Here is a 47726-nt window from a genome sequence, read left to right on the forward strand (position 1 = left end):
ACGGTCGTGTTCATCGTGAACCCGCACATCGGGCTGCTCGTCGCCGTCACGGTCCTGTCGCTCGCCCTCGGCTGGCACCTCGTGGCCTCCATCGGCGGTGGCGACATGCCGGTCGTCGTCTCGATGCTGAACAGCTACTCCGGCTGGGCCGCGGCCGCGGCGGGCTTCCTGCTGAACAACAACCTGCTGATCGTCGTCGGTGCGCTCGTCGGCTCCTCCGGTGCCTACCTCAGCTACATCATGTGCCAGGCGATGAACCGCTCCTTCATCTCCGTCATCGCCGGTGGCTTCGGCATCGAGGCGCCCAGCTCCGGCGACGGCGAGACCGGTGAGCACCGCGAGATCGACGCCGAGGGTGTGGCCGAGCTCCTCACCAACGCCTCGAGCGTCATCATCACGCCCGGCTACGGCATGGCCGTCGCGCAGGCGCAGTACCCGGTCGCCGAGCTCGTGCGCAGCCTGCGTGACAAGGGTGTCGACGTCCGCTTCGGCATCCATCCGGTCGCCGGTCGTCTGCCCGGGCACATGAACGTCCTGCTGGCCGAGGCCAAGGTGCCCTACGACATCGTGCTCGAGCTCGACGAGATCAACGACGACTTCGACTCCACGTCGGTCGTGCTGGTGATCGGCGCCAACGACACCGTCAACCCCGCGGCCGCCGAGGACCCCTCGAGCCCCATCGCGGGCATGCCGGTGCTGCACGTGTGGAACGCCGAGAACGTCATCGTCTTCAAGCGTTCGATGGCCGTCGGCTACGCGGGCGTGCAGAACCCGCTGTTCTTCCGCGAGAACACCCAGATGCTCTTCGGCGACGCCAAGGAGCGGGTCGAGGACATCGTCCGCGCCGTGTCGGTGCCCGTGGGCTGACACGCGCTCGAGGAGGGCCCTGGTCGAGGCGACCAGGGCCTCTCTCGTTCCAGTTGACATGCAGATATCGTGATATGAGGATGTGTCTATGAGTGACGAGGGCGTGCTCGGCCAGTACGAGGCCGTCGCTGCGCTCTTCGATGCGATGTCTACCCCCCTGCGGGCCGGCATCATCCATCGGCTCTGTCAGGGCGAGCAGACCGTCGGTCAGCTCGTGGAGTGGACCGGGCGGTCGCAGCCGCTCGTCTCCCAGCACCTGCGCCTGTTGAGGGCGGCGAACCTGGTGCGGACCGAGCGGCGTGGCCGTGAGGTCGTCTACTCCCTGACCGATGAGCACGTGGCCCACGTGCTCCTCGACGCCTTCCAGCACACCCAGGAGGACCACTCATGACCGTGATCGACCACCGCGAGGCCGAGAAGCACGACCACACCCACGGCCCGGGCTGCGGCCACGAGGCCGTGGTCCACGAGGACCACGTCGACTACCTGCACGACGGACACGTGCACCGCGAGCACGACGGCCACTACGACGAGTGCGCCGTGTGCTCCTGCGCGAACTGCTCCGACAGCTGCGCCACCTGCAGCTGCTCCTCGTGCGAGTGCGCGACGTGCAACCACAACGTGTGCTCGTGCGCCAACTGCACGGACAGCTGCGCCAACTGCGTGTGCCAGGACTGCTCCTGCGACACCTGCAACCACGCGGCCTGAGGTACCCCGACCTCAGTCGGTGCCAGCCCCGTCGGTGCGCGCCCAGTCCGGTCTCAGGGCGTCGGACACCCAGGGCCACCCGCCCATGAAGTCTGCCGGCGCGACCTCCTCGCGGGCATCGCGCCGCAGTCGGTCCAGGACGTGCGTCGCCGCCCGCGCGTCCAGGTCCGGTCCGAGCGCGACCACCCGGCTCGTGGGCGCCGCGTGGGGCGGGGGCGTCGCCCGTCCCGGTGGGCGAGCAGGTGGTTGAGCACCGTCGTCTTGCCGGCGCCGAGGGCACCGGTGAGCGCGACGACGGGGATCGTCCGGTCCGCGACACCCATGCGACGGACGCTACCTGGGAAGCGTTCTCCTCAAGCGCCGGGGCGTGGTCCTGCAGGTGCCGCCCGTCGCGCGGTGCGCACCGCCACCAGCGCCGCCACGAGGGCCGTGCTCATGATGACGATGGCAGCAGCCAGCGCGAGCCGGAAGCCGGTGTCGCCGTCCGCGGCACTCGCGGCCACCTGGTAGACGGTCATCAGCAGTGCCGCGCCGAGGGCCGAGCCGATGCGCTGGCCGGTCTGCAGCGCCCCGCCGGCCGCTCCGCCCAGGACCGGCGGCACCTCCGCCAGTGTCAGGGTGAAGTTGGGAGCGACGACCGCGCCGCCGCCCATGCCGGCCAGCAGGAGGAACGGCGAGAGCGACCACCACAGGTCGTCGGTGGCGGTGGCCGGGCCGACGAGCGCCGCGCAGCCGAGGCTCGCCATCGTGACGGCGAGCGCCCACGCCGTCAGCGGTCGGCCGATGCGGCTCACGAGTCGTCCGGCGATGGGCGAGGTGATGGCCGAGCCCACCGCGAACGGCGTGAGGATCAGGCCGGTCTGCAGCGCCGTGACGTCACGGGACGTCTGCAACCACACCGACGCGGCGAGGAAGACACCCGTGAAGCTGCTGAAGTACAGCGTGCCCACGGCCAGGCCGTTGGCGTAGCCGGGCAGACGGCGCAGGAGCGCGAGGTCGAGCAGGGGCGCCCGGCCTCGGCCGATCACGCGACGTTCCCACGCGACGAAGGCCCAGGCGGTCAGCGGCGCCAGGGGCAGGAGCAGCAGCGGGAGCCGCGCGCCGGCCTCGATGCTCACGACCGGGTAGAGCAGGAAGAGCACGGCGGCGCCGAGCAGCAGGGCACCGGTGGCGTCGATGTGCTCGCGCCGGGCGTCGTGCTCGCGTCCGGGCACCATGCGGGCGATCGCGACGAGGGCGGCGGCGCCGATCGGGACGTTGACCAGGAAGAGCAGCCGCCACCCGACGTCGGGTCCGGCGGCGCCGATGACGAGCCCACCGACCAGGGGTCCGATCGCCGAGGCGATGGAGACCGTCAGGCCGAAGTAGCCGAAGGCCCTGCCCCGCTCGGCGCCGCTGAACAGCTGTTGGATCAGACCCGAGCTCTGCGGCGTGAGCAGTCCGGCGCTGGCGCCCTGCAGCAGTCGGGCGACGATGAGCAGCTCGGCGTTCGGGGCGAGGCCGGCCGCGGCACTCGACAGCACGAAGCCGCTCAGCCCGAGCAGCATGAGCCGGCGTCTGCCGTAGGCGTCGCCGAGTCGTCCGCCGGCCACGAGCGTCAGGCCGAAGGCGAGCGCGTACCCGGAGACGACCCACTGCACGGTCGAGGGCCTGGCCGACAGTCCGTCCTGGATGGACGGCACGGCGACGTTGACGATCGTGACGTCGAGCAGCGACATGAAGCCGACGAGCAGCGTCACCGCGAGGATGCGCCAGCGGTCCGGTCGGGGACCGTCAGGATCGCTGCGTCCGACGTCGCCGCCGGGAGCCGGTCGGGACGTCGGCGCCGGGTGGACCGTCTCGTCGTGCACCTAGCCATCCTGCCCGAGCCGTGCGGATCCGCAGGGCTCGCGCCGGTGCGCCCGGGTCAGTCCGCGACGCCGTAGAGGCGGTCGCCCGCGTCGCCGAGACCCGGGACGATGTAGCCGTTCTCGTCGAGGCGCTCGTCGAGCCCGGCCGTCACGAGCGTGACGGGCACGTCGACGTCGGCCAGCTGCTCCTCCACGTGCTTCACGCCCTCGGGTGCGGCGAGCAGGGTGACCGCCGTGATGTGGTCGGCGCCGCGACGCACGAGGAAGTCGATCGCGTCGACGAGGGTGCCGCCGGTCGCGAGCATCGGGTCGAGGACGTAGCACTGGCGTCCGGACAGGTCGTCGGGCAACCGCTCGGCGTAGGTCTCGGCGACGAGCGTCTCCTCGTTGCGGATCATGCCGAGGAACCCGACCTCGGCCGTCGGCAGCAGGCGCTGCATGCCCTCCAGCATCCCGAGGCCGGCGCGCAGGATGGGCACGACGAGTGGACGGGGGCTCGACAGGCGGACGCCCTCGGCCTGGGCGACGGGTGTCGTCACCGTGACCGGCTCGACGCGGACGTCGCGGGTCGCCTCGTAGGCGAGCAGGGTCACGAGCTCCTCGGCCAGGCGGCGGAAGGTGGGGGAGTCGGTGGACGCGTCGCGCAGCACCGTGAGCTTGTGGGAGATGAGCGGGTGGTCGGCGACGTGCACGTGCATGGGGCGAGCCTAGTGCGCGCCGGAGCGTGGTGGTTCCGCGCCGGTGCGGGAGAATCGCCCCATGGCCGAGACCCTGTCCGACGAAGGAGCGATGCGGCGCGCGTTGGAGCTGGCACGCGAGGCCGTCGTGGATGCCGACGTCCCGGTCGGTGCGGTCGTCCTCGACGCCGACGGGCACGTGGTCGGCGAGGGACGCAACGTGCGCGAGCGAGACGGCGACCCCACGGGGCACGCGGAGGTCGTCGCCCTGCGCGCAGCCGCCGAACGGCTCGGCACGTGGCGACTCGACGGCTGCACCCTCGTCGTCACCTTGGAGCCGTGCACCATGTGCGCCGGAGCGATCGTGGGCGCCCGCATCGAGCGGCTCGTGCTCGGGGCGTGGGACGAGAAGGCCGGCGCGGTCGGCTCGCTGTGGGACGTCGTGCGCGACCGTCGGCTCAACCACCGGCCGCAGGTGCTCGCCGGGGTGCTGGCCGAGGAGTCCTCGGTGGTGCTGCGCGAGTTCTTCGGCGACCGTCGAGTGTGACGCGCGAGGCGACTCGAGCGACATAACAAGTTGAAGATTCAACTTGTTATGCTGCGCAGACGACCAAGGGAGACCACCATGAACGCCATGGACGACACCACCGGCCAGGACCTCGCCCCCGCAGGGATGCAGTTCGGCATCTTCACCGTCGGGGACGTCACGCAGGACCCGACGGGCGCGACGACGCCCTCGGAGAACGCCCGGATCAAGGCGCTCGTCGAGATCGCCAAGAAGACCGAGGAGGTCGGCCTCGACGTCTTCGCCAGCGGCCAGCAGCACAACCCGCCGTTCGTCACGACGTCGCCCACCACGCTCATGGCGTACATGGCCGCGCAGACCGAGCGCATCGTCTTCTCCACCGCCATCGCGCAGATCACCACCAACGACCCGGTCCGGCTGGCCGAGGACTACGCCGTCCTGCAGCACCTGTCCGACGGCCGCGTCGACCTCATGCTCGGGCGAGGCAACTCCGCCCCCGTCTACTCCTGGTTCGGCAAGGACCCCACGAAGGCCGTCGAGCTGACCGTCGAGAACTACCAGCTGCTGCGACGGCTCTGGGACGAGGACGTCGTCAACTGGGAAGGACGGTTCCGCACACCGCTGCGGGCCTTCACCGCCACCCCGCGTCCGCTCGACGACGTCCCGCCCATGGTCTGGCACGCCTCCATCCGCACGCCGGAGGTCGCCGAGCTGGCCGCCTTCTACGGCGACGGGTACTTCGCGAACAACATCTTCTGGCCCAAGGAGCACTACCAGCGGCTGATCGGCTTCTACCGCCAGCGCTACGAGCACTACGGCCACGGCACCCCCGAGCAGGCGATCGTCGGGCTCGGCGGCCAGGTGTTCATGCGCAAGAACAGTCAGGACGCCGTGCGGGAGTTCCGGCCCTACTTCGACAACGCGCCCGTCTACGGCCACGGCCCGAGCCTGGAGGACTTCACCGCGCAGACGCCGCTGACCGTCGGCAGCCCGCAGGAGTTCATCGAGAAGACCCTCACGTTCGCCGACTTCTTCGGTGACTACCAGCGTCAGCTCTTCCTCGTCGACCACGCCGGCCTGCCGCAGAAGGTCGTGCTGGAGCAGATCGACATGATCGGCGAGGTCCTGCCCACGCTGCGCAAGGAGTTCGCCGCTCGGCGACCGGCCGGCATCCCCGACGCACCCACCCACGCCTCCCGCGTCGCGGCCCGCGCGCAGGCCACGGTCGGAAGCGACACGCGCCCGTGAGCCGCGTCGTCATCGTCTCCGGCGGGCTCGGCTCGCCCTCGACCACCCGGCTGCTCGCCGACCAGGTCGAGGCAGGACTGCTGCGCGCCGACGCGTCCGCGTCGGTCGAGATCGTCGAGCTGCGCCCCCTCGCGCACGAGGTGGTCGACGCGACGCTCACCGGCTTCGCGCCGCCGCGACTCCAGCACGTCATCGACTCCGTCGGCGCCGCCGACGCGATCGTCCTCGTGACCCCGGTCCTGCAGGCCTCCTACAGCGGGCTGTTCAAGTCCTTCGTCGACGCCCTCGAGCCCGATGCGCTCGTCGGCAAGCCCGTCCTGCTCGGCGCGACCGGCGGCACGGCGCGCCACTCGCTCATGATCGAGCTCGCCATGCGCCCGCTCGTGGCCTACCTGCAGGCCGTCGCCGTGCCCACAGGCATCTTCGCCTCACCCCACGACTGGGGCGCCGAGGGCAAGGATGCGCTCGCCGCCCGCGTCGACCGTGCCGTCGCCGAGCTGTTCTCCCTCCTCGGGGGCGGTGGCAGCGGCCGCTCCCGCGACGACGACATCGACCTGTTCAGCGACACGATGCTGTCCATCTCGCGGCCGCCCGCCCCGCCGGCGGACTGACCGGCAGCCGGACGGTGGCTTTGCGGCTCCCCGCCCGGGATCGGTAGCGTTCTGCCGATGCCGGACGCGTCCAGGGGTCCGGCCCGTCGAGAGGACATCATGCGTCGTCAGCATCATCGCGCCGGAGCCGTCGTGGCCGGCCTCGTGGTCGCCCTCGGACTCACCGCCTGCTCGGGAGAGGCGGACGAGGAGGAGCCCACGGCCGCCGCCACGTCGGAGGTCGAGGAGACCGAGGAGGAGCCCGTCGCCGTCGAGGGGCAGCCCGCGTGGGCCAACCCCATCGCCGAGGGAGGCGAGGTCATCGCCACCTTCGAGCTCGGCGACCTGACGGTCGAGGCCCGCCAGATGGGCACCGAGACCGCCACCCGCACCGGCAACTTCGTCGACCCGGAGGACAACGAGCCGATCATCTCCGAGGGCGACGAGATCGTCTACGTCCAGTACGTCGTCACGAACACCGGTGACCCCATCGACCTCGGGTCGTCGCTGGTCTCCTTCGACGCCCGCTACGACGACTGGCCCTACCTGCAGGGCATGGACGGCACGACCGACCTCGAGCAGTACGAGTCGCTCGGGCTCTTCACCTCCGGCGTCGCCGCCGGCGAGGCCGCCGACCCGCCGGTCTACACCCTCGGCACCGGTGAGAGCTTCTCGGTCTCGGAGAACTTCCTCTACCAGGCCGGGTCGCCGCTCACCATCGAGGCGACCATGACGCCGGTGGACGCCCAGGGCGACCTCCTGCACGACGACCGCGTCGAGGCCGAGGGGTCGGGAACGATCTCCTGAGCCCACTGCTCGCACGCACGGGCCCGGACGCCGAGGGTGTCCGGGCCCGTGCGCGTTCGGGACGTGGCCGGCTGGACGGGTGCCCGGCGCTGACCGAGACTCGTCCCATGCATCCCCTCCGCGAGCTCGGGCTCGCCGACCTGCGGCGACGCACCAGCGTCAAGTGGCGCACCCACGGCGACGACGTGCTGCCGATGTTCGTGGCCGAGATGGACGTGCCCGCCGCGCCGGCGGTCGTCGAGGCCGTCGAGAAGGCGGTGCGCGACGGTGACACCGGCTACCCGTCCCTGGACCCTGTCTACGCCGAGGCCTGGACGGACCTCGCGCGCTCGCGGTGGGGCCTCGACGTCCCCGTCGAGCAGACGGCGCCCGTCGCCGACGTGATGACCGGGGTGGCCGTCGCGATCGAGACCGTCACCTCGCCCGGTGACGTCGTGGTCATCGACCCGCCCGTCTACCCGCCGTTCGCCGAGACGATCCGGACCACCGGCCGGTCCCTCGTGGAGGTGCCGCTCGGCGCCGACGGGCGGCTCGACCTCGTGGAGCTCGGCGAGACCTTCGAGCGGGCGGCGTTCGGCGGCCGCAGCGTCGCCTACCTGCTGTGCAGCCCGCACAACCCGGGCGGCACGGTGCACTCCGCAGACGAGCTGGCGACGGTCGCGCGCCTGGCCGCCGAGCACACGGTGCGGGTCGTGGTCGACGAGATCCACGCGCCGCTGGTGGCGGAGGGGTTCGTCCCGTACCTGTCCGTCGTCGGGACCGACGACGCGTACGCCGTGGTCTCGGCGTCGAAGGCGTGGAACCTGGCCGGCCTGAAGTCGGGCCTGCTCGTCGGTGGTGCCGCCACGGGCGCCGAGCTCGCGTCGCTGTCCTACCTCGTCTCCCACGGTCCCAGCCACCTCGGCACCATCGCCCATGTCGCGGCAATGACGGACGGTCGGGACTGGTTGGACGCCGTCGTCGCCGACATCGGGGCCAACCGGGAGCGCCTCCAGGCGTCGCTGGCTCGGGACCTGCCGGAGGTCGGCGCGCTGCTCGGCCCCGGGACGTACCTCGGCTGGCTCGACTTCCGTGCGGTCGGCCTCGGTGACGACCCGGCCGAGGAGCTGCTGGCCTCGGCTCGGGTCGCGCTCGCGAGCGGTCCGACCTTCGGGACCGGAGGAGCGGGCCACGCCCGCCTCAACTACGGCACCACACCGGAGCTCCTCGACGAGGGTGTGCGACGGATCGTGGATGCGCTGCGATGAGCGTGCCGCCGCTGGGGCCCTACGTCGCCGCGTCGGCGTGGGGCGCGAGGAACGGCCCCGGCCTCGTCCGCCGGGTGCTCGATCGCGGTCGTACCTGGCGGGCCGTTCTGCTCATGGTCGTGACGACGGCCTTCGGCGCCTTGCTCACGGCTGCGTGGATCGATCTCGTGGCCATGGGGTGGCCGCTGATCAGCCTGTGCTTCGGGCTCGCGGCGCTCAGTGCGTGGGCGCTGCTCGCGGAGGCGGTGGCGCGCTGGTGGTGGTTCCCGCGATCTTTCTCCGGTCCTGTGCTCACCGTCTCGCCGAGTGGGGAGCAGGCGACGGCGTGGATCCGCTCCGGTGCGGCGATGGTGCGCCCGGTCTCCCTGCAGGTGGTCATCGGGGCGGCGGCCGCCGGTGAGGTGACCGCGGCCGTCGTCGGCGGGCACTCCTGGGCCTTCGTCACGGCCGGGCTCCTGGCGGTCCTCGGCCTCTGGATGGCGCTGCCGTTCCTGCGGCGCGACGTCACCGCCGGCGGCCTCTACCTCACGCCGCACGGCCTGGAGCACGTGTGGGGCTCGAGCACGACCAGCGTCCGGTGGGACGACCTCGAGCTCACTCCTCCCTACGAGCCGCTCGGTCTGCTCAGGACGGCGCAGCTGCAGCACGACAGACGTGGCTGGCACCATGGCGACCCGACCGATGCCGTCCGGGGCGGTGGCGTGCCGATCCCGCAGGCCTACCTCCCGGGGCCGCCGATCCTGATCGAGCGACAGCTGCGGGCAGCCGCCGGCTCACCGTGCCAGCGGATCCTCCTGGGCACGCCCACGTCGCTCGAGCAGTATGAGCAGGAGCTTGCCCGTTGGCAGCTCGGCGAGCAGCTCGACACCCCTGCTGCACCAGGGACCGACCACCGGCGCGGTCCCGGCGCCTGACGGCAGAGCTCTCCCGTCAGGTGTGGGTGGGTTCTCGGAAGCGTTGGTGTCGTCGGGGTCGTCGGTGGGGGTCGAGGTGGGCTGGGGGGATGAGCTCGGGGACGTGGTCGTGGGTGAAGCGGACGTGCCAGCCGTCGGCGTGGAGGGTGCGGTGGTGGTGGGGGCAGAGCAGGACGCCGTCGGTCAGGTTGGTGGTGCCGCCTGCGGCCCAGTGCTCGTTGGCGTGGTGCACGACGCACCATCCGGGCGGCCGGTCGCATTGGGGGAAGACGCAGCCGTGGTCTCTCATCTCCAGGGCCCTGCGTTGATGGAGTGAGAAGAGGCGCCGGCTCCGGCCGAGGTCGAGGGGCAGGGAGTCGCCGTCGAAGACGGCGGGCAGGAGTCGATGTTCGCAGGCCATGCGGCGGGCTTGTCCGGCGGAGAGACGTTCGCCGGTGGAGGCGTTGGCGACCTTGAGTCGACCGGACAGGACGTCGAGGTCCATGTTCACGGTCAGGACGGGGCCGAGGTTGTTGGTCTGGGGGAGCCGGTCGACCGGTAGCAGCTCGCACAGGTGGGCGAAGGCCCATCCCTGGCGGCGGGAGTGGTCGGGGCGTTCGTCGAGCAGGACCTCGCCGGTGCGTCGGGACACGTGTCCGGGGGCGGTGATCTCGACCTGTGGTGCGCAGAGCGCGTCGAGGGCGACGCGCAGGTGCGCGGCCTGTGCTTCGGGGATGGTGAAGCCGCCCTTGACCAGACCATCGGCCGTTGGCGGGCTCATCCAGAACGAGGAGGCGTTCCAGGCGCGTCGTTCGCGTTCGGCGACGATGTCGTCCTCGGCCGCGTCGAGCGCTTCGGGGTCGTCGGAGCAGGCCAGGTGGGACCCGATGACCCGGTCGGCCAGGCGGGTGAGTCGGGGCAGGTCGAGGCGGGGTGCGTCGGCGACGAGCTGGGCCTCGCAGGAACGACGGACGGAATCGTCGGTCTCGTCGGGCAGGAGGTCGAGGGCCTTGCCGATGACGGTCGCCTGCTTGGCCGTCAGCTCACCGGCCGCTTGCGCGGCGTGGGAGACAGGCGCGGTCTGGATCCTCTTGGCCTGACGGACCAGTCCATCGGCCCCGCGACGGTCACCACCGAAGTCACCGGCCAGCAGCGACCCGGTCGAGGCCGCTCCCTCCCGCCGAGCGGTGCCGGCGGACTCCACTGCGGCGACCGCCGCCAGCTCGTGCGCCGCGACCCGGGCCTTCAACCGAGCCAGGGACCGTGCGCTCGAGCGCTGGTCGTCGGGGGAGAGGCGCGCGTAGTCGTCGGTGTCGATGGAGGACAGCAGGTCGTGCACGACGGCGAGCTTGTCGACCACCGAGGTGGTGGTGAGCTCCAGCGGTGCGACGGCCATGGGATCGATCCTTCTATCGACGGTGTGTTCCCATTCTATGGTGACCCACGGACACTCTTCCATGACTCGTCCACACCCGCCAGGCACGCGTTCGGTGCGGCTCAGTCGGTGGCGATCACGAGATCGGCACGCTCGCGTCGGTCCCGTACCCGCTGCGCGTTCGGCTCGTCGACGTCGTCGACCCACGCCTGCGCGGCGGCTCGATTCTTGCCGGACGCGACGTGCCGTTCCACGAGTCGCGACCGACGTCGGTTCTCGTCGAGCTCGACGTACCAGACCTCGGCCATGAGGGCTCTCGCCTCGGGCCACGGGTCGTGGGCGTCGAGGAGGTAGTTGCCCTCGGTGACCACGACACGCGTCGTCGGCGGGACGGTCACGGCGGCCGCGACCGGCTGCTCCAGGCGGCGCTCGAAGCCCGGTGCGTGGACGGCGTGCTGCGGCACGTCGAGCAGGCGGCGGAGGAGGGCGACGTAGCCGTGCGCGTCGAAGGTCTCGATCGCACCCTTGCGGTGGCGCAGGCCGAGCGCGTCGAGGGTGACGTCGGCGAGGTGGAACCCGTCCATCGGCACCTGGACGGCCGGTACGCCTGCGGTCTCGAGACGACGCGTGAGCTTGCGCGCCAGGGACGACTTGCCCGAGCCGGGCGCGCCGGCGATCCCGACCACGATGCGCGGTCGGTCGTCGAGCAGTCCGACGACGCGCGCCACGAGCGCGTCGATCGATGGGGTCGGCACGGTGACATCCTCCCAGCAGACGGTGCACATCGAGGACGGTGCCCACGCAATGACGTGCGTTGGACAATAGTGTGTGACACACAGTAAAGTGCGAGGCATGGAAGCGGACGACGTCGTCAAGACCCACCTGCAGGAGCTGCGTCGAGGCACCGTCGTGGTGGCGAGCCTCACCGCGTTGCGCGAGCCCGGCCACGGCTACGCGCTGCTGCAGACCCTCGCCGGGTACGGCTTCGCGGTCGACGCGAACACGCTCTACCCGCTGCTGCGGCGTCTCGAGGACCAGGGCCTGCTGCTCAGCGAGTGGAACACCGACGAGTCCCGCCCCCGCAAGATCTACCGGACCAGCCTGCGAGGCGAGTCCGTCCTGGCCGTCCTGCTTGAGGACATGGCTGCCATCACCTCCTCCATCGACCGGCTCACGCAGGGAGAGCGCTCATGACCACCACCCTCACCGACCGCTACGTCCACGCCGTCCAGCGTTCCGTGCCCGAGGCGCGGCGCGAGGAGATCGGCCGCGAGCTCCGGTCGTCGATCGATGACATGGTCGACGCCCGCGACGACCTCGACCGTGACGAGGCCGAGCGCGTCGTCCTGACCGACCTCGGCGACCCCGGCGTCCTCGCCGCCCAGTACGCGGACCGGCCGCTGCACCTCATCGGTCCGCGGTACTTCCTCACCTACTGGCGGCTCATGCTGCGGCTGCTCACCTGGATCCCCGGAGCCGTCGCCCTCGTCGTGCTGACGGTCGTGATGATCCGCAACGACAGCAGTGCCGACGCGGTCGGCGCGGCGGTCTCGGCAGGCTTCCAGGCCGCGGTGCAGGTGGTCTTCTGGACGACCGTCGTGTTCGCGGTGCTGGAGCGGGTCGACGTCGACCCGGGGCTGCCCGGGTGGACGGTCGACGCCCTGCCCGACGCGCCGGATGAGCGCGACATCAGCCTGGTGGACACCGTGACGGCGCTCGTCTTCATCGGACTGTTCGGCGTGGTGCTCGTGGTGCAGAACTTCCGCAGCTGGGTGCAGGGTCCGGACGGGGAGGACGTCGCGGTGCTCGACCCTGCACTGTGGTCCGGGTGGCTGCCCCTGCTGCTCGCCGTGCTCGTCGCGAACGCCGCGCTCGAGGTGTGGAAGCACCGGGAGGGACGGTGGACCGGTCCGATCGTGGCCGCGACGTCCGTCGTCTCGCTCGCCTTCGCACTGCCGTTCGCCTGGCTCGCGTGGCGGGACTCGCTGCTCAACCCCGAGTTCGTCGACGCGGTCGGCATGAACGAGCGGGTGCTCGGCTACGTCAACGACGGCATCGTCGCCGGTGCGGTCGTGATCGTCCTGATCGAGGTGGTCGACGCCCTTTGGAAGCTGCGCCGGCGTCGGCTCGCGTCGGCCTGAGGGCCAGAACCTCCGTGTGATCGCCGGGGCCCGGTCCGGTAAGGTTCCCCGCGGTGGCGTGTCCGAGCGGCCGAAGGTGCATCACTCGAAATGATGTGTGGGGTCAAACCCACCGTGGGTTCAAATCCCACCGCCACCGCCGTGTGATGTCTCAGGACATCGGGAAGGCCCGAGCCCACGATCGTGGGTTCGGGCCTCTGCCGTCTCAGATCTGATCCGTCGGCGTCGTGAGACTGACGGCCGCACTCGACGTGCCTGGACGTCGGGAGCCGGACTGCTTACCCTTGCCACAGGTACTCGCGCTCATCGGGGGGTGTGATGGCGAGCAATAAGGACGTCGGACTCGACGAGCCGTTCTTCGACGCGTTCCGCCAGCTCCAGCCGGACGTCGAGGTCGTCGTGCTGCCGCCGGAGGAGCCCGTCGACGCGCTCCTGGCTCGCTCTCAGGACCTGGACGGCATCGCGCACGAGGCACTCAGGCAGGTCGAGTCGGTCCTCCCCGCGACCCTGACCGTCCGGGACGCCGCAAGCAGATGGCGTCCGGCTCCGCACGGTCTGCAGGAGCACGTCGGCGAGTGGGTCCAGACCTACGACCATGAGGGGGACGCGCTGAACGCTCTGCTGCTGCTGCGCGACGCCGTGATCGACGCCGGTTGGGCTGCTGCGCCCGTCCCGGCGCCCACGCCGCAGATGACGGCGTCAGCCCCGACGGGGCTCATCCGGGTCGACGCGACCGTCGACGGTCGAACGTTCACCGTCCAGGGGCGCGGACCGCTGGTCAGGGTGCACGGGGGGTCGTGATGGCCGAGCTCGACATGCTGCCGTTCGAGGTGCTGCGCGCTGGCAGGACGTGGCGCGGTCTGGGTGAGGACGTCGAGCAGGCACGCAGCTACCTGCGCGACGCCTCCAGCGCCGCACCTGAGCTCGGCCCACGAGTCGCCGGCGCCGTCTCGCGGTTCTTCGGCGCCTGGGAGGGCGAGATGTCCGCGCGCGTCAGAGCAGCCTCGGCCAACGGAGAGATGCTCGACGCAGCCGCCGGCATCTACGTCGCTCACGACCAGCAGAGCGCACAGGACCTGCGGTCGCTGCTCCCGTGGTCGGACTACGCCGCCATCTGCCGCAAACCCGTCACCGCACCGATCACGTCCCTCACGGCGGACCCTCTCGACGCCCTCGGCGAGGCGCCGTGACCGGGCTGGAGGTCACCGATCCGGTGCCGCTGCCACCGTTCGAGGTCGCCCCCGGTGGTCGGGCGGTCACCTCCGGCACCAGGCGATGCGTGCAGGCGATGTCGGCCACGGCGCAACGGATGAGCAGCCACACGGCGCCACCGGGGTGGGACGACGCGCAGGCCGTCACCGCGCAGCACGTGCTGACCGGCACCGTGCGTGACCTGGAGGCTGCCGAAGCCGCGCTGCACACCGGCCTGACCGTCCTCGATGCCTACCTGGACCGCACCGACGAGCTGCGCGCCGAGCACGAGAACCACCAGTCCACCCGAACACAGCTGAGCAGGGACATCGCGGACTTCCGCGGCCAGGCGGCGGGGCACACCGCGGCCGAACGGTCCGACCTCGCCGCCACTGCCGTCGCCCTGCGCGGACGGGTCGACGACTTCGACCGGCAGGTGTCGGCCTGGCAGGAGCGGCTGACCGCCGCCGAGGACCGCCTCATCGCCGGACTGGCCAAGGCCGACACCCTGAAGGAGGGTCACGGCCTGGTCGCACGGGCGCCGGACGAGGCGGCTCTTCTTCGCCAGCTCGCGGATCTGGACCGCAGCGACCCGACGACCGTCGCCACCTGGTGGGCCTCCCTGACACGCGCCGAGCGGGAGGCGTTGAAGATGGCCGACCCCGAAGCGATCGGCAGCCTCGATGGCATCGCCGTCGCAGACCGCGACGAGGCCAACCGGCTCGCGCTGGACGCCCTGCGCACCCACCTGGACGACAAGCGGGAGGCCGGCACCCTGACGGCCGCGGACCGCGACACCCTGGACAAGATCTCCACGGTCCAGAAGGCGCTGGACAGGACCGACGGACTGCAGATCGAAGGACGAGTCGTCACGTCCTACCTGCTGCTGTTCGACCCCGAGACCGCCAACGGCGACGGGTTCGCCGCCGTCGCGTACGGCAACCCCGAGACCGCCGACCACGTGTCGATCAACGTCCCCGGCCTGACCAGCACCGTCAACACCTTCGGCGGAGTCTCCCAGGACGCCCTCAACGTCCTGCGGTCAGCCTCCGCACAGACCGACGGGTCGGTGGCCTCCATCGCCTGGCTGGGCTACGACGCTCCCGATGCCGAGGGAATCCTCGATCCGAATCGGGGTGAACGCCTGACGGCGAAGCTGGACGCCCTCGGTGTCGGGAACGAGCAGAAGGCGGCCGCCGGCGCCGCGGTCCATCCGGAGGCAGGCCGCGCCAACCTGACCGTCATCGGTCACTCCTACGGCTCCACGACCACCGGCAAGGCTGCCGGCGACTTCGACATGGACAGTGACAACGTCGTCCTGGTCGGCAGCCCCGGACCCGGGCGCGGGAACGTGCATGCCAGCGACCTACGCGGCACGGTCTACGTGGGCTCGGCCGACGACGATCCGGTGACCCGCCTGGGGAACGGCGGGTCCATCGGGTTGGGCGTCGATCCCGCGTCCGCGGAGTTTGGGGCGATCCGGTTCAGGGTCGAGAATCAGGAGGCGTTCAGCTTGTCCGGTAGTGGGCTGCTGGCCGGGCTGGAGAATCACGTCTCCTACTTCGATTCCCGACGCGAGATGCAGGAGGAGGGCCGTGCCTTGCGCGACTCTGCGTCCCTAGGCGACATCGGCAAGGTCGTCGTCGACCGCGGCGGCGAGGTCGACGTCGTCCCAGGCCGGACCGGTTCCAGCATCGACTGGTGGGGCGAGCAGGCGCAGGACCATCCCTCCTACCGGGCCGCCGGTGCCGTCGGTGAAGCCGTCACGGACCACCTGCGGCGACGATTCCTGCCAGGTGTCGGCCAGTGAACGAAACGATAGCGTCGAGGCATGAAGCGAAGGGATGCGTCGTGTGGGCGACGATCGTGACGGTGGGAGTGGTGTTGGTGTCGGCGCTCGCAGCGTGTGGTCCTGGTCCGGATCGTGAGGGCCGTCCGCCTTTGGTGGTCGAGATCGACAGTCGTGAGGACTTCGACGCCGTTCGAGCCGAGGCCGAGGACGTCCTGCAGCAGATGAGAGCGGTAGCCCAGGCCGAGTTCGATGACGTGTCGTCCACCCCGGGGCAGGTCAACAGCATCAAGTGTGAGCTCAAGGGAGCGAACGTCTATGAGTTGAGTGGTCGACTCGCCGTCAGCGTGGCGAGTGAGGACAGCGCTGAGCAGGTTGCCGCGCGACTTGCCGAGGCCTTGGAAACGAAGGGGTTCGATGCCGAGATCTCACCGCAGAACTCGGTCGTCGTCGGCATGACGACCGAGTCGGGCGTGCGGTTCGGAGTCGGGACCGGCGCGCTCGCCCCGTATGCGGGTGACGCCGGCCAGTCGTACGACTTCAACTTCGGGCTCAGTTCCACCTGCATGGATCTGCCGCGCGATGTCGCCGACGAGCTGTAGGTGTCGCTCGTGATCGGGCCTGGTCGTTCGTCCCGCCGCGGGTTCTCGTCGTGCTCTCGTGGTCGGTCGGGGATCATCTCGCGCTCTGGACGTCCGCCGGGACCACAGCAGCGTGTCGCCAGGGTGCCTGTGGTGATGTTCGTCGTGGCGCTGATGTCGGCGTTGGCGGCGTGTGGTCCTGGTCCGGATCGCGAGGGTCGGCCGCCTCTGGTCGTCGAGATCGAGAGTCGTGAGGAGTTCGAGGCCGTCCGGGCCGAGGCTCAGGACACGCTCGAGCGGGCCAAGCGTGTGGCGCAGACGGAGTTCGACGAGGACTCCTCTTCGCCCGGCCAGCTCACCGAGATTCCTTGTGCGCTCAAAGGCAGCAACGTCTACGAGCTCGACGGCGGAGTAGGTGTCAGCGTCTTCAGTGAGGACACACAGCAGGAGGTCGCCGCGACGCTCGCCGCGGCCTTGACGGACGAAGGCTTCAACGTGGAGGTCAGCGACGATCGAGCAGTCGGTTTCGTCGTCACGACTGAGTCGGGTGTGCGCCTGGGGGCCGTGTTCGATCCGCCGTCCGTCTACGACGGTGGACAGGGGCAGGCGTACGACCTGAACTTCGGTATCAACTCCACCTGCATGGATCTGCCGCGCGATGTCGCCGACGAGCTGTAGCGGGTCCGTCATCCATCGACGTGCCAGGGGACCGGGACAGTCGATCCCGGAAGGTACAGCGGGTGGCCCGGGTGGCCGCTCGACGTCATCCGTAGGTGGTGCAGGGCATGACCTGCGCCGGTGAGCAACGCATGCACCGCCGGCCCACGGTCGTGAAGGGCGCCGTGCACGCCCCACGCGGCGACGACGAGGTCAGCCGCGTCGGCGGCCGCGAGGATCGCATCGTTGTTGCCGGGGCCGACCGGGTCGGCGACGGTGCGCAGCGCGCGCGGGTCGGTCGAGCGGTGGGCGAAGATGTTCACCACCTCGAACGAGCCGTGGCCCCAGTCGAGCGCGAACCGGTGGCAGCGCGTCACCGTCGGGTCGAGCACGTGGGCGCTCGCTGTCGACGGGTTGAGCATCACGAAAAGGCACCGCGGAAGCGTCAGGTCCCACACTCGCGACAGTCGGTAGCGATACTGCCCCGCCTTGTCGTAGGTGGCCGTCGCGAGGCCCTGCGACCCGTCGGCCGTCTCGACCACCGGACCGACAGGACGGGCCGCGACGACCGGATCCGGCGGCGGGGGCGAGACGTAGCCGTTCCCGTCCACGCTGATCAACTGAGCACGCTGCCCGGGTTCAGCCGACCGTGGGGGTCCAGCGCGGCCTTCACCGTGCGGTGCACGTCGAGGGCGACGGGGTCGAGCTCGCGCGCGAGCCATCCCGACTTCAACCGGCCGACGCCGTGCTCGCCGGTGACGGTGCCGCCGAGCTCGAGGGCGAGTGCGGTGATCGCGTCGAAGGCGCGCCGGGCGGCGGCCAGGCTGTCGGGGTCATGGCGGTCGAAGACGATCGTCGGGTGCATGTTCCCGTCGCCGGCGTGCCCGAAGACGCCGATGGTCAGGCCCACGTCGTCCGCCACCTGCGCGATCCCCTCGACCAGCGCGACGATCGAGCGCCGCGGAACGCAGACGTCGTCGAGCAGCCAGTCGCCGAGCCGCTCCATAGCCGGCAGCGCCTGGCGTCGGGCCTCCAGCAGCTGCGCGCCCTCGTCGGCATCGGTCGTCACGACCACGTCGACCGCGCCGGCCGCCTCGCACGCCGCCTGCACGGAGTCGATCGCAGGGCCGGGGTCGGGCAGGTCGGACTGGACGAGCAGCATGGCCTCGGCGGCCAGACCCATGCCGGTGTGGGCGTCGATCGCGGCCAGCGTCGTGGCGTCGAGCAGCTCCAGGAGGGAGACGTCGGTGCCGTCGCCAGTGATCCGCTCTACCGCGCGACCGGCGTCGGTCAGCGAGGCGAACGTCGCCACGACGGTCGCCGGTGGCGGGGGAGCGGGCAGCAGTCGCAGCGTGATCTCCGTGATGACGCCGAGCGTGCCCTCGGAGCCGACCAGCAGGCTGGTCAGGCCGTAGCCTGCGACTCCCTTGACCGTGCGCCGGCCGGTGCGCATGACCCGCCCGTCGGCGAGCACCGCCTCCAGGCCCAGCACGTAGTCACCGGTGACGCCGTACTTCACGCAGCACATGCCGCCGGCGTTCGTGGCGACGTTGCCGCCGATCGTCGAGGTGGCGACGCTGCCGGGGTCGGGCGGGTAGAACAGGCCGAGGTCAGCGACCGCGGAGCGCAGGTCGGCGGTGACCACGCCCGGCTGCATGACGGCCAACCGCTCCTCCACGTCGATCGCGACGATGCGGTCGAGCCGGCGGGTGCTGAGCACCACCGAACCGTCGGGTGCGTTGGCTCCTCCGGCGAGTCCCGTCCCGGCGCCGCGCGTGACGACCGCCAGTCCCGCGGATGCCGCGGCGCGCAGGCACGCGACGACCTCGTCGGTGCTGCGCGGCGAGAGCACCGCGAGCGGCAGCCTCCGATCCACCAGCTGGGCCTCGTCGTGGGCGAAGCCGGCGACGACGTCGGAGTCGGTCTGCACCACCGCGGCGGGCAGCTCCTCGAACGTCACGTGCCCGATCGTGCCACGCGCGCCGCGGTGGCGTGCGTCGGCGCAGCGTGTGTCAGCGTGGGGCCTTGACCGCCACGACCGGGCAGTCGGCCTCGAGCAGGACGCGCTGGGACGTCGAGCCGAGCATGATCTTCCCGACCGGTGAGCGTCGACGCTGGCCGATGACGATGAGGTCGGCGTCGTGGCGCTGGGCGTTGTCGAGGATGGAGTCGGGGGCCCCGCTGGTGCCGATGAAGTGCACCACCTCGCCGTCGACGCCGGCCGTCGTCAGCGCCTCCTCGAGCTGGGAGACGACGGCTTCCGACGACACGTCGGGGTCCGGTGAGCTCGACGCGACGGCCACGATGCGCGACCCGGTGAGGCGTGCGTGCTCCACCGCCCAGTTCCACGCGGCGTCTCCCTCGGCGGTGACGACGTACCCGACGACGATCGTGCTCATGACGGACCTCCCTCTGTGTGACTCCTACGGTAGCGGCAGGACGACCCCGATGGTCAGGTCGAGCGGTCCGCATCGCTCGCCGCCGTCTGCGTCCGGACCGGCCGGCGTGACCAGTAGCCCGCGAGCAGCGACCCGGACACGTTGTGCCAGACGGAGAACAGGGCCGCGGGCAGGGCAGCGGCAGGCGTGAAGTGCACGGTCGCCAGTCCGGCGGCCAGCCCGGAGTTCTGCATGCCCACCTCGATCGCCACCGCCCGGCGCGCGGTCTCGTCGAGCCCGACGACGCGCGCGGTGACGTAGCCGAGAAGCAGGCCGAACCCGTTGTGCAGCACCACGACCACGGCCACGAGCAGACCGACCGAGAGCACCGTCTCGGCGCTGCCGGCGACGACGGCCAGCACCACCACGGTGATGCCGACGACCGACACGAGCGGCATGGCGGGCAGCACCCGTTCGACGGCGCGCGGCACGGTCAGGCGCAGCAGGACCCCGAGCACCACGGGGACGAGGACGATCTGCAGGATCGAGACCAACAGCCCGCGGGCGTCGACCGGCAGCCGGTCACCGGCCAGCCACAGCACGAGCAGGGGCGTCAGCAGCGGGGCGAGGAGCGTCGAGGCGGTGGTCATCGCCACGGAGAGGGCCGTGTCGCCACGTGCCAGGTAGACCATGACGTTCGACGCCGTCCCGCCGGGCGCGGACCCCACGAGGATGACGCCGACGGTGAGCGCCGCCGACAGGCCGAACACCGTCGCCAGGGCGAGTCCGACGAGGGGCATGACGACGAACTGCGCCACGACACCGACGGCGAGCGCTGCCGGCCGGGACGCCACGACCGCGAAGTCGCGAGGGCGCAGCGTCATGCCCATGCCGAGCATGATGACGGCCAGCAGCCACGGGACCGCCGGCGTGATCGTCGTGAACGGCTCGGGTCGCCAGACCGCGACCGCTCCGGCCAGCACCACGATCGCCGGAAACCACGTCCCCGCCCGACGACTCACTGTCTCGAGGTCCATCCCCTCACCGTAGGTGCTCGACGAACCACCCCGTGGTGAGGTCGCGTCCGACGAGGTCGCCGAGCGACAGCGTGCCGAGGCCGCCGCCGGTGGTGTGCTCCTGGCCACGCAGCTCGACGTAGCGCGTCAGGGTTCCGGCGTCCGCCGACGCCTGCGCGAACGCACGCACCGGTCCGGGCAGGATGAGGTGGTCCGCCGATCCCTGGTAGATCAGCAGGGGTGCACCGTCGGCGCTGACGTGGTTGACGGAGTCCGTCAGCGCGTACCGCTCGGGGAGCTCATCTCGCGGCCCGCCGATGTAGCGGTCCCCGAAGCCGCGGCCGAGTGCGGAGTCCTCGTACGCGGCGCCGCCGTCGACCGCCGGGTACCCCGTGACCACGGCACCGACGTCCGGGAGGTCGTCGGCGGTCCGGCACGACGGGTCGAGCTCGCCCAGGACGCCGAGGTTCGCGGCGTTGACGGCCAGCTGGCCACCGGCGGACTCGCCGAGGGTGCCGACCCGGGTGGGGTCCAGCCCGGCGGCCACGCCGTCGACGCTGATCCACGTGAGGGCACACCCGACGTCCGCGACCGCGGTGTCCCACGTCTGCCGGTCCGGCGAGGCGAGTCGGTACGTGACGTCGAGGACGGCGAAGCCCTCCGCCAGCAGCGGCGTGAAGTAGGGACTGGGCGCCTTGCTGCCGCTGTCGAACCCGCCACCGTGCACACGGACCACCACGGGCGCCCCGCCCGGTTCCGGGTCGTCGGGCAGGTACAGGTCGGCGAGCAGGTCCTCGTCGTCGCCGACGGTGCCGACGACGACCTCACGGTCCGGTGTCGGCGTGGGGTCCAGGAACGGCACCGAGGGGGAGACGACCGAGACGTCGGCACCCTCCTCACGCGCCTGCGCGACCTGCAGGCCGTGCAGCACGACCGAGGACCCGAGGGTGACGACCGCGACCACCGTCGCGGGCCTGCGCCACGGCGACGTGCCGTCGCGCGGTCCCGTGAGCACGGCCAGGCTCAGCAGCAGGGCAGCGGCGACGACGACCCAGAACCCGAGCGCGTCGCGGACGACGCCGAGGATGATGACCGCGTACTGGCTGGGCCACCACTGCAGGACCGGCACCCACCACGACGGCGGCGTCCAGGCCAGCAGCTGGCCCGCGGCCACCACCGCCAGCAGCAGCACGACCACGAGTCGTCCCAGTCTGCGCACGTGCTCTCCCTCCATCGACGACGGCTCGCGACGCTACCGGTCCGATGCGGGGTGCGCGCGTCGGGCGGGCTCCTACGCTGGAGCGATGACCTCGACCGGCTTCTCCCTGCGCGTCGACGTCGGACCGCCGGCGCCCTCGCGCTTGCGGCGCGGCATGGTCAGGGTCGGTCTCGCCGGGGTCCTCGCGGACCTCGACCGCGTCGCGACCCGGGTCGAGGTGCCGGCCGAGGCGGCGGCGCAGGGCTTCGCCTGGGACGAGCGCGACCAGCGCACACAGCGGTGGTACCCGCAGGGGATCACGACGAGCGCCGACGGTGGAGCGAGCGGGTCGACGCTGCTGGCCAGCTGGTACGGCAAGGGCCTCGTGGGACGGTGGCTCGGGTCGCGCGTCACGGTGGTGGACGACGTCGATGCCGACGCCCCGCGGTACCGGCACGTGCTGCTCGTCGAGCCCCGCCCCGGTCGACTGCGGCGGCGGCCGTGGCGGCGGTGGCGTCCCGTGCGCGTCCACGCAGGGGGCATCGTCTGGTACGGACCGCACCTGTTCGTGGCCGGGAGCGCCTCGGGGCTGCGGGTCTTCCGGCTCGACGACGTCGTCCGTGTCCGGTCCCGCTGGCGCACGGGTGGCCACCGGTACGTCCTCGTCCAGGCCGGCCGGTGTCACCCGTCGACGTCGGCCGGGACCCGGGCGATGACGTACTCGTTCCTCTCGCTGCAGCGCGAGGCCGCCGGCGACCACCTCGTCGCCGGCGAGTACGGACGCAAGGACGCTCCGTCGCACCGCCTCGTGCGCTTCCCCCTGGACCGCGGCACCCACCTGCCGGGCGGCGGGGACGGCTCGACGCGTCCGGTCGAGATCCACGAGCGTCAGGTGCCGCGGATGCAGGGTGCCGTCGTCGCCGATGGTTCCTGGGTCCTCACGTCCAGCAACGGCGAGGGGAACCCCGGTGACCTCTGGGTCGGCTCGCCCGGCGCCTTCCGCCGTCACCGCGGCGTCCTCCCCACCGGTCCGGAGGACATCACGTGGTGGCCCGAGCGCGGGCAGCTGTGGACGCTCACCGAGTGGCCGCGGCGACGCTGGGTGTACGCCGTCGACCCGCGGCGCTGGACCGACGTCGATGCGGGCGGGAACGGAGACAGCCGGTGACGTCGCGCTTGACCCCGGGCGTGGTCGAGCATCTGGGGAAAGGGAGAACGAGCGAGACACGCCGAGAGGTCGTGACGAGCTCATGTGGTCCGGGTTGGGAGACCTGGCCGTCAGGAGAGGGAGACTCCGCATGCACGCCACCACCCGGTGGCGCGATGTGACGTCCGCTCAGGGAGCGGTGGACGTCAGCAGCGCGCGCGATGCCGCCGCAGGATCGTCGTCGACGACCCTGCCGGGCGAGTCGTGCGCCCAGACCCCCGACGTCGCCGTGGGGGCGGCTCCCACGGTGCGTCAGCCCAGTGGCGACGCACCGGCCACCAGGCCGGCCTCGAGATCGGTCAGTGCGGCGCTGCCCCCGGTGTCCCGTCGCGCGGCATCGGGGGTGGCCGCGCCGCCGCGGCACCCTCAGCGTGGCTTGACCGCGACCACCGGGCAGTCGGCCTCGATGAGGACGCGCTGGGAGGTGGAGCCCAGCACCAGCTTGCCGACGGGGGAGCGTCGACGCTGACCGATCACGACGAGGTCGGCGTCGACGCGGCGGCTGTGGTCGAGGATCGAGTCGGCGGCGCCGGCGGCGGGGCCGTGGAAGTGGAAGACCTCGTTCGCGATGCCCGCGCCGTCGAGCCGTCCGCGCAGGGCGTCGATCTCCTGCTCCTCGGAGACGCCGACCTCGGCGGCGGCGCCGGTCGTGGCGACCACGACGAGGCGAGCGCCGCTCTGCGCGGCATGGTCGATGGCCCACTCGAGCGCGGCCTCGGCCTCGGGGGTGGACACGTAACCGGCGACGATCGTCGACATGGCAGACCTCCTGGTGCGGCTGTCCCCAGCCTAGGGGAGCCGGGGTGAGACGAGCGCCGAAAGGTCGCGCGGTCCGGCCCCGTGCCGGTCGGTACCGTGGGCGGGTGACGGAACGCCGCCTGCTGCTGGTCAACGGACCCAACCTGAACCTCCTCGGCACGCGACAGCCGGACGTCTACGGGACGGCCACCCTCGACGACGTCGTGGAGTCGGTCATGTACACCGCCGACGAGCGCGGCTACGCCGTGCGTGCGGTGCAGTCCAACCACGAGGGCGTCCTCATCGACGCGATCCACGAGGCACGCGAGGACTGCGCCGGCATCGTCATCAACCCCGGGGGCCTCACGCACACCTCCGTGGTCCTGCGCGACGCGCTCCTCGCGGTCGACCTGCCGGTGGCGGAGGTCCACGTCTCTGACGTCGCCTCGCGCGAGGAGTTCCGGCAGCACTCGTACGTCTCGGACATCGCGACCGTGGTGGTCGCCGGGGAGGGCGTCGCCGGCTACGCACGTGCTGCCCTCGCGCTCATCGAGCACCTGGAGAAGGCGTGAGCGGCCCCCACAAGAAGCAGCTCGCCGTCGTCCGGCGTCTGCGTGTGCCGACCGCGGACGCCGGGTGGGCCGAGCTGCACGAGTTCGCCGGGACCTACGACGCGTCGTTCTTCGTCTCGTCGTCGATGGGGCAGGTGGCCGCGCTCGCCTACCGCCCGGTGTTCCAGGCGGTCGACGCGGGGACGCTCGGCGGCGAGCTGGGCGTCGACCTGCTCAGGGCGGCGCTGTGGTTCCAGGCACGCTCGGACACGATGTCCGGCGCCGCCGACTTCAGCGGCCCCGAGGTCGAGCGCTTCTACCGGACGGTGTGCGCGGAGCTGCACGCGCGCACCGGGGGCTGGGTCGGCGAGCAGTCCTGACCGTGGTCAGTCGGTGGTGACCGTCCGGTCACGCCTCGCGACGTCTCGTGCGGCGACACCGGGCCGGGTGAGCTGCCATGCCAGCAGCCCCCACCCGGCGGCGAGACCGACCATCGACAGCACGCCCCGCGGTGGGTAGACGTGGGCCTGCCAGTGCAGCCAGGCGCTCGCGATGACGAGGACCCCGCCCGGGACGACCCACCACCCGAGGGCGCGGCTGACGATCCCGACGGACAGGGCGGAGGCGAGGACGAGCGCGACGCCGCCGACGAGCTCGAAGTTCGCGGCGACCGGGAAGATGATGCCGAGCCCGCCCGCCTCGGCGGCCTTGATCGCCCCACCGGCGATCCCGGCGAGCACGTCCAGGGCGGTGTACGCGGTGGCGTAGACGTACGCCACGACGCCCACCACGACCGCGGCGGCGGGGCTCCCCCGCCGGGCCACCAGCCAGGGGCCGAGCGCGACGAGCGGGAAGAGGAAGAGCAGGATCGTGTGGATGAGCTGCCAGTGCTCGGCCATCTCCACCGTCAGCGGCGACGGGTGGCTGAGGCCGACGGCGGCGATCAGCAGCGGGGGCACCGTCACGGGCACCATCAGTCGGTAGCGGTCGCTCATCCGCTCACGGTAGGCCGGTTCGGTCGCCGGTGCCGGTCGACCTAGCGCGCCACCACGTCGGCGATCGTCGCCTCGATGCTCGCCCACGCGTCCGAGCCAGGGTCGATGACGTCGAAGTGGCCACCGTCGACGCGGACCAGTGCGGCGTCGGCACCCGCGGCACGCGCCGCGGCGACGTAGGTCTCGGACTGCTCGATCGGCACGAGGGGGTCGTCGGGGGCGTGGACGCAGCGCACGGGGACGTCGAGCGGCACCTGCCCGAGGGGGTCGACCTCGCGAGAGACCGGCTCGTCACCCAGGAGGTCGCGCACGGCACCACCGCCGAGACGTTCACCGGCGGCGAGGTCGAGGACGCCAGCCTGGGAGACCGCCGCCGTCACCGGGACGCGGACGTCGGCCCACCGCTCGGTGCCGGACCGGCCGGCCGCCCACACGGCCAGGTGCCCGCCGGCGGAGTGACCCAGGGTCACGACCGTCGAGAGGTCGAGCCCGGGGACGTCGGCCAGGGCGTCGATCCCGGCCGACACGTCGTCGAACGTGGCGGGGAAGCCTCCGCCACCGCCGACGCGTCGGTATTCCAGGTTCCACGCCGTCCAGCCGCCCGCGACGAGGGCTGCCGCGAGGGGACGCCCGAGCGAGAGGTCGTACTCCTGGCGCCAGAAGCCGCCGTGGATGACGACGACGACACCGCGGGAGGTCCCGTCCGGTCGGCTCAGCTCGGCCCCCTGGGCGGGGTCGTCGCCGTAGGAGATGGTCTGCACCTCAGGTCCTGGACCTTCTGAGGTCACGCAGGAGGGCAGGGCCGCCAGGCCCGCCGCGGCGAGCCCGAGCCTCAGGACGTCGCGCCGGTGCACCGGTCAGGAGCTCTCGACCTCGACCTCGGGAGCGACCGGCAGGCACACGCTCACCGGCACGTCCGCCTCGACCTCGGTCGTCGCGTCGTCGACGAGGTCCTGGTTCGTGTCGTTGCCGACGATGACGACGATGTTCTCGCTGCTGACGGACCCGGCGGGGGGCACGAACTCGACGTCGCCGAACTGTGCCGCGAGCAGGCGCACCCGGGGGTCCTCCGGTGTGTCGGTGACGATGGTGACACCGTCGGACTCGACCTCCATCGGGCTGTTGCCGACCTGTCCGGGCAGGAAGCCGCGACGCTGCAGGTTGATGCTCACGCGGTTGGCGAGTCCGGCGCGCTGGCTGGCGTTGAACACGTCGACGGGCACGAGCGCGGGGGTGACGGGCTCGCCGACCGCCACGTTCCGGTCCTCGCACGCGTCGACGATCTCGATCTCGGCCGACGCCGTCAGCAGCCGGAAGCCCACCAGTGCGCCGACGACGAGGACCGCGACCGCCCCGAGGACGGTGAGCGGACCGGCGAGGCTGGAGCGGTTCAACGCGGGCTCCCTGTCGGTGGGGTGGGGGTGGAGGCCGAGGAGGCGATGGTGTGGATCCTGGCGTGCAGCATCGCACGTTGCTGCAAGGCCGCCCGGACGGCGCGGTGCAGGCCGTCCTCGAGGAACAGCTCGCCGTTCCAGGCCACGCAGTGGGCGAAGAGGTCGCCGAAGTAGGTGGAGTCCTCGTCGAGCAGGTTCTCGAGGTCGAGCTGGGTCTTCGTGGTCGTGAGGTCGGCCAGGCGCACCTGCGTCGGGGAGATCTCGGCCCAGTCGCGCTGGTCGAGGCCGTGGGCGGGGTACGGACGTCCCTGGGCCACCCTCCGAAAGATCACGCCGCCAGTCTAGACGTCGTCGACCGTCGCAGATCGTGTTGCGGCGCGGCGCGATATCGACTTTCTCTGGTCGGCAATTCGGACTTTCTCGACTTTCCGATAGAGTTCGGCCATGGCGAAGAAGACCATCGAGAAGTTCTTTTCCGATCTCAGCGGCGAGGAGATCGACTCGACCTCCCCCACGGTGTCGTTCGTGTTCGACGGCACGGGGTACGAGGTCGACCTGACGCTCGCGGAGCGGGAGATGTTCGAGAAGGCCGTGGCGCCGTACATCGCTGTCGGACGTCGTGCCGGTCGGCCGGGTCGCAAGGCCTCGTCGGGCGCGTCCACGTCGGGCGGACCCGACGCCAAGCAGGTGCGTGCGTGGGCCCAGGAGCAGGGGCTCGACGTGCCCGCGCGCGGACGCGTGCCCGCCTCGATCATCGAGGCGTACGAGGCCGCCCACTAGCGACCACGACGGGGCGCTCACGTCCAGCGGCGCCGCGCGAGCTCGTAGAGCGCGATCGAGCCCGACGCCGCCGCGTTGAGGGAGCTGGCGCTGCCGGTCATCGGGATCGAGACCACCACGTCGCACGCCTCGCTCCACGCGAGGCTCATCCCGCGGGTCTCGTTGCCCACGACGAGGACGACGCTGCCGTGCAGGTCGGCGTGCGGCAGGAGGGTCTCGCCGCCCTCGTCGGTGCCCACGATCGTGACCTGGCCAGCGCTCGATCGTCGACGGTCCCGCCAGCCCAGGACGGGGGCGGGGTCGTCGACGGCGATCACGGGCAGGGCGAACATGGACCCCGTGCTGGCGCGCAGCGCTCGGGGGTCCCACGGGTCCGCGGCGTGCCCCGTGACGACGACGGCGTGCGCGCCGAGGGCGTCGGCCGAGCGGGCGAGGGAGCCGACGTTGCCGGGACTGGTCGGTCGGTCGAGCACGAGCACGACGGCGTCGTCACCCTCGGGCAGGTCCTCGGGCCCGGCCTGGGGGCGACGGACCACGGCGAGCAGCTCGGGCGCGGACTCGTCCTTCTCCCCGAGCTCGACCATGAGCTCGGTGGCGACGGCGACGACGGGGGCGGCGCTGCGCTCGATCGTCTCGCGCGCCCAGGCCGAACGGCGCGCGTTCGCGTCGACGAGCAGTGCCACCACCTCGACGCCGGCATCGATGGCGACGGTGATCGGCCGAACCCCTGGACGAGCACCTCCCCGGTCCGATGACGCTTCGTGCGGTTGCCCAGCAGGCTCTGCCAGTGCTGGAAGGTCGCGTTCCGTCGGTCGACGCGGCGCGGAGGGCTCATGCTGCGTTCCTACCAGGACGAGGGCCCACCACCGATGCCGGTACTATTACGTTCCGTCGACGTCCGCAAAGACAAGTGTAATACTGAGGTCGATGAACCTCCTGGACACCCCTGCCGTGCGCCCGTTGTCGGCGCGGTCGGTCGCGCTGAGCCTGTTGCTCGGCGCCGGACCGCAGGGCCTGTCATCGCGCGAGCTCGTCGCGCTGGGTGATCGGTTCGGCGTGTCGCCGCCGACGATGCGGGTCGCCCTGTCGCGGCTGGCGACCGGCGGCGACGTCCACGCCGCGAGCGGCACGTACCGGCTGACCGGACGCCACCGCTGGCGCCAGGAGCGCCAGGACGAGTCGCTCCGTCCTCGGACCCGCCCCTACGACGGGTCGTGGGCCATGATCGTGGTCGTCTCCGGGGGCCGCTCGGCCGCCGACCGCGGCGTGCTGCGTCGCGAGCTCACCGCAGGTCGCTTCGCCGAGCTGCGCGAAGGCGTCTGGATGCGGCCCGACACGATCGCGCAGCCGGTGCGCCCGAGCGACACGGGCGTCGTCGAGCTGACGACCCGGCCCACCGACGACCGGGAGCTCGCCGCCCGGCTGTGGCCGCTGCACCCATGGGCGGCACGGGGCCGGTGGCTGCTGGAGCGCACGAACGTCGACGACCTCGCCGAACGTCTCGCCGTCCACGCGGCCATCGTCCGCCACCTGCGCGACGACCCGTGGTTGCCCACGTCGCTGCTCCCCGCCGACTGGCCCGGGGACGCACTCCGACGCGCCGACGCGACCTTCCGCTCCGAGCTGTCCGCCCTTCGACCGTCCCCTGCCGAGGAGAACCGATGAGCACCACCCACGAGGTCACCAACCAGGCGCCGCCGGTGCCCGAGCACGACGCGAGCGACTACCCGGTGTACACCGAGGCGCTGGAGCGGCACGGGGTCGCGCCCGAGGCGCGCGAGCGGGTGCGTGAGGTCGGACGCGCCGCCGGCTCGGCGGAGGCCGTCGAGCTCGGGATCCTCGCCGAGCGGCACCACCCGGTCCTGCACACCCACGACCGCTACGGCCACCGCGTCGACCGGGTCGAGTACGACCCCGCCTACCACGCACTGATGCGAAAGGCCGTGGGCTTCGGGCTGCACGGCAGCCCGTGGGCCTCGGACTCGCCGACGGCCCACCTCGAGCGCGCCACCGCCCTGAGCGCCTGGATGCAGACCGACGCGGGCCACGTCTGTCCGATCTCGATGACGTACGCGGCGGTCCCGGCGCTGCGCGTGGACCCCGCGCTCGCGGAGACCTTCGTGCCCGGTCTCACGACGCGTACGTACGACCCCTCGTTCGTCGCGCCGGCGACGAAGACCGGACTCGTGGCCGGGATGTCCATGACGGAGAAGCAGGGCGGTTCCGACGTCCGCGCCAACACCACGCGCGCCACCGACGCCGGTGACGGCACCTACCGGATCACCGGGCACAAGTGGTTCACGTCGGCGCCGATGTCCGACGTGCTGCTCACCCTCGCCCAGGCGCCCGACGGACTCACCTGCTTCGTGCTCCCGCGGGTCCTGCCCGACGGCACCCCCAACGCCATCGCCCTGCAGCGGCTCAAGGACAAGCTCGGCAACCGCTCCAACGCCAGCAGCGAGATCGAGTACGACGGTGCCGTCGGCTGGCGGCTCGGGCCCGAGGGGCGAGGCGTACGAACCATCATCGAGATGGTCAACATGACGCGTCTGGACTGCACGCTCGGTTCAGCCTCCAGCATGCGCGTCGGGGTGCAGCAGGCCCTGCACCACACGCGCCACCGGCGAGCCTTCGGCGCCGCGCTGGTCGACCAGCCCCTCATGGGCAACGTGCTGGCCGACCTCGCGGTCGAGGCCGAGGCGTCGTCGACGGTCGCGCTCTGGCTGGCCGCCCTGACCGATGACACCCATCGCGGTGACGAGCGCGCGGCAGCCCTGCGCCGCATCGCGCTCGCGGTCAGCAAGTACGCGGTCTGCAAGCGCTCGCCCGGTCATGCGGCGGAGGCGTTGGAGTGCCTGGGCGGAAACGGCTACATCGAGGACTCCGGCATGCCACGCCTGTACCGCGAAGCGCCGCTCATGAGCATCTGGGAGGGTTCGGGCAACGTCGCCGCCCTCGACACCTTGCGGGCGATGGCTCGCCAGCCGGAGTCGGTACAGGTCTTCCTCGACGAGCTGGACGAGGCCGCCGGCGCGGACCTGCACCTCGACGCTGCCGTGCTGCGGCTGAAGAAGGAGCTGAGCGAGCTCAAGGACGCCGAGTACCGGGCCCGCGAGCTCGTGGGCCTGATGGCGTCGACCCTGCAGGGCTCGCTGCTGGTGCGCTATGGCGACGAGGCCGTCGCCGACGCCTTCACGGCCAGCCGGTTGGGCGTCCACGGCACGTCGGTCTACGGCACCTTGCCGGTCGGGGTCGACGTCGACCGGATCCTGCAGCGAGCGGGCGCCGCGGTGGAGTGAGCGCCGTCAGGCGCGACCGTAGAGGGGGGAGCGTGCTGCGCGACCGCCATGTCGCCGGCCGCCTGCGCCTGATCGGCGTTGCCCGGATACCTCGGCAGCGGGAACTCCGGCACGAATCCGCCACCGCCGTCAACCGTCTGCATCGTCCACCCCCGTAAACCGTCGTCGCCCAACAGTGTGCCAGCACGCGTCGGCTCGGACGGCCTTCGTCCGCACCCCGCTCACGCGCCGCCCTGTCTGCGGATCTGCTCGACCTGACGGAGCACCTTCTTGGGGCGGCGGACGTCGACGAAGTAGGCCCGGTCGGCGGTCTCCAGCAGGAGGCGTCTCCAGAGGGAGCGGTGCAGGACCCCTCGTCGAGGCATGCCGAGACGCCTCCACGCTGCCGAAGGCGTCCGACCCGGCGGCGATAAGCCTCCGCCGGCTCGGGCGGTCCTTGACCAGCGTGGCTCTTGCCGGAGCCCGATAGGTCGGGCTTCCAGAGACTCGGCGGAGGATAGGGGATTCGAACCCCTGAGAGCTTTCACTCAACCCGCTTTCCAAGCGAGCGCACTAGGCCACTATGCGAATCCTCCGTCGAGGAGCCTACCTGGCGGCGCCCGGCTTGGGAGCACCGGGGACCCCTGCGTATGCTGGCTCCAGCCCCTCGCGCGGCGACACATCACCCAACTCCCCCAGGGCCGAGAGGCAGCAAGGGTCAGTGAGCTCTGTCGGGTGCGCGAGGGGTCTTCGCACGTCCGGGAGCATTCGCCCCCGTTGCGACGTTCGGACGTGGCAGCATCGCCGACATGAGCCACACCCCAGTCGTTCCTCCGGCCGCTGGACCGCTCGTCCCGGTCGGGAAGATCCGCGGAACCGGTGGATGCATCGTCCTGACGATCGTCACCCTCGGCTTCTACACGTGGTTCTGGTACTACAAGACCCACGAGGAGATGAGGACGCACACCGGCGAGGGCATCGGCGGCCCGATCGCCCTGGTGCTGGCCATCTTCGCGGGCATCGTCATGCCGTTCCTGAGCTCCCACGAGGTCGGCCGGCTGCACGAGCGCCAGGGCCGGCAGGCGCCGGTCTCGGCCGTCACAGGACTGTGGGCGCTGCTGCTCGGTTGGTTCTTCCTCGTCGGCCTGATCGTCTGGTTCGTCAAGACGAACAGCGCCCTCAACGCCTACTGGCGCTCGGTCGGCGCCACCGGCTGACGCCCTGGCCCGCGGGGGGCACGCGACGATCAGGCGATCGGCTCCACGACGCCGTGCTCGCCGACCGACGACGCGAGCACGCGCAGCTGGTCGGACCCGGCACCGAGCGTGTGCTCGATGGCGGTGAGTCGGCTCGTGTAGTGCCCGACGGAGTACTCGGCCGTCATGCCGATGCCGCCGTGCAGCTGGATCGCCTCCTGGCCGATGTGCCGGGCTGCCCGCGAGACCTGCAGCTTGGCGCGGGCCGCGGCCTCACGCGCGCGGTCCGGGTCGTCGGCGAGCACGAGCGTCGCCCACGAGACCGTGCTGCGCACCAGCTCGGCGGAGACGTACATGTCGGCCGCGCGGAACGTCAGCGCCTGGAAGGTGCTCAGCGGCACGCCGAACTGCTTGCGCGTCTTGAGGTACTCGACCGTCTGGTGCAGGGCGACGTCGATCGCGCCGAGCGCCTCGTGGCAGTACGCCACCTGGGCGCGGGCCACGGCGTCCTCGATCGCAGCAGCGGCGTCGCTCGCCTCGCCGAGCGGCGTGGCGGCGGTGCCGTCGAACGCGACGCGTGCGGCACGCAGGCCGTCGTGGGTGCGGTAGCCGGTGCGGGTGGCGGCGTCGCCCTCGACGACGAAGACGCCCGTGCCCCCACCGGGAAGGGCGGCGGTCACGAGGAGCACGTCGGCCCGGGCACCGTGCAGCACCGGCTCCTTGACGCCGTCCAGCGTCCAGGCGTCGCCGTCCTGCGTCGCCGTCACGGGCTTGCCGAGGTCCTCGTGCGCGACGGCGAGGACGAGCGCTCCCTCGGCCAGGCGGCCGATCAGGTCGCTGCGCTGCTCGGCGGTACCCAGCGCGGCGACCAGCGAACCGCCCAGGACGACCGACTCGACGAAGGGCTCGGGCGCGAGCGTGCGGCCGATCTCCTCGGCGACGACGCTCACCTCGACGGGCCCGGCGCCGAAGCCGCCGTCCTCCTCGCTGAACGGCAGGCCGAGCGCGCCGAGCTCGGCGAGGCGGGCCCAGGTCTTCTCGGAGAAGCCAGGATCGTCCTTGACGACCTCGCGGCGGGTCTCGGTGGAGTCGTAGGCCGAGGTCAGCAGGCCACGCACGGCGTCGCGGAGGGCCTTCTGCTCAGAGCTCAGGGTGAAGTCCATGGTTGCCTCACAGTCCCAGGATGGTCTTGGCGATGATCTGACGCTGCACCTCGTTGGAGCCGCCGTAGATCGACGCCTTCCGGTAGTTGAGGTACTGCGGGGTGGCCACGCGGGCCCAGTCGGGGACGTCGGAGCCGTCGGCGGCGCCGGAGGCCAGCGACAGCGGACCGGCGATGTCGACGACGAGCTCGGTGACGTCCTGCTGCAGCTCGGTGCCACGCAGCTTCAGCACCGACGACGCGGGGTGCGGCTTGCCGTCGGCGGAGTCCGCGACGACGCGCAGTGCCGTCAGCTCCAGCGCCAGCAGCTCGTTCTCCAGCTCCGCGACGCGGGCTGCGAGCAACGGGTCCTGCTCGAGGCGGTCGCCGGCGTGCTCCTTGGCCTGGGCCAGGATCCGCTTGGTCGAGCCGACCGGCGCGACGCCGACGCGCTCGTTGCCGAGCAGGAACTTGGCGTAGTCCCAGCCCTTGTTCTCCTCGCCGACGAGGTTCTCGGCCGGGACGCGGACGTCCTCGAAGAACACCTCGTTGACCTCGTGGCCGCCGTCGATGAGCTCGATGGGACGCACCGTGAGGCCGGGGGAGGTCATGTCGATGAGCAGCATCGAGATGCCGGCCTGCTTCTTGGCCTCGGGGTCGGTGCGGACGAGGGTGAAGATCCAGTCGCCGTACTGCCCGAGCGTGGTCCACGTCTTCTGGCCGTTGACGACGTAGTGGTCGCCGTCGCGGACGGCACTCGTGCGCAGCGACGCGAGGTCGGAGCCGGCGTCGGGCTCGGAGAAGCCCTGCGACCACCAGATGTCCAGGTTCGCGGTGGCGGGCAGGAAGCGCTCCTTCATCTCCTGGGACCCGAACTGCGCGATGACCGGTCCGATCATGCTGGCGTTGAACGCGAGCGGCAGCGGGACGCAGGCCAGCTGCATCTCCTCGTGCCAGATGTGGCGCTGCAGCGGCGTCCAGTCCTTGCCGCCCCACTCGACGGGCCAGCCGGGGACGGCCAGGCCGGCGGCGTTGAGGGTCTGCTGGGCGCGGACGACCTGGTCCTTGCTCAGCTCACGACGGGCCGCGACGGTGTCGCGGATGTCCTGCGGGACCTGGGTGGTGAAGAACGTCCGCATCTCCTCGCGGAAATCGGCGTCCTCCTGCGACAGTCGCAACTTCACGGGGTACCTCCGGTCGGGGTGGTCGAGCGGCGCATCGGCAGCGGTCCGTGACTAAGCGACCGCTTAGTCACCAGGGTAGCCCGGTGCGGCCCAGGCGGCCAGTGCCAAACGGCCGCGTGCTGATCACCGTCGTGTGCGGGCCCGCAGCGGGCCGACCAGTCGAGGACCGGACAGCCGACGCTCCAACCGACGGGCCTCCCGCCCGACCGGCTGCGCGACGTACTCCCCGAGCAGGACGCCGGCCGACAGGGCGATGGCGACGCCCCCGGCGGTGATCATCGCCAGCAGACCCGTCAGGTCGTCGGCGCCGAGCAGGGCCAGACCCCGGTAGATGGACAGACCCGGCAGGAGCGGGACGATGCACGAGACGACGATGATCAGCGGCGGTACCCGGAAGGACCGCCCGGCCGCGTAGCTCACGAACCCGATGGCGACGGCAGCCACGGCGGCCGCGGGCGCACGGTCCAGGCCGTTCTGCTGCAGGACGAAGGCCAGACCCGTCGCGCCACCGGCGATGAGTCCGACCGGCAGCAGCACCCGGACGGGGGAGTAGGCCGAGACGGCGAACCCGGCAGCGCAGATGGCCGCACCCCCGACGACCGAGGGCAGCTGGGACAGGCGCGCGGTACCGGGGTCGAGCTGGAAGTCGACCCCCAGCGCGCTGCCGATCCCGAGGCCGAGGCTGACCCCGACGAGGATCCCGATCGTCGCGATCAGCACCTCCATGATGCGCGCGTTGGCGGTGATGTAGAAGCCGGTGAGGGCGTCCTGGATCGAGCCCACGAACCCGAGCCCGGCGAGCAGCGTCACGATCGTGGCCGAGACGACGAGCGACGGACTGAGTGGCAGGGGCGTCGCCGCGAGACCGACGGCGATGAGGGTCGCGAGGAGCGCACCCGCGACCTGCGAGTAGAACAGCGGCAGGCGTCGGCGCTCGAGCCGACGCTGGAGCACCTCGATGCATCCGGCGGCGAGCGCGGCGACGAGCATGACGACCCAGTCGCCACCGATCAGCAGCGCCACCCCCGCGCCCGTCATGCCCCAGGCGAGGGTCACGAGCCAGCGCGGGTACGGCCGACCCGTGGAGGAGATGCGGGCGATCTCGGCCGCCGCGTCGTCCCGGTCGATCCCGTCGACGAGCAGCTCGGAGACCAGCAGGTCGACGGCGGTCAGGTCCGCGTAGTCGATCTCGCGGTGCGTGACGTGGCGCCGCATCGTCACGGGCGCCTGGTCGACAGCCGACTGGTGGCTCAGCGTCAAGGTCGTGAACGTGACGTCGACGAGGGTCGAGCGCAGTCCGAGATGGTGGCAGATCGACGACATCGTCGCGGTGACGTCCGCAGCGCCCGCACCGTTGGACATGAGCAGCTCGCCGATCCTCAGGGCGAGGTCGAGCGTGCGCTGGGTGTCCTGGGCGTCGTTCACGACCTCATTGTGGAGGGGCGTCGGTCGCGCTTCCAGTCGGGTCGACCCGCCCCGGCTCAGTCGTCGATCAGGCCCTCGCGCTCGGCCTGCGCGACGATGCGACGCACGTTCTCGATGCGGCCGCAGTCGGCGTCGATCTGGCGGTTCCGCTCCGCCGCGAACTTCTCGCCGAGCTCAGCCAGGACCCGCGGACCGAGCTCGTCGCGCGCCGGGTTGAGGATGGTCAGCTCCTCCTCCACCAGGTGGTGGTTGACGAGGGCGGACAGGTTCTCGACCGCGTCGGCCCACTTCTGGGTGTCGTCGGAAGCGCACTCCATGACCTCCAGGAGTGCCTCGTTGCCCTCGGCGTGCTCGTGCTCGCCGTGGTCGGCCTCGTCGGCGTCGACCGCCCGACGCTTCTTCAGCTGCGGGTAGACGTGCGTCTCCTCGGCCTCAGCGTGCGCGACGTGCAGCGCAGCGAACGCGGCGAGCACGGCAGGACGGTCGGACTCGCTCGAGCGCAGCTGGCGCAGCAGGTCCTCGAAGCGTCGGTGGTCGTCGAGGATGAGGTCGACGGCGTCGCCGGAGACGGGACGGCCGATGTCGATGGTGGTGTCCTGAGGCATGGCGCTCACGCTAGACCCCGGTGGCACGGCGCGCACGCCCGCGACACGGGGGATGCATGCGCCGAGCGAACGGGGGCACATGTCGCTCATGAGCCTGCGTTCCTACGTCCAGACCCACCTGACCGGTTCCGAGGGCGGCAGTCGTCTGTTCGAACGAGCCGCCCGCGACCAGACCGTCGCCGCGACCCGCGCCGAGCTCGCCGTCCTGCGCGACGAGGTGGTCGAGGAGCGTGAGTGGATGCGCTCCACCCTTGGCGCCCTCGGCGGCAGCGAGCGCAGCGTCCTGCACCTCGCCGCGATCCTCGGCGAGCGGCTGGGACGGCTCGTCCCGCACGGCAGCCTGACCGAGCGGACCCCGATGACGGACCTGACCGAGCTCGAGGCACTGCGGACCGCGGTCTCCGGCAAGCTCGCCGGCTTCGAGGCGCTGCTGCAGGTCGAGGAGCACCACCCCGCGCTCGACCGCACGACGATCGAGGCCTTCCGCGACCGCTCGATCTCCCAGCTCGAGCGACTCGCGCCGCTGCACCACGAGGCCGCTGCCCGCGCCCTGCGCTAGAAGGTTTGCGATGATCGGGCGGTGACGACCGAGGCCCGCCCAGCGCTGAGCGAGATCAGCGCCGCGCTGCTCGTCTTCGGCTCCTCGGCGGCGGTCCTCGTCATCGAGCTGGTCGCGCTGCGCCTGCTGGCGCCGTACCTCGGCCTGACCCTGGAGACGAGCACGACCGTCATCGGGATCGCGCTCGCCGCGATCGCGCTCGGCTCGTGGGCGGGGGGACGAGCGGCCGACGTCATCGATCCTCGACGCGCCCTCGGTCCCCTCCTGGCCGCCTCCGGGGTCGTCGCGGCCGCCACGCCGTTCGCCGTGCGGGGGACGGCCGGCATCGACCCGACGAGCGGGCTCGTGCTGGTCGTCGCGGGCATCACGATCCTCGTCCCCGGCGCCCTGCTCTCCGCGGTGACGCCCATGGTCACCAAGCTGATGCTCACCGACCTCGGCCGCACCGGGACGATCGTCGGTCGGCTGTCGGGCATCGGGACGGTGGGGGCGATCGTCGGCACCGTCGTCACGGGGTTCGTGCTCATCTCGGTGGTGCGGGTCAGCGTCATCCTCGTCGGCCTGGGGCTCCTGCTGGTGCTGGCGGCCGTCGTGGTGGAGGTCCGCATCCGCGGCTGGGTCTTCGGTGTTCTTCCCGCCGCTCTCGTGCTGGTCGGTGGTCTGGCCGCTGCGGTCGCCCCCGGCGGCTGCGACGTCGAGACGACCTACCACTGCGCGTCGGTGGTCGAGGACCCGCAGAACTCCGACGGACGGATCCTGGTCCTCGACAACCTCCGCCACTCCTACGTCGACGTCAGCGACCCGACGTACCTGCAGTTCGCCTACGTGCGGGCGATCGCGGCGTCGATCGACACCCGCTACCCCGGCACGGACCCGCTGCGGGCGTACCACGTGGGCGGCGGCGGCCTCACCCTCCCGACGTACCTGCGCGAGCAGCGTCCCGGGACGCGGAGCGTCGTCTCCGAGATCGACGGTGGCGTGCTGCGCGTCGACACCGAGCTCCTCGGCCAGCGCACCGGTGACGACCTGCAGGTGCGGGTCGAGGACGGTCGGCGCGGCCTGGCGCGTCAGGGCGACGGGACGCACGACGTCGTGGTCGGCGACGCGTTCGGCGGGGTGAGCGTCCCGTGGCACCTGACCACGCGCGAGGCCGTCGGCGAGATCCACCGGATCCTGCGACCCGGCGGCGTCTACGTCCTCAACCTGATCGACTTCGACGAGCTCGGCTTCGCGCGGGCGCAGGTGCGCACCCTGCAGGACACCTTCGCGGACGTCGTCGTGCTGGGTGCGGCCGCGCCGTTCGGGCGACCGGGTGTCAGCGGCGGGAACATCGTGGTCGTCGCCTCCGACGCCCCGATCGACAGGTCGGGCCTCGCCGAGCGCCTCGAGGAGCGCCAGGTGCCGTGGGTCGTCTCGGACGGCCCGGACGTCGAGGCCTGGCTCGGCGACGCCGAGGTGCTCACCGACGACCACGCCCCCGTCGACCAGCTCCTGACGACGACTCCGTCGCGCTGAGCGTCTCGGGTCGCGACCCCCGACGGTCCGTGCGACGGTCGAGAGGTGGACGTCGAGAGGAGAACCCCATGACCATCGCACCCGATGAGCCGACCACCGATCCCGTGCCCGGGACCGAGCCCACGATCTCGCCCAGCGCGCCCGTCCCGTCCAGCGACCCGGACGACGTCCCCGAGCTGCCCGAGCCCGACACCCAGCCCGAACCGGTCTGAGGGGCGCGCCGTGGCCGAGCAGAAGAACAGCGACTCCTCGCTGAAGAACCCCGAGATGTACGAGAGCCTGCGCGAGGACGGCGCATCCAAGGAGAAGGCCGCGCGCATCTCCAACGCCGCCGCCCGCGACGGCGAGGAGGCCGTCGGCGAGCGCGGCGGGAAGGCCGGGTCCTACGAGGACTGGACGGTCGACGAGCTGAAGGAGCGGGCCAAGGAACTCGACCTCTCCGGCTACTCCGACAAGACCAAGGACGAGCTGATCGAGATGCTGCGCAACCACTGAACGCGCCGGTACCCTCGGTCCCGTGCGCGACTGGGAACCCGACGTCCTGGGTGACGGATACGAGAAGCTGACGATCGACCTCGGCGACGACCCCGACGAGGAGGGCAATGTCGTCGCGACGCTCGTGCGCCGCACCTGGTCGGCCGAGCGGGCACCCGAGCGGGCGCTGCTGTACGTCCACGGGTTCAGCGACTACTTCTTCCAGCGCGAGCTGGCCGACTTCTTCGCCGACCGCGGCTACGCCTTCTACGCCCTCGACCTGCGCAAGTGCGGACGGTCGCGCCGCGAGGGTCACACGCCCCACTACGTCTCCGACCTCGCGCACTACGACGTCGAGCTGGACCACGCCTTGTCGGTGGTGCGCGACGAGACCAACGACGCCCCCGTCGTCCTCGCCGCCCACTCCACCGGCGGACTCGTCCTGCCGCTGTGGCTCGACCGGATGAACGCTCGTGCGGGCGGGAGCGCCGCGGCCGGTGTCGCCGGCCTGATCCTCAACAGTCCGTGGTTCGACCTGCAGTCCGGTCCGCTGATGCGCACCGTCGGCACCCAGGCCATCGGTGCCGTCGCCCGGGTCCAGCCCAAGCGCGTGCTCGACCTCCCGCCCACCGACGCCTACGGCACCAGCCTCGCTGCGACCGCCCGCGGGACGTGGGAGTACGAGCTGGACTGGAAGCCGCTGGCCGGCTTCCCCGTCACGGTCGGCTGGATGGCCGCCATCCGCGCCGGCCACGCCCGGCTGCACCGCGGTCTCGACGTGGGCGTGCCCTCCCTCGTGCTCCGATCGGACAAGTCGTGGCGCTCGCGCTCCTGGCGCGAGCAGACCGACGTCTCCGACGCCGTGCTCGACGTCGCGCAGATCGCCCGGTGGGCGGGCTGCCTCGGTGGGCCCCTGTGGTCGATCCCCGTCACCGACGCCCGGCACGACGTCTTCCTCTCCCTCGACGAACCCCGCAAGCAGGCGTACGCCACCGTCGACGCCTGGCTCGAGGCCTTCGCGCTGCGCTGAGGGCGTCCGCCGTGGCAGGGTGGACGGCGTGACCGGACCGCTCGCGATGTTCCCCCTCGGACAGGTGCTCCTGCCCGGCATGCCCATCGCGCTGCGCGTCTTCGAGCCGCGGTTCCTGGCGATGCTGGCGGAGGTCTCCGCCGAGGGCGAGGCGGAGTTCGGCGTCGTGCTGATCGACCGTGGTCACGAGGTCGGTGGCGACGACACCCGCTTCGACCACGCCACCGTGGCTCGGCTCGCCCAGGTCGAGCCCGGTGACGGAGCCGTCGGCATCGTCGCCGTCGGTGGACGTCGCGTCAGGGTGGAGCGGTGGCTCGCCGACGACCCCTACCCGATGGCGGAGGTCGAGACGCTCGTCGACCTCGAGTGGGACGAGTCGCTGCGGGACCAGCTGGACCAGACCGTCGCGACGGTCCTGGACGCTCGCGAGGCGTTGCGGCCCGGCGGCGATCCCGTTCCCCTGGACGCCGATCCGATCACCATCGCCTGGCGGCTCGCCGCCGCCGCGCCCGTCGGACCGCTCGACCGGCTCGCCGCGCTCCGCGCGCCCACGGTGGAGTCGCTGCTCGCGACGATCCGCGACACCACCGCCCAGGTGCTCCTGCTGCACGAGGCCTTCGACGGCTGAGCCCTACGGTGGGACTGCACCACGGCGAACCGATGGCGACGATGCGCCTCGGTGCCCCGGTCGTCTCTGCCGAGCGCATGCAGCTGCGCCGCCTCGCGCTGTTCTGCCCGTGGGAGTCCGAGGACGCCCTCGAGTCGTTCCTGTCCGACGACCCGATCGGCCGTGGACGGCTGGCACGTCAGGCTGCGGTTCCTGCGTCGCTGGGGACACGTCGGGGCGCTGGGTGACCTGCCGGTGGTGGCCTTCACGCTCGCCCGGAGGCGCCTGCCGCGCGTGCCCCGATTCATCCGGTGGGCCGTTCGCGACCGCCGCCGTGCGTCCGCCGCACACCGTCGCGACGTTCTCGACGTGGCGCTCGGCCCGGAAGATGACCGCGATGGTCGCGGGCCGTGACGACGGGTCGCAGGCCGGGCGGCGATGGTCGAGCGGGAGCGGCGGGACGACGGACGCCCTACCTTGCTCCGCTGAGCAGTCCCTCGGCCGCGACGAGCGCCTTGCGCACCTCGTCGAGCACAGGGTTCACGGTGGGGCCGAGCAGCTCGCTGCGTGACGGTGTCGCGTCGCGCGAGGGCAGGTCGTCGACCACCTGGTCGGGCACCTGTCCACCCTGGGCGACGTAGTCCAGCAGGCCGTCCACGTCGACCACGGCCGGCAGGCGCTTGAGCAGCTGCGGCGTCGGGAGCACCGGCGGCAGGGCACGACCGGTGAGCTCGCGGTGGGTGCCGTCCGCGATGGCCCGCATGCCGGATCGGAACGGGTGGAAGTTCAACGCCAACGGCGAGACGTTCGCACCGTTGACCCACCGCACGAGCGGTCCGGCGCACGCGTCGCGACCGTCGGAGCGGGCATACATGTCGACGTACGTGGCGCCGTGGGTCCGGGCCGCCTCGCGCAGCGAGGTGTTCAGGGTGCGGTGCACCTCGTTGCCCCACGCGTAGTCCCCGGCGGCGAAGGGCACGTCGGCGCACGCCCCGGTCTCGGGGAGGATCCGCAGGTAGTTCACGACGACGACCGTCGCCATCGGCGCCCGCTCGGCGATCGCAGCGAGAGCCTCCTCGACGTTGCCCCGGATCGCACGGGCGTCGCGGATCTTGGTGTCGACGCCGTCCACGGTGAAGCGGTCTCGGCACGGGGTCTCGGGCGTCAGGGCGAGCAGCTGCGGAGCGTTGACGTTCTCGGGCAGACCACCGGGCAGGTTCGCGGTCTGGGAGGTGAACAGGTGCTCGGTGCGCGCGGCCGAGCAGCTCACGTCGGTGAACGTCTTGACCCGCAGCGCCGCGGCGAGGAAGGCCGGGTAGTTGGCGCTGGACCGGAAGCAGCCGAGCGGTCCGGGCAGCTGCACGGGCACGAGAGGGCCGGCGGTGTAGGAGTCGCCGAGGGCGACGTAGTGCCGGAACGGTGGAGGCGTCGGAGCCGGGTCGGTGGTGGCAGCAGCAGGCGAGGTCAGCGCCGACGCCAGGAGGAGCAGACCGGTGGCCGCGAGCACGGCGGGACGCAGCCGAGGGCGTGCCATGGGCCACCCCTTTCTTGGACGTATGTCCAAGAGCATACGCGGCGGGCGTGACCTGCGTCACCCGACGCCGACCGGCCGGGTGACCCTGTCCGGCGCGGCGACTAGGCTCACGTGCGTGGATGCCCCCCTCGCCCTGTATCGCCGGTACCGACCGGAGACGTTCGCCGAGGTCATCGGGCAGGAGCACGTCACCGACCCCCTCCGGCACGCTCTGGGGGGCAACAAGGTGAACCACGCCTACCTGTTCTCCGGTCCCCGCGGTTGCGGCAAGACCACGAGCGCGCGGATCCTGGCCCGCACGCTCAACTGCGAGCAGGCCCCCGTCGCCGACCCGTGCGGCGAGTGCCAGAGCTGCCGGGACCTCGCCCGGGGCGGACCGGGCAGCGTCGACGTCATCGAGATCGACGCCGCGAGCCACGGCGGCGTCGACGACGCCCGCGACCTGCGCGAGCGGGCGTTCTTCGCCCCCGTCAGCAGCCGGTACAAGGTGTACATCATCGACGAGGCCCACATGGTCTCCCCGCAGGGCTTCAACGCCCTGCTGAAGCTCGTCGAGGAGCCCCCGCCGCACCTGAAGTTCATCTTCGCGACCACCGAGCCGGACAAGGTCATCGGCACCATCCGCTCGCGCACGCACCACTACCCGTTCCGGTTGGTGCCGCCCAAGACCCTCGGCGACTACCTGCTGCGCCTGTGCGAGGCCGAGCAGGTCTCCATCCAGCCCACGGCCCTGCCGCTCGTGGTCCGCGCCGGGGCGGGGTCGGTGCGCGACACCCTCAGCGTCCTCGACCAGCTCCTCGGCGGCGCCGGGCCGGAGGGTCTCACCTACGAGCTCGCGGTCCAGCTGCTCGGCTACACGCCGGACTCCCTGCTCGACGAGATGGTCGACGCCGTCGCCGCGGGCGACGGCGGCACGGTCTTCGGCGTGGTCGACAAGGTGATCGAGTCCGGGCAGGACCCCCGCCGGTTCGCCGAGGACCTCCTGCAGCGCCTGCGCGACCTCGTCATCCTCGTCGCGGTCCCCGACGCGCTCACCACGGGTCTGCTCGAGCTGCCCGGCGACCGCGCCGCGAGCCTGCAGCAGCAGGCCACCCGGTACGGGCCGTCGGAGCTCACCCGCGCCGCCGACATCGTCAACGACGCACTCATGGAGTTCCGGGGTGCCACCGCCCCGCGCCTGCTCCTCGAGCTGATGTGCGCGCGCCTCCTGGTGCCCACCGCCGACTCCACCGCGCAGGGCTTCGCCGCGCGGCTCGACCGCATCGAGCGACGCCTCGCCATGGGGGTGCCGGCCGCCGAGCAGGCTGCTCCCGCGGCCACCCAGGCACCTGCCGTCGAGACGCCTCCCGCCGAGGCACCGCCGGCCCCGCCGTGGGACGCGTCGCCCTCGAAGGAACCCGCGGCCCCCGAGCCCGATCAGGACTCGCAGGAGCGGACCGTCCCCGAGGTTGCCCCGGAACCGAGCCCCGCACCGGTGCCGGCGGCGCCGCCCGTCACCGCCGCGGCCCCGGCTGGCGCCGCCGAGCCCGGCGCGCTCGGCATCGCCGACGTCCGCCGGTTGTGGCCCCAGGTGCTGGAGGCGGTCAAGGAGCTGCGCCGTTTCACCTGGATCATGCTCAGCCAGAACGCCCAGGTCGTGGGGCTCGAGGGCGCCACCCTCACCATCGCCCTGGTCAACACGGGCGCTCGCGACTCCTTCGTGAACAGCGGTTCGGCCGACTTCCTCTCCACGGCGCTGGAGCAGGTGCTCGGCGTCTCCTGGCGCATCGAGGCGATCGTCGACCCGTCGGTCGACCCGAAGGCCGACGCGTCGCCGGTCGGCGCCTCCGCACCGCAGCCACCGTCCTCGGCTCCGAGGGCCTCGGGCGGTCGCGGCATGACCGCACCGGCAGCGGTCCGCGAGGCGATGAACGACCCCTCGCCCGGCCCGGTCGACCCCGATGCGGCCGTCGACCTCGACGACCCGGTCGTCGACTCCGGGGGTGACCCGGAGCAGCTGCTGTCGCGCGAGCTCGGCGCCCGGGTGATCGATGAGATCAGCCACGACTGAGACGCATCGGCGCCGCCTCGACCTGCCCGACGACCCGCTCGAGGTGCTCACCTGCCTGCGCGGACGCGAGCGCGTCGTGGCTCTCGTGGGGCGCTGGCACCAGGGGGAGGCGCTGCTGGCGTGCGACCCCACCCGTGTGGCGTCCGACCCCTTCGACCTCCCGGTGCCCGACGTCGTGGGCGACGCGGGGTTCGGCGGCGGGTGGATCGGCGTCTGGGGGTACCGGCTCGCCGATCGGCTGGAGCGGGTGCCGTCGCCTCGGTCACGTCCGATCGTCCAGCCCGAGCACCGCATCGCGTTCTACCCCTGGGTGCTGCGCCGAACCCGCGGCACCTGGTGGCTGGAGTGGCTCGACGGCACCGACGTGGAGCCGGTGCTGGAGCTGCTGTCCGGACCCGGTGGGACGCGTCCGCACGTCGTCGGTGCCTTCGCGCTGACGCCGTCGCCGGCCGATCATGTCGAGGCGGTCGGTCGTGCGCTCGAGCACGTCGCCGCCGGCGACATCTTCCAGGTGAACCTGTGTGCGCGTCTGGAGGCTCCGCTCGAGGGTGATCCGCTCGACGTCTTCTGCACCGGGGCGCGGGCGCTCGACCCCGCGTTCGGTGCCTTCGTCGACTCCCCGGACGGTGCGGTGGCGAGCTTCTCGCCCGAGCTGTTCCTGCGGCGCCGCGGCCGCGAGGTGCTGACGTCGCCCATCAAGGGGACGGCGTCGCTGGAGACGCCCGTGGAGGACCTGACCGGGTCGGCGAAGGACCGCGCCGAGAACGTGATGATCGTCGACCTCATGCGCAACGACCTCGGTCGCGTCTGTGTCCCCGGCAGCGTCGACGTCCCGGCGTTGCTGCGTCCGGAGCGGCACGCGGTCTGGCAGCTGGTCTCCGACGTCGTCGGACGGTTACGGTCCGACGTCGGCGACGCCGAGCTGCTCCGCGCAACCTTCCCACCGGGCTCGGTGACCGGGGCGCCGAAGGTCCGCGCGATGGAGATCGCCGCCGACCTCGAGGCGACGGGCCGCGAGGCGTACACGGGAGCGATCGGTCACCTCTCGCCCGTCGCCGGCCTGGAGCTCAACGTCGTCATCCGCACCCTCGAGATGGCGCAGGGGCGAGCCTGGCTGGGCGTGGGCGGTGGCATCGTCGCGGACTCCGATCCAGCGCGGGAGCTCGCCGAGGTCTTCACCAAGGCGCGTCCCGTGGTCCGCGCGGTCGGCGGGTCGCTTATCGACGACGTCGAGCCGGTGCCGCCGTCGCCGAGCGAGCGGATCGGCGGGGGCGCGCGCTCGCGACCGGAGGAGGTCGACGTCGGGCGGGGCGTCTTCACGACCCTGCTCGTCGTCGACGGTCGAGCGCAGGACCTGGCTGCCCACGTGGCGCGGCTCGACGCCAGCGTGCGGGCCGTCTACGGCACGACGCTCACGGAGGGCCTGGAGGCGGCGGTGGTCCGTCGGGCGGAGGCGTGCGGTCCCGGCCGTCACCGGCTTCGGGTGGACGCCGTCCCGGTCGACGGCGCCGGCGGTGCCGGACACACGGCGGTCCGGGTGAGCCTGACCGCAGCCCCCCTCGCGGAGGCGCCGCCCTCGTGGCGGCTGGCCACTCGTGCCCTGGCCGACGGCTGGGGGGCGCACAAGTGGGCCGACCGGACTGCGCTGGACCCGCCCGGCGGCGCCGACGACGTCCTGCTGGTCGATGTCGACGGCAGCCTGTTGGAGACGGGCCGGGCCAACCTGTTCCTGGTGCTCGACGACGGTGTGCACACGCCTCCGCTCGACGGCCGGATCCTGCCGGGCACCGCTCGGGCACGGGTCCTCGACGCGCTCGCGTCCCTCGACCTGCCCGCCCACCAGCGTCGCCTCCGCCTCGACGACCTCGCAGCAGCGTCGGAGGTGTTCTGCACCAACGCGTTGCGGGGGGTGGTCCCTGTCGATGCGGTCGATGGTCGGTGGACTCGGCCAGGCGCGACGCCGACCACCGACGCGGTCGCCGCCGCTCTCGCCGGGGTGACCCGTCCGGCCGTTGCCGGGCGCCGGGCTGCAGGGCGTCCGCGCGTGCTGTTCGTCGACAACTACGACTCGTTCGTGCACAACCTCGTGCAGTACGTGGGCGAGCTGGGTGCGACCACCGAGGTGGTGCGCAACGACACGGTGTCGGTCGACGAGGTGGCGGCCGGTGGCTTCACGCACGTCGTCCTGTCACCGGGGCCGGGTGGTCCGGCCGACGCCGGGATCTGCATCGACGTGGTGCGCCGGCTGGGTCCCACCACGCCGGTGCTCGGGGTGTGCCTGGGTCACCAGGCGGTCGTCGAGGCGTACGGGGGCCGGGTCGTGCGTGCGCCGGAGGTGGTGCACGGCAAGGCCTCGCTCGTCACGCACGACGGTGTCGGCCTGCACGCGGGCCTGCCGCAACCGCTGGTGGTGGCCCGCTACCACTCGCTCGTGGCGGAGGAGTCGAGCCTGCCCGAGGAGCTGACGGTCACCAGTCGCACGGGATCGGGTGTGGTGATGGGCGTGCGCCACCGGACGCATCCGGTGGAGGGCGTGCAGTGGCACCCGGAGTCGATCCTCACGCGCCATGGGCACGACGTCCTGGCAGCGTTCCTGTCCGAAGATCGCTGACGCAGGCGGGTACGGTGCGGCTTGACGGCATGGACCATCGAAAGGCCTGGACGGGAGCATCGTGATGTCGGTGAGGAAGCCGCTGCTTCCGATTCGGTACGGGTTCCTCGTCTTCGTCCTGCTCGCGGCGGTCATCGTGATCTACGGATGGTCGATCGGTGCACCCGGCCCTCAGGTCGCCGCCGCAGCCGCACCGGTCTTGATCGTCGGTTGGATGGCGATGGCCTTCATCTGGTGGTTCGACCGGCGGACGTCGAGGAGTTCTGCGAGACGCAGCGCCGGTGCAGATGACGCGGGGATGGAGTGAGCTCCGCGAGGGGCATGGCACCGCACCGGCCCGTTGGAGGGGTCGGGGCCAGCGCGTCGACCGGGCGATGGGCACTCGCGTGTCGCAGGGCTTCTCCACGCGTCCACCACGATGGCTCGCAGCGTTGCTGTGCGATGGGCGTGGACTCAGGCGGGGACGGTTCGGCCTGACGGCAGGATCCACTGCAGGACGCCGTGGCCCTTCATCGAGTGATGCCGCCTGCACAGTGCCCACATGTTCGATCCGTTCGTCGCCCCGGTGGGCCAGGGTTCTCGATGGTCGAGATCGCATCTCTCGGCGGGGACCCGACAGCCGGGTGCCCTGCACACGCCGTCCCTGAAGCGGATGGCTTTCGCGAGGGTCTCGGGGGCGAAGCGTCCGACGTAGTCGTGAGCCAGGATGTTGCTGGTGACGGGATCGGTGATGATCCGGTGCCAGAAGGTCTCGTCAGGGTCGATGTCGTCCAGGATCCAGGACGCCGGCACGGACCATTCGCCGTCGTAGGACTCTGCGTGGCCGTCGGCCAGGCCGGTGAGGACGTCGGCCTCGATGGTCACGGCGACGTCGCCGGTGACGGTCGGCGACTCGGTGGTCTCGCCGTGGGTGAGCCAGGAGACGAACAGGTCGGCGCTGCGCTGCGGCAGCGTTCTGGTGTCTTCGTCGTCGAGCGGGATACGGGCGGCGCGGTCGAGGCGCTTCATCACCGCTGCCGCCTGGTGGGACGGCAGGTAGGCCGAAAGCCAGGACATGCCGTCCTCGAGGTGATGCAGCGACACATGCCGTTGCTCGCGGGCCTTCTCGGCCCG

The 47726-nt window shown here is 71.9% G+C and carries 56 protein-coding genes, 2 tRNA genes, 1 other RNA gene and 2 pseudogenes (1 of these 61 cut by a window edge); 35 read left to right on the plus strand and 26 right to left on the minus strand.

What is annotated here, in order from left to right; genetic code table 11:
- The 3 genes from pntB to ABD213_RS10890 all read left to right on the plus strand — a co-directional run.
- A protein-coding gene (pntB, locus tag ABD213_RS10880) for a Re/Si-specific NAD(P)(+) transhydrogenase subunit beta (protein ID WP_344328132.1) crosses the window boundary here: on the plus strand, nt 1-867 show its 3' portion. Its footprint begins 537 nt before the window's first position; 867 of the gene's 1404 nt are visible here — the last part of the coding sequence; its start codon lies off the left edge, out of view; the stop codon is at nt 865-867.
- A gap of 88 nt (nt 868-955) precedes the next feature.
- Nucleotides 956-1258 (plus strand): ArsR/SmtB family transcription factor, encoded by a 303-nt coding sequence (locus ABD213_RS10885; protein ID WP_344328136.1) that lies wholly within the window; start codon nt 956-958, stop codon nt 1256-1258.
- Nucleotides 1255-1575: a hypothetical protein gene (locus ABD213_RS10890; RefSeq protein ID WP_344328141.1), complete on the plus strand. Its 321-nt coding sequence runs from the start codon at nt 1255-1257 to the stop codon at nt 1573-1575. The genes ABD213_RS10885 and ABD213_RS10890 overlap by 4 nt, the downstream gene beginning before the upstream one ends.
- A 12-nt stretch (nt 1576-1587) precedes the next feature.
- On the opposite strand, the gene ABD213_RS10895 is transcribed toward ABD213_RS10890, so the two are convergent.
- The 4 genes and pseudogenes from ABD213_RS10895 to upp form a co-directional block, all read right to left on the minus strand.
- Complete coding sequence (locus ABD213_RS10895; protein ID WP_344328331.1) at nt 1588-1761, minus strand: hypothetical protein; 174 nt, start codon at nt 1759-1761, stop codon at nt 1588-1590.
- A gap of 41 nt (nt 1762-1802) precedes the next feature.
- Nucleotides 1803-1898, minus strand: a pseudogene (locus ABD213_RS10900) (GTP-binding protein); the annotation flags it as partial.
- Nucleotides 1899-1928: 30 nt separating this feature from the next.
- A complete protein-coding gene (locus ABD213_RS10905; protein WP_344328144.1) occupies nt 1929-3425 on the minus strand; it encodes an MFS transporter in 1497 nt (498 codons plus the stop codon).
- A gap of 56 nt (nt 3426-3481) precedes the next feature.
- Nucleotides 3482-4123, minus strand: a complete 642-nt coding sequence (gene upp / locus ABD213_RS10910) for a uracil phosphoribosyltransferase (protein ID WP_344328146.1) — start codon at nt 4121-4123, stop codon at nt 3482-3484.
- Between the two features lie 61 nt (nt 4124-4184).
- Here upp and tadA point away from each other — a divergent pair, with 61 nt between their 5' ends.
- The 6 genes from tadA to ABD213_RS10940 all read left to right on the plus strand — a co-directional run bounded on the left by tadA (nt 4185) and on the right by ABD213_RS10940 (nt 9434).
- Nucleotides 4185-4649, plus strand: a complete 465-nt coding sequence (tadA, locus tag ABD213_RS10915) for a tRNA adenosine(34) deaminase TadA (protein ID WP_344328150.1) — start codon at nt 4185-4187, stop codon at nt 4647-4649.
- A 126-nt stretch (nt 4650-4775) separates the two neighbouring features.
- The gene (locus ABD213_RS10920; protein ID WP_344328322.1) at nt 4776-5876 is read left to right on the plus strand and encodes an LLM class flavin-dependent oxidoreductase; all 1101 of its coding nucleotides are present in this window, start codon (nt 4776-4778) and stop codon (nt 5874-5876) included.
- Entirely contained in the window at nt 5873-6487 is a 615-nt protein-coding gene (locus ABD213_RS10925; RefSeq protein WP_344328153.1) for a CE1759 family FMN reductase, read from the plus strand. The genes ABD213_RS10920 and ABD213_RS10925 overlap by 4 nt, the downstream gene beginning before the upstream one ends.
- Nucleotides 6488-6544: 57 nt before the next feature.
- The gene (locus tag ABD213_RS10930; RefSeq protein WP_344328159.1) at nt 6545-7273 is read left to right on the plus strand and encodes a hypothetical protein; all 729 of its coding nucleotides are present in this window, start codon (nt 6545-6547) and stop codon (nt 7271-7273) included.
- A gap of 107 nt (nt 7274-7380) precedes the next feature.
- Nucleotides 7381-8520: a MalY/PatB family protein gene (locus tag ABD213_RS10935; protein ID WP_344328162.1), complete on the plus strand. Its 1140-nt coding sequence runs from the start codon at nt 7381-7383 to the stop codon at nt 8518-8520.
- Nucleotides 8517-9434 carry a hypothetical protein gene (locus ABD213_RS10940; RefSeq protein WP_344328168.1) on the plus strand — a complete coding sequence of 306 codons (918 nt, stop codon included), beginning with the start codon at nt 8517-8519 and terminating at the stop codon, nt 9432-9434. The genes ABD213_RS10935 and ABD213_RS10940 overlap by 4 nt, the downstream gene beginning before the upstream one ends.
- Nucleotides 9435-9450: 16 nt before the next feature.
- Here ABD213_RS10940 and ABD213_RS10945 read toward each other — a convergent pair whose 3' ends face one another.
- Together ABD213_RS10945 and ABD213_RS10950 are read right to left on the minus strand one after the other, a co-directional pair.
- Nucleotides 9451-10809: an HNH endonuclease signature motif containing protein gene (locus tag ABD213_RS10945; RefSeq protein WP_344328174.1), complete on the minus strand. Its 1359-nt coding sequence runs from the start codon at nt 10807-10809 to the stop codon at nt 9451-9453.
- 101 nt (nt 10810-10910) lie between these two features.
- The gene (locus ABD213_RS10950) at nt 10911-11543 is read right to left on the minus strand and encodes a nucleoside/nucleotide kinase family protein (RefSeq protein ID WP_344328181.1); all 633 of its coding nucleotides are present in this window, start codon (nt 11541-11543) and stop codon (nt 10911-10913) included.
- 97 nt (nt 11544-11640) lie between these two features.
- Here ABD213_RS10950 and ABD213_RS10955 point away from each other — a divergent pair, with 97 nt between their 5' ends.
- The 8 genes from ABD213_RS10955 to ABD213_RS10990 all read left to right on the plus strand — a co-directional run bounded on the left by ABD213_RS10955 (nt 11641) and on the right by ABD213_RS10990 (nt 17168).
- Entirely contained in the window at nt 11641-11982 is a 342-nt protein-coding gene (locus ABD213_RS10955) for a PadR family transcriptional regulator (protein WP_344328185.1), read from the plus strand.
- Nucleotides 11979-12929 (plus strand): HAAS signaling domain-containing protein, encoded by a 951-nt coding sequence (locus ABD213_RS10960; RefSeq protein ID WP_344328187.1) that lies wholly within the window; start codon nt 11979-11981, stop codon nt 12927-12929. The genes ABD213_RS10955 and ABD213_RS10960 overlap by 4 nt, the downstream gene beginning before the upstream one ends.
- Before the next feature lie 52 nt (nt 12930-12981).
- Nucleotides 12982-13068 (plus strand) — tRNA-Ser (locus ABD213_RS10965).
- Between the two features lie 179 nt (nt 13069-13247).
- Nucleotides 13248-13730, plus strand: coding sequence for a hypothetical protein (locus ABD213_RS10970; protein WP_344328191.1), 483 nt, complete (start codon nt 13248-13250; stop codon nt 13728-13730).
- A complete protein-coding gene (locus tag ABD213_RS10975; RefSeq protein WP_344328193.1) occupies nt 13730-14119 on the plus strand; it encodes a hypothetical protein in 390 nt (129 codons plus the stop codon). Before ABD213_RS10970 ends, ABD213_RS10975 begins: the two co-directional genes overlap by 1 nt.
- A complete protein-coding gene (locus ABD213_RS10980) occupies nt 14116-15930 on the plus strand; it encodes an alpha/beta hydrolase (protein WP_344328196.1) in 1815 nt (604 codons plus the stop codon). Before ABD213_RS10975 ends, ABD213_RS10980 begins: the two co-directional genes overlap by 4 nt.
- Before the next feature lie 41 nt (nt 15931-15971).
- A complete protein-coding gene (locus ABD213_RS10985; RefSeq protein ID WP_344328200.1) occupies nt 15972-16511 on the plus strand; it encodes a hypothetical protein in 540 nt (179 codons plus the stop codon).
- A gap of 132 nt (nt 16512-16643) precedes the next feature.
- Nucleotides 16644-17168, plus strand: a complete 525-nt coding sequence (locus ABD213_RS10990; protein ID WP_344328203.1) for a hypothetical protein — start codon at nt 16644-16646, stop codon at nt 17166-17168.
- 8 nt (nt 17169-17176) lie between these two features.
- Here the strand turns inward: ABD213_RS10990 and ABD213_RS10995 are convergent, their stop codons facing one another.
- From ABD213_RS10995 to ABD213_RS11015, 5 genes are read right to left on the minus strand one after another with little or no spacing between them, the layout of a single operon-like run.
- Nucleotides 17177-17758 carry a DUF1643 domain-containing protein gene (locus ABD213_RS10995; RefSeq protein WP_344328326.1) on the minus strand — a complete coding sequence of 194 codons (582 nt, stop codon included), beginning with the start codon at nt 17756-17758 and terminating at the stop codon, nt 17177-17179.
- Nucleotides 17759-17763: 5 nt separating this feature from the next.
- On the minus strand, nt 17764-19107 hold the full coding sequence (locus ABD213_RS11000; RefSeq protein WP_344328208.1) for an FAD-binding oxidoreductase: 1344 nt from the start codon (nt 19105-19107) through the stop codon (nt 17764-17766).
- A gap of 52 nt (nt 19108-19159) precedes the next feature.
- Complete coding sequence (locus tag ABD213_RS11005) at nt 19160-19546, minus strand: universal stress protein (RefSeq protein ID WP_344328210.1); 387 nt, start codon at nt 19544-19546, stop codon at nt 19160-19162.
- A 53-nt stretch (nt 19547-19599) separates the two neighbouring features.
- On the minus strand, nt 19600-20562 hold the full coding sequence (locus tag ABD213_RS11010) for a bile acid:sodium symporter family protein (RefSeq protein ID WP_344328213.1): 963 nt from the start codon (nt 20560-20562) through the stop codon (nt 19600-19602).
- Nucleotides 20563-20566: 4 nt separating this feature from the next.
- On the minus strand, nt 20567-21760 hold the full coding sequence (locus ABD213_RS11015; RefSeq protein ID WP_344328217.1) for an alpha/beta hydrolase family protein: 1194 nt from the start codon (nt 21758-21760) through the stop codon (nt 20567-20569).
- An 85-nt stretch (nt 21761-21845) separates the two neighbouring features.
- Between ABD213_RS11015 and ABD213_RS11020 the strand changes: the two genes are divergently transcribed.
- On the plus strand, nt 21846-22907 hold the full coding sequence (locus ABD213_RS11020; RefSeq protein WP_344328221.1) for a hypothetical protein: 1062 nt from the start codon (nt 21846-21848) through the stop codon (nt 22905-22907).
- A gap of 405 nt (nt 22908-23312) precedes the next feature.
- Here ABD213_RS11020 and ABD213_RS11025 read toward each other — a convergent pair whose 3' ends face one another.
- Entirely contained in the window at nt 23313-23705 is a 393-nt protein-coding gene (locus tag ABD213_RS11025; protein ID WP_344328225.1) for a universal stress protein, read from the minus strand.
- A gap of 104 nt (nt 23706-23809) precedes the next feature.
- Here ABD213_RS11025 and ABD213_RS11030 point away from each other — a divergent pair, with 104 nt between their 5' ends.
- Both ABD213_RS11030 and ABD213_RS11035 read left to right on the plus strand, forming a co-directional pair.
- Complete coding sequence (locus tag ABD213_RS11030) at nt 23810-24256, plus strand: type II 3-dehydroquinate dehydratase (protein WP_344328228.1); 447 nt, start codon at nt 23810-23812, stop codon at nt 24254-24256.
- Nucleotides 24253-24615 carry a hypothetical protein gene (locus ABD213_RS11035; RefSeq protein ID WP_344328231.1) on the plus strand — a complete coding sequence of 121 codons (363 nt, stop codon included), beginning with the start codon at nt 24253-24255 and terminating at the stop codon, nt 24613-24615. Before ABD213_RS11030 ends, ABD213_RS11035 begins: the two co-directional genes overlap by 4 nt.
- A 6-nt stretch (nt 24616-24621) precedes the next feature.
- Here the strand turns inward: ABD213_RS11035 and ABD213_RS11040 are convergent, their stop codons facing one another.
- From ABD213_RS11040 to ABD213_RS11055, 4 genes are all read right to left on the minus strand, one after another.
- The gene (locus ABD213_RS11040) at nt 24622-25230 is read right to left on the minus strand and encodes a hypothetical protein (protein WP_344328234.1); all 609 of its coding nucleotides are present in this window, start codon (nt 25228-25230) and stop codon (nt 24622-24624) included.
- A 41-nt stretch (nt 25231-25271) separates the two neighbouring features.
- Nucleotides 25272-25991 carry an alpha/beta hydrolase family protein gene (locus ABD213_RS11045; protein WP_344328237.1) on the minus strand — a complete coding sequence of 240 codons (720 nt, stop codon included), beginning with the start codon at nt 25989-25991 and terminating at the stop codon, nt 25272-25274.
- Nucleotides 25992-26087: 96 nt separating this feature from the next.
- On the minus strand, nt 26088-26624 hold the full coding sequence (locus ABD213_RS11050; protein WP_344328239.1) for a LytR C-terminal domain-containing protein: 537 nt from the start codon (nt 26622-26624) through the stop codon (nt 26088-26090).
- Nucleotides 26621-26956, minus strand: a complete 336-nt coding sequence (locus ABD213_RS11055; protein WP_344328245.1) for a type II toxin-antitoxin system VapB family antitoxin — start codon at nt 26954-26956, stop codon at nt 26621-26623. Before ABD213_RS11055 ends, ABD213_RS11050 begins: the two co-directional genes overlap by 4 nt.
- A 112-nt stretch (nt 26957-27068) precedes the next feature.
- Between ABD213_RS11055 and ABD213_RS11060 the strand changes: the two genes are divergently transcribed.
- Complete coding sequence (locus ABD213_RS11060) at nt 27069-27404, plus strand: histone-like nucleoid-structuring protein Lsr2 (RefSeq protein WP_344328249.1); 336 nt, start codon at nt 27069-27071, stop codon at nt 27402-27404.
- Nucleotides 27405-27421: 17 nt separating this feature from the next.
- Here ABD213_RS11060 and ABD213_RS11065 read toward each other — a convergent pair whose 3' ends face one another.
- Both ABD213_RS11065 and ABD213_RS15105 read right to left on the minus strand, forming a co-directional pair.
- Complete coding sequence (locus ABD213_RS11065; protein WP_425546055.1) at nt 27422-27988, minus strand: TrmH family RNA methyltransferase; 567 nt, start codon at nt 27986-27988, stop codon at nt 27422-27424.
- A gap of 12 nt (nt 27989-28000) precedes the next feature.
- Nucleotides 28001-28239 (minus strand): annotated as a pseudogene (locus ABD213_RS15105) (hypothetical protein); the annotation flags it as partial.
- 92 nt (nt 28240-28331) lie between these two features.
- Between ABD213_RS15105 and ABD213_RS11070 the strand changes: the two are divergent.
- Together ABD213_RS11070 and ABD213_RS11075 are read left to right on the plus strand one after the other, a co-directional pair.
- Nucleotides 28332-29069, plus strand: coding sequence for a PaaX domain-containing protein, C- domain protein (locus ABD213_RS11070; RefSeq protein ID WP_344328256.1), 738 nt, complete (start codon nt 28332-28334; stop codon nt 29067-29069).
- On the plus strand, nt 29066-30703 hold the full coding sequence (locus ABD213_RS11075) for an acyl-CoA dehydrogenase family protein (RefSeq protein WP_344328261.1): 1638 nt from the start codon (nt 29066-29068) through the stop codon (nt 30701-30703). Before ABD213_RS11070 ends, ABD213_RS11075 begins: the two co-directional genes overlap by 4 nt.
- 221 nt (nt 30704-30924) lie before the next feature.
- On the opposite strand, the gene ABD213_RS11080 is transcribed toward ABD213_RS11075, so the two are convergent.
- The gene (locus ABD213_RS11080) at nt 30925-31068 is read right to left on the minus strand and encodes a hypothetical protein (protein ID WP_344328263.1); all 144 of its coding nucleotides are present in this window, start codon (nt 31066-31068) and stop codon (nt 30925-30927) included.
- A 125-nt stretch (nt 31069-31193) separates the two neighbouring features.
- Nucleotides 31194-31278 (minus strand) — tRNA-Ser (locus ABD213_RS11085).
- Between the two features lie 62 nt (nt 31279-31340).
- Here ABD213_RS11085 and ffs point away from each other — a divergent pair.
- Together ffs and ABD213_RS11095 are read left to right on the plus strand one after the other, a co-directional pair.
- Nucleotides 31341-31437, plus strand: an RNA gene (ffs, locus tag ABD213_RS11090) — signal recognition particle sRNA small type.
- A 54-nt stretch (nt 31438-31491) separates the two neighbouring features.
- Nucleotides 31492-31899, plus strand: coding sequence for a DUF4234 domain-containing protein (locus tag ABD213_RS11095; protein WP_344328265.1), 408 nt, complete (start codon nt 31492-31494; stop codon nt 31897-31899).
- A 29-nt stretch (nt 31900-31928) separates the two neighbouring features.
- Here ABD213_RS11095 and ABD213_RS11100 read toward each other — a convergent pair whose 3' ends face one another.
- From ABD213_RS11100 to ABD213_RS11115, 4 genes are all read right to left on the minus strand, one after another.
- Complete coding sequence (locus tag ABD213_RS11100; RefSeq protein ID WP_344328268.1) at nt 31929-33041, minus strand: acyl-CoA dehydrogenase family protein; 1113 nt, start codon at nt 33039-33041, stop codon at nt 31929-31931.
- Between the two features lie 7 nt (nt 33042-33048).
- Nucleotides 33049-34203, minus strand: coding sequence for an acyl-CoA dehydrogenase family protein (locus ABD213_RS11105; protein ID WP_344328270.1), 1155 nt, complete (start codon nt 34201-34203; stop codon nt 33049-33051).
- 123 nt (nt 34204-34326) lie between these two features.
- Entirely contained in the window at nt 34327-35628 is a 1302-nt protein-coding gene (locus ABD213_RS11110; RefSeq protein ID WP_344328272.1) for a threonine/serine exporter family protein, read from the minus strand.
- Between the two features lie 56 nt (nt 35629-35684).
- The gene (locus ABD213_RS11115) at nt 35685-36233 is read right to left on the minus strand and encodes a hemerythrin domain-containing protein (RefSeq protein ID WP_344328275.1); all 549 of its coding nucleotides are present in this window, start codon (nt 36231-36233) and stop codon (nt 35685-35687) included.
- Between the two features lie 88 nt (nt 36234-36321).
- Between ABD213_RS11115 and ABD213_RS11120 the strand changes: the two genes are divergently transcribed.
- The 7 genes from ABD213_RS11120 (at nt 36322) to ABD213_RS11150 (ending at nt 40666) form a co-directional block, all read left to right on the plus strand.
- On the plus strand, nt 36322-36792 hold the full coding sequence (locus tag ABD213_RS11120; protein WP_344328279.1) for a hypothetical protein: 471 nt from the start codon (nt 36322-36324) through the stop codon (nt 36790-36792).
- A gap of 21 nt (nt 36793-36813) precedes the next feature.
- Nucleotides 36814-38307: a fused MFS/spermidine synthase gene (locus ABD213_RS11125; RefSeq protein ID WP_344328281.1), complete on the plus strand. Its 1494-nt coding sequence runs from the start codon at nt 36814-36816 to the stop codon at nt 38305-38307.
- Nucleotides 38308-38375: 68 nt separating this feature from the next.
- On the plus strand, nt 38376-38519 hold the full coding sequence (locus ABD213_RS11130; RefSeq protein ID WP_344328283.1) for a hypothetical protein: 144 nt from the start codon (nt 38376-38378) through the stop codon (nt 38517-38519).
- 10 nt (nt 38520-38529) lie between these two features.
- Nucleotides 38530-38802: an SAP domain-containing protein gene (locus ABD213_RS11135; RefSeq protein ID WP_344328286.1), complete on the plus strand. Its 273-nt coding sequence runs from the start codon at nt 38530-38532 to the stop codon at nt 38800-38802.
- A 22-nt stretch (nt 38803-38824) separates the two neighbouring features.
- Nucleotides 38825-39811: an alpha/beta hydrolase gene (locus ABD213_RS11140; RefSeq protein ID WP_344328289.1), complete on the plus strand. Its 987-nt coding sequence runs from the start codon at nt 38825-38827 to the stop codon at nt 39809-39811.
- Between the two features lie 28 nt (nt 39812-39839).
- On the plus strand, nt 39840-40439 hold the full coding sequence (locus ABD213_RS11145; protein ID WP_344328292.1) for an LON peptidase substrate-binding domain-containing protein: 600 nt from the start codon (nt 39840-39842) through the stop codon (nt 40437-40439).
- 32 nt (nt 40440-40471) lie between these two features.
- A complete protein-coding gene (locus ABD213_RS11150; protein ID WP_344328297.1) occupies nt 40472-40666 on the plus strand; it encodes a hypothetical protein in 195 nt (64 codons plus the stop codon).
- A 224-nt stretch (nt 40667-40890) separates the two neighbouring features.
- Here the strand turns inward: ABD213_RS11150 and ABD213_RS11155 are convergent, their stop codons facing one another.
- Nucleotides 40891-41952, minus strand: coding sequence for an SGNH/GDSL hydrolase family protein (locus ABD213_RS11155; protein ID WP_344328299.1), 1062 nt, complete (start codon nt 41950-41952; stop codon nt 40891-40893).
- A gap of 115 nt (nt 41953-42067) precedes the next feature.
- Between ABD213_RS11155 and ABD213_RS11160 the strand changes: the two genes are divergently transcribed.
- From ABD213_RS11160 to ABD213_RS11170, 3 genes are all read left to right on the plus strand, one after another.
- Complete coding sequence (locus tag ABD213_RS11160) at nt 42068-44002, plus strand: DNA polymerase III subunit gamma and tau (RefSeq protein WP_344328304.1); 1935 nt, start codon at nt 42068-42070, stop codon at nt 44000-44002.
- A complete protein-coding gene (locus ABD213_RS11165; RefSeq protein WP_344328308.1) occupies nt 43983-46613 on the plus strand; it encodes a chorismate-binding protein in 2631 nt (876 codons plus the stop codon). The genes ABD213_RS11160 and ABD213_RS11165 overlap by 20 nt, the downstream gene beginning before the upstream one ends.
- Nucleotides 46614-46683: 70 nt before the next feature.
- Complete coding sequence (locus ABD213_RS11170) at nt 46684-46920, plus strand: hypothetical protein (RefSeq protein WP_344328312.1); 237 nt, start codon at nt 46684-46686, stop codon at nt 46918-46920.
- Between the two features lie 146 nt (nt 46921-47066).
- Here ABD213_RS11170 and ABD213_RS11175 read toward each other — a convergent pair.
- The coding region (locus ABD213_RS11175; protein ID WP_344328315.1) for an HNH endonuclease signature motif containing protein at nt 47067-47726 on the minus strand (660 nt) is incomplete at its 5' end.

It is taken from the genome of Aeromicrobium halocynthiae, assembly GCF_039531385.1.
GTDB lineage: Bacteria > Actinomycetota > Actinomycetes > Propionibacteriales > Nocardioidaceae > Aeromicrobium > Aeromicrobium halocynthiae.

Coding starts and splice junctions, on each gene's coding strand:
- ABD213_RS10885 (WP_344328136.1), top strand. CDS start 956: ATGAGTGACGAGGGCGTGCTCGGCCAGTACGAGGCCGTCGCTGCGCTC.
- ABD213_RS10890 (WP_344328141.1), top strand. CDS start 1,255: ATGACCGTGATCGACCACCGCGAGGCCGAGAAGCACGACCACACCCAC.
- upp (WP_344328146.1), bottom strand. CDS start 4,123: ATGCACGTGCACGTCGCCGACCACCCGCTCATCTCCCACAAGCTCACG.
- tadA (WP_344328150.1), top strand. CDS start 4,185: ATGGCCGAGACCCTGTCCGACGAAGGAGCGATGCGGCGCGCGTTGGAG.
- ABD213_RS10920 (WP_344328322.1), top strand. CDS start 4,776: ATGCAGTTCGGCATCTTCACCGTCGGGGACGTCACGCAGGACCCGACG.
- ABD213_RS10930 (WP_344328159.1), top strand. CDS start 6,545: ATGCCGGACGCGTCCAGGGGTCCGGCCCGTCGAGAGGACATCATGCGT.
- ABD213_RS10935 (WP_344328162.1), top strand. CDS start 7,381: ATGCATCCCCTCCGCGAGCTCGGGCTCGCCGACCTGCGGCGACGCACC.
- ABD213_RS10940 (WP_344328168.1), top strand. CDS start 8,517: ATGAGCGTGCCGCCGCTGGGGCCCTACGTCGCCGCGTCGGCGTGGGGC.
- ABD213_RS10945 (WP_344328174.1), bottom strand. CDS start 10,809: ATGGCCGTCGCACCGCTGGAGCTCACCACCACCTCGGTGGTCGACAAG.
- ABD213_RS10955 (WP_344328185.1), top strand. CDS start 11,641: ATGGAAGCGGACGACGTCGTCAAGACCCACCTGCAGGAGCTGCGTCGA.
- ABD213_RS10960 (WP_344328187.1), top strand. CDS start 11,979: ATGACCACCACCCTCACCGACCGCTACGTCCACGCCGTCCAGCGTTCC.
- ABD213_RS10970 (WP_344328191.1), top strand. CDS start 13,248: ATGGCGAGCAATAAGGACGTCGGACTCGACGAGCCGTTCTTCGACGCG.
- ABD213_RS10975 (WP_344328193.1), top strand. CDS start 13,730: ATGGCCGAGCTCGACATGCTGCCGTTCGAGGTGCTGCGCGCTGGCAGG.
- ABD213_RS11005 (WP_344328210.1), bottom strand. CDS start 19,546: ATGAGCACGATCGTCGTCGGGTACGTCGTCACCGCCGAGGGAGACGCC.
- ABD213_RS11010 (WP_344328213.1), bottom strand. CDS start 20,562: ATGGACCTCGAGACAGTGAGTCGTCGGGCGGGGACGTGGTTTCCGGCG.
- ABD213_RS11020 (WP_344328221.1), top strand. CDS start 21,846: ATGACCTCGACCGGCTTCTCCCTGCGCGTCGACGTCGGACCGCCGGCG.
- ABD213_RS11025 (WP_344328225.1), bottom strand. CDS start 23,705: ATGTCGACGATCGTCGCCGGTTACGTGTCCACCCCCGAGGCCGAGGCC.
- ABD213_RS11040 (WP_344328234.1), bottom strand. CDS start 25,230: ATGAGCGACCGCTACCGACTGATGGTGCCCGTGACGGTGCCCCCGCTG.
- ABD213_RS11060 (WP_344328249.1), top strand. CDS start 27,069: ATGGCGAAGAAGACCATCGAGAAGTTCTTTTCCGATCTCAGCGGCGAG.
- ABD213_RS11065 (WP_425546055.1), bottom strand. CDS start 27,988: ATGGTCGAGCTCGGGGAGAAGGACGAGTCCGCGCCCGAGCTGCTCGCC.
- ABD213_RS11070 (WP_344328256.1), top strand. CDS start 28,332: ATGAACCTCCTGGACACCCCTGCCGTGCGCCCGTTGTCGGCGCGGTCG.
- ABD213_RS11075 (WP_344328261.1), top strand. CDS start 29,066: ATGAGCACCACCCACGAGGTCACCAACCAGGCGCCGCCGGTGCCCGAG.
- ABD213_RS11080 (WP_344328263.1), bottom strand. CDS start 31,068: ATGCCTCGACGAGGGGTCCTGCACCGCTCCCTCTGGAGACGCCTCCTG.
- ABD213_RS11095 (WP_344328265.1), top strand. CDS start 31,492: ATGAGCCACACCCCAGTCGTTCCTCCGGCCGCTGGACCGCTCGTCCCG.
- ABD213_RS11100 (WP_344328268.1), bottom strand. CDS start 33,041: ATGGACTTCACCCTGAGCTCTGAGCAGAAGGCCCTCCGCGACGCCGTG.
- ABD213_RS11115 (WP_344328275.1), bottom strand. CDS start 36,233: ATGCCTCAGGACACCACCATCGACATCGGCCGTCCCGTCTCCGGCGAC.
- ABD213_RS11120 (WP_344328279.1), top strand. CDS start 36,322: ATGAGCCTGCGTTCCTACGTCCAGACCCACCTGACCGGTTCCGAGGGC.
- ABD213_RS11130 (WP_344328283.1), top strand. CDS start 38,376: ATGACCATCGCACCCGATGAGCCGACCACCGATCCCGTGCCCGGGACC.
- ABD213_RS11150 (WP_344328297.1), top strand. CDS start 40,472: ATGGCGACGATGCGCCTCGGTGCCCCGGTCGTCTCTGCCGAGCGCATG.
- ABD213_RS11155 (WP_344328299.1), bottom strand. CDS start 41,952: ATGGCACGCCCTCGGCTGCGTCCCGCCGTGCTCGCGGCCACCGGTCTG.
- ABD213_RS11165 (WP_344328308.1), top strand. CDS start 43,983: ATGAGATCAGCCACGACTGAGACGCATCGGCGCCGCCTCGACCTGCCC.